This is a genomic window from Modestobacter italicus, assembly GCF_000306785.1.
Taxonomy (GTDB): domain Bacteria; phylum Actinomycetota; class Actinomycetes; order Mycobacteriales; family Geodermatophilaceae; genus Modestobacter; species Modestobacter italicus.
Genome location: NC_017955.1, coordinates 1,525,726 through 1,581,452, shown reverse-complemented (window position 1 = coordinate 1,581,452; position 55,727 = coordinate 1,525,726). Strand labels below are relative to the sequence as shown.

Genomic DNA, 55,727 nt, shown 5'->3' with positions numbered 1-55,727 from the left:
CGGCCGGCAGCAGCCACGGCACCCACTCGTCGAGGGCCGCGAGTCCGCTGCCGGGAACCCGCGCAATCGACCCGACGGCGACCACCACGGCGACGCACACCGAGCCGGCGAGCAGGACCACGACCCAGGAGAGCGGTCCGTGCCGCTGCGCCTTCGTGGCCGCTTCCCTCGTTCCGCTCGGCACCATGCCGGCATCGTCCTCGACGGCGCGTCCGGACGACCCGACCGGGGTGGCCCCCCGGGCCGCATCGGCAGGCCGCGCGCCCGCCGGTTCGCTCACAGGCGGGTCCAGGTCCGGCCGCCGTCCGTGCTGGCCGACGTCACGGCGACGTCGCCGTCCAGAGCAGCGGTGTACATCGTCGTCCCGTCCCCGGAGAAGGTCACCGCCGTGGTGCCCGTCGGCACGGACAGCGGTTCCCACGACTGCCCGCCGTCGGTGCTGAGCGCACTGTCGGACATCCCGACGACGACGAGCCGGTCGATGTCCGTGGGGTCCCAGGCGGCGGCCATCGCGCCCTCCGGCCCACCCAGCGGTGACCAGCTCCGACCGCCGTCGGAGCTGGCGAGCAGCCCGCTGGACATGTCGGGGGCCAGCAGGCGCTGCGGATCGGCCGGGTCGACGAGGATCGTGCCCATGAAGCTGCGGCCCGCCTCGGCGTCGCGGGTCTCCCAGGTGGCGCCGCCGTCCTCGCTGACCCGGAAGCCGGCCTGCGGGGAGCCGAGGTAGACCGTGTCGCCGACGGATCCGAGGGCGTGCGCGTCCGGAACGGCGCTGGCTCCTGTGAGCTGGGTGAACGACGTGCCGCCGTCGGTGGACCGGAACAGTCCGGGATGGCCGCCGGCCAGCAGTGCGTCGGTGGTCTGGGCCCAGCCCATGGCGTCGGCGTTGTCGAGTGAGGAGATCTGCTGCCACCGCCGGCCGCCGTCGCGGGACACGGCCACGGCGGCGTGACCGCCGACGTAGAGGGCGTCGCCGACCGCGGTCAGGGTGTGCAGGTCGCCGCCCACGACAGGCGCGGCCGCCGCCTGACCCGGGGCGTCGTCCCCGCGGACGGCGAAGAAGGTGACGGCTGCCGCGACCGCCAGGGCGGCGGCCGCGGCCACCGCCCAGCGAAGCTGCGCGCGACGCCGCGCGGCGCGCCGGGCCGCGGCGGCCCGCTCCTCGGCGGCCGCCCGCTGGCGCTCGACGCGGGATGGGCGCCCGCCTGTCGTCCGGGAAGGGCGAGCGGTCGTGGGCATGGGGTGTTCCTCTCGAATCGGGTGGGGTGTTCCTCGAATCGGGTGGGGTGTCACGATCGACTGCTCGGGACGGATCAGGGTCTGCGGGCCGTCAGACGCAGCACCAGGCCCGCCCGGGAGCGGCTCAGCTCCTCGATCACCAGGCCGGCCCGCCGCACGGCGTCCTCGGGCTCGCGCAGGAGATGATCGGCGGCCAGGCGCAGGAAGAGGGGTTCGAGCAGCCGCTGCACCCCACGCACCACCGGCGACGGACTGGCCACGTGATCGAGCAGCACCAGTCGGCCGCCCGGGCGCAGCACGCGCGCCATCTCGGCCACCGCGGTCACGTCGTCCGGGATGCTGCACAGGGTCAGGGTCGCCAGCACGGTGTCGAACGTGGCGTCGGCGAACGGCAAGCGCTGCGCATCCCCGACCCGCAGGTCGGCTGTCCGGCCGAGGCGCCGGGCGCGTTCCTCGGCCCGCGCCAGCATGGCCGGGCTGAGCTCGATCCCGCTGAGCGCGATCCCCTCGGGCAAGCAGCGCAGGTTGCGGCCGGTGCCGACCCCGACCTCGAGGACGTCGCCGTGCGCGTGCCGGCAGGCCCACTCCCGCCCTCCGGCGAAGAGCAGCCGTTCGGCGACGGCGATGACGCGGTCGTAGTACGGCGCCTGCTCCTCATAGAGGTCACGCACCCGCGCGGTCTCGTCCATGGACCCTGCTCCCCCCGGCGACGGCATCATGGCTCCGTGACTGCGGTCAGCTGGGGCGAGCCGGCCGACCTCCCGGAGGCGGTCACGCCGGGGTCCTGGCCGGCCAGCGGCAGCGTGACCCCGAGGACGGCCCCGCCCCCACAGGCGTTGGCGGCCTCGACGGCACCACCGTGCGCCTGGACGAGCGCCGCCACGACCGCCAGCCCAACACCCGAGCCGTTGGCCCCCGCACCGCTGCCGCGGAAGTACCGGTCGAAGACCCGGGACAGCTCGCCGTCCGGGATCCCGGGGCCGTCGTCCCGGACGGTCAGTCGCACCCGGTCGGCGACGACGTCGGTGGTGACCGTCACGCGACCACCCGCCGGGACGAACTTCATCGCGTTCGTCAGCAGGTTGGTGACCACCTGCGCCAACCTGGTCGGGTCGCCGCACACCGGGGCGGGGACCAGCCGCGGATCGAGGGTCAGTCCCGCGTCGGTGAGGCGCGGCCCGAGGCCGGTCACGACCGACCGGACGACGTCGGCGACGTCCACGGGCACCCGCTCCAGGGAGAACGACACCGCCTCCGCGGTGGTCAGCGTCTCGAGATCCGCGACGAGGCGGCCCAGGCGCAGCGTCTCCTCGTGCAGGGAGGTGACGAGCGCGGGGGTCAGGTTCAGGACGCCGTCCTGGACGGCTTCCAGCTGGCTGCGCAGGATCGCCAGCGGCGTCCGCAGCTCGTGGGCGACGTCCGCGGCGAAGGACTGCCGGAGCACCTCCTGCCGTTGGGCGGACTCGGCGAGCTCGTTGAAGGCCTGGCCTAGTTGGGCCACCTCGTCCCGCCCGGTAACGGCGGCGCGGCGGTCGCGGTTGCCGGCGTGCAGATCTCGGGCGGCGGCGGTCAGCTCCGCCACCGGCCGGGTGACCCGGCGGGCGAACACCAGCCCGAGCGCGGAGGCCACCACGGCGACCACCAGGCCCCCGGCCAGCAGCAGCCGGTTGACGCCGGCGCGGAACTGCTGGTCGGCCACCGGGACGCTGCCCTCGGGCAGGCTCACCTCCAGGGTGGCGCGCTGCCGGCCGTCCACCGTGACCGGCACGGAGACCGGTTCGGTCAGTGGTCCCGACTCCGTCATGGCGCGGTGCATCTCGGCCATCTCGGATCCGCTCCGGTCCGTGGACCAGATCGTCCGGCCACCGACGTCGGTGAGCACGACGTCGGCGCCGGCCATCGCGAGGGCCGGCGCGAGCTCGTCCATACGCGCGCCGTCCCAGCGCCGGGCGCTCTCGTAGACACCGGTCACGGCACCGGCGATCTGCTGCACGCGCGCGGAGCGCTGCTGCTCCAGGTAGCTGTCGAACCGGTTGCTGAAGGCGACGTTGACGAAGAGCGCCGAGAGCAGCGCGGTACCCACGCCGATGACGGCGAACCCGAACCCGAGGCGACGCCCCAACGACCTAGTCATCGGCGGACGGACCGAACTTGTAGCCGATGCCCGGCACGGTGAGGACGAAGACCGGCGTGCGCGGGTCGTCCCGCAGCTTGCGCCGCAGGTTCTTCACGTGCGCGTCGACCGTTCGCTCGTACCCCTCGTAGCCGTGGCCCTGCACCCGGCTGACCAGCTCGTAGCGGCTCCACGCCCGGCCGGGACGGGACACCAGCGTCGCCAGCAGGTCGAACTCGGTGCGGGTGAGGGCCACCGGCACGCCGTCCAGCGACACCTCGCGGCGCTCGCCGTCCACGGCCAGTCGGCCGTTGCCGTAGGTGGGATTCCGGCCTGCGGTGCTTCCGCCGGCACGGCGCAGCACCGCCTCGACCCGCGCCATCAGCTCGCGCGGGCTGAACGGCTTGGTCACGTAGTCGTCGGCCCCCAGCCGCAGGCCCGCCACGCGGTCCCCCTCGCCGGCCCGGGCGGTCAGCATGATCACGGGGACGTCGCTGGACCGGCGGAGCAGGCGGAGCAGGTCCTCACCGGGGATGTCGGGCAGACCGAGGTCCAGCACGAGCAGATCCGGGGCCAAGCGTTCCGCCATGTCCAGGGCCTCCAGCCCGGTCTGCGCGAGGAGGACGCTGTGCCCATCACGCTTCAGATACGCACCCACGAGCTCACGGATCTTGGCCTCGTCGTCCACCACCAGAACCGTCACCATGCGTCCGTGCTCATCTCGGTCGCCTCGCGGACGGCGGGGCGACAGCGCTGCCCTGCTCAGGGGTTCCCAGGGTCGTCCTCCCCGGCCATGCCCCCCATGCCGGACATGTCTCCCATGCCGTCCATCATCGACCGCATCTGCTCCCGGAGAGTCGGGTCGGACATCATCTCGGACATGAAGGTCTTCGCCTGCTCGAGGAATGCGGGGTCCTCCATCATCGACCCCATGTCCGACCCGCTCATGCCACCGCCGGAGTCGTCGCCGGCGTAGGCGAGTGTCGGGACGCCCACGACGGTCGCGCCGGCCACCACTCCGGCGGCGACGGCCATGATCGTTCGCTTGCGCACAGTCGTTCTCCTTCGTCTCAGCCCCTCGGAGGACTCTCCGGGTGTCGAACCGACGGTGCCCGCACCGGATGAAGTTCCTGTGCGATGCCGACGCAGAACCGGTGCGATCCGCGGGGGCCGGCCGGTCGCGGCTCAGTGCCGAGGCGAGCCGGCCAGGTCCTTCCGGCCGGACAGCTCGCGCGCGTTCAGTCCCGCGGTTGGTCGTTCCGCTCGGCCAGCTGCCGGCGCGCGCGTTCCATGGCCAGCTCCTCGCGCAACGCCGCCACCTCCGCGCCCTCGTCGCCGGAGGTCGTCACTGCCGAGCTGCCTGCCTCCGGAACGGCGCCGGCGCCCGGCCTGCGCATCTGCCACATCATGAGGCCCATGGACAGCGGGCAGATCAGCGTGAGGAGCAGCGGCAGGGCCGCGGTGCCAGACACCGGTGCAAGCAGCCACAGGAGCAGGCCCACGGCGATCAGCGCGCCGACGACCTTGCCGTTCAGACAGCACCGCAACGACCGGAGCATCACGCCTCCCGTACGAGGATTTCCTAGGGGTCCGTCGACGTCCACTCTGCATGCCAGCGGTGAAGAACGTGTGAAGGCGGCTGCCCCACCTTCCACGACGGACCTTCGGGGCGTGTCCCGCAGGACCAGCCGCCGCCCGTTCTCCGTGACGGTCGTGGCAATCGGCCCGGCGACCGCGGCCTGTGCCGGGGCCGAGCCGGGCACCTCGACCGCCCGATCCGACACTGCTGCAGCGGCGGACGCCGCGACGGTCACATCTCTGCCGCCGGCGGCGTTCGCCACCATTCTCGCCGATGACGACGTGCTGGTCATCAACGTGCACGTGCCGGACGAGGGCTCGATCCCGGGCACGGACGCCGCCATCCCCTTCGACGAGGTCCGTGGCCGATCCACGGATCTGCCGCAGGACCTGGGCACCCCCGTGGCGGTGTACTGCAAGAGCGGTCGCATGAGCGCGCAGGCGGTCGACGCCCTGCGGGACCTCGGCTACACCGACGTCGTCGAGCTGCGCGGTGGGATGGACGCCCGGGCGGCCGACGGCCGGGAGCTGCTCCTGGCCGCCGGCTGAGCCCATGCTCGCGTCAACCGATCAGCGGGGCGACGACCGACGCCACCAGCACCAGCCCGCTGACCACCATGGTGATGACCCGGCCGTTCGCCGTCTTCCGCGGGATACCGCGGAGCGGGAACAGCACCTGGCGGCCGAGTGTGTAGGCCGAGAGCCCGGCGAGGAAGAGCAGGCCGTCGACGGCCGGGGTCAGCAGGAGCACGGCGAGCAGGGTCAGGGTGGCGACGGTGCCCGCCATGGCCGACTCGAACAGCTGCACCGGGATCCGGCGTACGCCGACCCCCCGGTCGGAGGACCAGATTCCCCACCGCGACACGGTCGGCAGTCCGACGCAGCAGCCGCCGAAGAAGCAGCCCAGCCGGCCGATGGTCATCCCGAGCAGGAGACCCGGTGCGGCGACGTCGAGCATGGCACGCACCGGGATGCCCGCCACCCATCCGGCCAGCACGAGGACGGAGATGGCGGCGATGACGAATCCCTGCACCGACATCCCGGCGGTCAAGGCGCTGGTCTTCTCGCCACGGTGGGTCAGCAGGTAGTACACCTTCGCCCCCACCAGCCCGACGAGACCCGCCAGCAGGGACACGAGCAGGATCCGGCCGACGGGGAGGTCCCGCTGCACGCCCAGGACCCACTGCAGGAACAAGGCGGCCAGGAAGCCGAGGCCCACGAGAGCGGGCCAGGCTCCGATCCGGACACCGGGAGCGCGGACGTTCACCACCGGCAGGAATGCGCTCGTCCCGGTCGCCGACCCGCGCGGCATCGGGATCGGGGGCCGCTGCTGCCTCGGTGAGCCGTCAGGGGCCATGGGTAGGACGGGGGTGGCCGTGACCTCCCACGTCCCCGGCGGAACACCGCGAACCCGGGTGGTGAGCGCGATCCGGCCGCTCCTGGGTAGGACCCGTTCGAGGGTGCGAACGGTCTCGAACGTGTCGCGCGGACCCGCCGGCTCGTCCCCCGTGACGCGGCGGCCCGTGAACCGGATGCTGACCGGATACGGGTCCCCGGTGGGTGCGGCGTCGAACCAGTACGTCAGCCCCAGCCCCTGGGGCTCCATGCCCTCGAGCTGGGAGCAGTTCCAGGACATCACCTGCGTGGGACGGTCGGGCATGTCCCCGGCCAGGAACGGCGCACGCGCCGGAGCGAGGGACGGCGCCGTCGCGACGGCCGTCCCACCGCCCGATGCCGGCTCTCCGGCGGGAGCGATGACCGGCGGCACGTCTGGGGCCGGCGCAGCGGGCGCCTTGGCGACCGGTGCGGCAGCGGACCGGGGGGCGACCGGCCGCCCGGTGCCCGGCTGCACCCGGGGGACGCCGTCGCCGTCCGAGGCGGAGAGAAGACCCGGGACGGCGGCTCCAGTGTCGGCGGCCGGAACGCCTTCAGCGGAGACGCAACGTCTGCGGCCGCCCGAGTTCCGGCATCTCCGCCCGTCACCGGCCCGGGTGCGGCCTGCCTCCCGGGTGCCGGCCGTCCGGCCCCGGCCGCCGCGGCACCCTTCCCCGACGGCACCCCCCTCCGGGGTGGGGTGCCCTTCTTGTTGCGCGACGACTTCCCCGACATCCGGTGTCACCTCGTGATCGGCAGGAACGGCTGAAGGGACCGTTCCCGCAGCCGGGATCCCTTCTTACTATGGGACATAGTACGAGACGCCATAGTTGTTCTCGTGCAACGCGCCCGCATGGCCAGCGCCCGACGGCGCACCTACCGGGGAGCACCCGACCGCCTCCGTAGGCTGGCCAGGGTCACGAGATCGACCGGTAGGCGACGACATCAGTTCTGGGAGGCCGGATGACATCGTCCAGGGGCACGGCCGCCGCGCTGGTGACCGTGCTGGCGCTGAGCGGCTGCGGCGCCGCGCCCTCGGCGGACGACGCCGAGCCGACCGCGGCCGCCGTTCCTGGCGATGTGGCGACCTGCGAGCCCTTCGCCGCCGACGGTCAGAGGGTCCGTACTGGCGACACGCTGCCCGTCCTGACGTTGCCGTGCCTGGTGCCCGGTGAGGACGTCGCACTCGACGACCTCGGCGACCGGCCGGTCCTGGTCAACCTGTGGGCCAGCTGGTGCGCGCCCTGCCGGGAGGAGATGCCCCTGTTGCAGAAGGCGTACGAACGCGACGGCGATCGCATCGGTCTTCTCGGTGTCAACACGGAGGACACGCCCTCGGCCGCGGCCGCGGTCCTCGCCGATCTGGACGTGACCTACGCGCATGTCGTCGACCGGGACAAGGAGCTCCTGACCGATCTGGCCGCTCCAGGCCTGCCGGTGACCCTGGCCGTCGCGGCCGACGGGAGGATTCTCGACCGGCAGATCGGTCAGGCTTCGGCCGAGCGCTTCGACGAGATGGTCTCCCTGCTCGTGGCCGACTCCGCCTCGACTCCGCCGTGACCGCCGCCGGCGGTCCGTCGGCGCCCGTCGTGGAGCCGAGTGTCTCTGTCCCGGAGAACCGGCGCCGTGCGAAGGCAGGGTGGCTGCCGAGCTGGACGCGGCTGCTCGCGGGCATCGCGGCCGGTGTCCTCCTGGCCGGCAGCATGCCGCCCCGGACGGCCTGGTACCTCGCGCCTCTCGGCGCTGCCGTCCTCACCTGGTCGCTGCTGGGTCTGGCCTGGCGGCAGCGGCTGGTCCTGGGGGCCATGACCGGGCTGGCCTTCTTCCTGCCGACGCTGAGCTGGCTGACCGGTTTCCACCCGGCGGGGTTTGCCGCCCTGCTCGTGCTGGAGGTGGTGCTGTTCGCCGTGGCGATGCTGCTGGTGGACGCCCGTCCCGCGCGGTGGTGGACAGTCCCGGCCGCGCTCGTGGCCCTGGAGGCGGTGCGCGCCCGGTTCCCGTTCGGCGGCTTCCCCATCCCCGGGATCGCGCTGGGGCAGCTCGACGGGCCGTTCGTCGTCGCCGCCCCTCTGGGCGGCTCGCTGCTCGTCGTCGGCCTGGCCACCGGTGCAGGAGCGGCGGCGACCGCCGTGCTCGCCGCCGGCCGGCGGGTTCGCACTCTCCTCACCGTCGCCGCCTTCGTCGCGGCGAGCGCGGTGGGGGTCCTCTTGGCCGGTCCGGACGGCGCCTCGGCGGGCTCGCTACGGGCGGCCCTGGTCCAGGGCGGTGGCCCGCGCGGCATCCCCGCCGTGGTCAGTGACGCCAACGCCGTCACGGAGCGGCAGTTCCTGCTCAGCGAGGACCTGCCACCTGGGCTCGACCTGGTGCTGTGGCCCGAGAGCAGCCTCGGTGTCACCGGCCCGGTGGCCGACACGCCGGAGGCCGCGCGCGTTGCTCAGCTGGCACGGAGCACCGGAGCCACGGTCGTCGCCGGCCTGAGCGAGTCCTTTGACGAGCGCTTCCGCAACGCGGCGGTGGCCTGGGATCCGGCCGGGCGCATCGTCGACCGCTACGAGAAGGTCCACCGCGTGCCCTTCGGGGAGTACATCCCGGCCCGGGCGCTGCTCGAGAGTCTGTCGGACATGACGGCGCTGGTGCCGCGGGACGCGACCCCGGGCCGCGGCCCGGGGTTGCTGCGCACCGCCGCCGGTCCACTGGGCGTGGTCATCTCCTACGAGGTCTTCTTCTCCGACCGCATCCGTGCCGCCGTCGAGGCCGGCGGTCAGATCTTGCTCGTGCCGACGAACGCCGCCTCGTACACGACCGAGGAGGTTCCTGCGACCGAGGTCGCCGCCGCACGGATGCGCGCCCTCGAGTTCGACCGTGCCGTCCTGCAGGCCGCGCCGACCGGGTACACGGCGATCGTGCGGCCCGACGGACTCGTCGTCGAGCAGACCGGGCTCAGCACTGCGGAGGTGCTCACCGCGACCGTGCCGCTGCGCACCGGCATGACCGTGTACTCCCGCACCGGCGACGGGCCCGTGCTGGCGGTCGCGGCGCTGTCCCTCCTCGCCTCCCCGTTGGCGCGGGTCGCCACTGCTCTGCGTTGCCGTCGGCTGCGGCGTGTCACGGTGGGGACGTGATCCGCAGATGCTCCGACGCCTCGGTGGACGGGCAGCGCGGCGCAACGGTTGGGCCGTCGGGTCACCGCCCGCAGGTTCGCGATGACGCAAGAACCCCGTTTGTCCCGGCGGCTGCGGCTGCGCCTCGGTGCCTTCGTCCTCGCCCTTCTCGCCGGCGCAGCAGTGACCCTGTCGGTCGACCTGCCGACCGTCGCAGAGGTGCGTTCCTGGCTGGACGAGGGAGGTGCTGCGCGCTGGCTGGTGGCTGTCGTGGGCGTCTCCCTCGCCTTGCAGACGCCCGTCTCGCGATCGGCGATCTCCGTGCTGCTGGGTGCCGTCGTCGGTTTCCCCGCAGGGTTGGCGGTGGCCCTGAGCGGCGGGCTGCTCGGTGGACTGGCCGGCTTCGCCCTGAGCCGCTGGCTCGGCCGGGAAGCCGTGGCCCGCCTGGCCGGTGCTCGGCTGGCCGCGCTCGACCGCCGGGTGGGCGCACGGGGGTTCGCCTCCGTCCTTGCCGCGCGCATGGCGCCCGTGGCGCCGTTCATGGTCGTCAGCTACGCGGCCGGCCTCAGCAGCGTCCGGCTGCTGCCCTACCTGCTCGGAACCGCGCTGGGGCTGGTGCCGTGGTCGGTCCTGTACGTCGGCATCGGCACCTCCGTGACGAGCACCGGCTTCTGGACGTCACTGGCCGGCGTCGCGCCACTCGCCGTCCTGGCGTCCTGCGCGCTGCTGGCGGCCTGGCTCTGGTGGCGGCGGCACTGGCCGCATGCCACGCCGCACATGGGCTGGAGATCCACCGCGACGAGGCGGGCCGGTCTCGGTGATGACCTGTCCACTCTCCCGCCGGAGCGACCCGACAACTGATCGAAGCAAACCCGCAGCCCTCCGCGGAATCAGGCGGTCGCTACCAGCGGGGGCCGCGAGTGAGGGACGGAGCGGCCACTGGTGGCCACCGGGCGGTACGCCGACACCCAGCCAGGAGGCAGTTCAACCCCAGGCGCGGCCGCTCTCAACAGCCAGACTGAGCCTGCCGGCGGCGCCTGATGGGCCCACGGTGACCGGCTGCGTGGTCCCGCCCGCAGCGCCGCCACCACGTCACCGTTGCTCGTCATGACACCGATGAGGCGATGAGAAGCCTCCCCAGCGGACCGTCGACCGGACCGAACACCCGGTGATGCTCGGCCTTGAGCCCGGCCGGCGGCAGCAGCGCGGCGACGTCCTCATCCTCCTCGTACAGCCGGTGCCCCTCCGCGACGAAGTCGCGTCGGGCGACTGCAGGCATGTGTCGCTCGAGGTGGTACCCGAGCGCGACGTGACCGCCGGGCCGCAGGAGATGCCTGATTGCCTCGAGTGCCTTGACCGGGTCTGACCAGAAGTAGAGGACGTGGACGGCGACGACGAGGTCGATCGGGCGGTACGCGTTCAGCGCCACCGCGTCGCCCTGTACGAGGCGAAGCCGCCCGGCCTCGATCGCCGCGCGGTTTCGGCCGGCTGCCTGACCGGCCAGAGCCGGCGACGGGTCCGCACCGAGGACGAGTGCGTCGGGGAACGCAGACAGGAGCGCGGCCAGGCCCACTCCGGGGCCGAAGCCGAGCTCGGCGACAACACGGGCCGGCGGCACCAAGGACGCCACCTCGTCGACGAGTCGCCGGTTGAAGGCCGCGTTGTTGCGTGCCATGAAGCGCCCGGCCAGGCGTCCGAGCAGCCCGGAGGGCGAGCCGAATTGCCGTCCGACCACTCCCATCACACCTCCCCCGGCGAGGGACGGAGCGACAATAGCCATGTACAGGGTGGAGCACTTCGGAACACGGTCACTCGCCAGTCACGGGTCAGCAGCCGAGGCTGATGCCGCGCGCGGCGAGCCAGGGAGCGGGGTCGACCCGGTTCTGGTACAGCCCGCCGGTGTGCGTCTCGATGTGCAGGTGCGGGCCGGTTACTTGGCCCTTGTTGCCCACCTCGGCGATCTGCTGGCCGGCGGTGACCGTCTGGCCGGCGGTCACGAAGTACTGGTTGATGTGGCCGTACACGGTGATGGTGCCGTCGGGGTGCTGGAGATAGACGGCCAGCCCGAACCCGTTGGCCGGGCCGGCCTGCAAGACGACCCCGCTCTCCGGGGCGAAGATGGGGGTGCCGATGGGAGCGGCGATGTCGATGCCGTTGTGGTTGGTACCCCAGCGGCTGCCGTAGCAGGAGGTGACCCGGCCGTTCACCAGCGCGCCCGCGCCGGCGCTGGCCTGGGCGAGCCGGGTGCGCTGCTGCTGTTCCCAGGTGGCGTTCGGATCGGTAGCGCCTCGGGCGGCGAGCAGCCGGGTCTCGGCGTCCTTGAGCTGCTGCTCCAGACCGGCCTTCTCCGCGGCGGCTGCGTCGTAGGCCTGCTGGGATGCCGCGAGCTGGGCCTGGGCGGCCGCGTCGGCGTCGGCCGCTGCCCGTACGGCCGCGTCTCGCTCGGCGACCGCGTCCCGTGCCGCCCGGTCCGCGTCCTCCTGCCGCTGCCGGACGGCCTCGGATGCCTCCAGGCGCGCGGCACGGTCCTCGCCCAACAGGTCCATGGTGGCGGCGCGCTGCAGCACCTCCTCCGGACCGGCAGCGTCGAGCAGCACGACAGTTTCTCCCAGGGGCGCGGATCCCATGAACGCCTCCCGTCCGAGAGTGGCGACGTCGTCCTGGGCCTGCGAGGCGGCGGCCTGCGCGGCCTCGAGCTCGGCGGTGGCCGCCGCCGCGGCCGACTCCGCCGCCGCGAGCTCGGCCTGCGCGGCTCGGGACGCGTCCGCGGTGGCCTCGGCCTCGACCGTCGCTCGCTGCAACTCCTCCTCGGTCGTCGCCAGGCGCTGGTTGATCCGCTCGATCTCCGCAGTGAGAGCGTCACGGCCGGGCTGGTCCTGGCCGGCGACGTTCGGCGCCGCGAGCGCTGACGGTGCCCCGCCACCGACGAGGAGCCCCGCGATGGCCACGGTGGGGATCATGAGATGACGCCATTGCCGGCCCCAGCCACGGTCGAGCCGGGCGTGTGCCGAGCGACGGACGAGAGGCGTGCGGGAGGCGCGGTTGTGCAGGGTCGCCAAGACGGCGGCTCTCCGTTCTTCCTGACCGCCTACCGAGTTAGCTGACGGGTTCGGGCTGGAAGACGCCCTACCTGGAGCGCACGCAGGTGCGCCGCCAGGATTCACCCCAGGGGATCGATGGGTCCCCGGTCCACCCGGCCAGTGGCACGGATGGTTCGGCGGGGTCCGTCCGAGGTCCTCTGACTGAGGAACGCGGCTCGGCCGGGCCGGACGGAACGGTAGTACGAAGCGTCTTAGTTGTCACGGTCGGGTAACGACTCGTCCCACACCTGCGCGCCCGAGCTCCTTGAGCGACCCCGGGCGATAGGCGGGCCGCCAGCAGGGCACTGAAGCCCGGAACACCGGCTTCGACGTCCCTCCCAGGCGACCGTCGGCATCACCTGAAGTGCACATGGATGGATCTGACGGCCGTGCCGGCGGAGCTGGAGACTGTGACCGAGAAGCGGTCCTCCAGGGGACGACTGGCGCCAGTCAAGGTCGCTCCGATGAGCCTCCGTCACCTGGGACACCACGGCTCACGACGACCGGATCGCGGGGGTCGCCGTGCGCGACACGCTGCTGGTCGACCTGGCGCTGCGCGGCCGCATCTCGGGATCGCCGCGAGGGCGTCGAGGTCGGCCTCGCAGGCTTCGATGTCCCTCGCACCGACCGAGACTGCGGATCATCGCTCACATCGCCGCATCGGCCGCGACTCACTTCCCCCGCTGCAGCGGCGCCACCGGGTCGCCGAGGCACCCTCGGCTGGCCGTTGTCCTCAGGACCGCACCGTCCCGATCTCACTGCGCTGGCCGCAACTGGTGACTGCAGGCACAGCTTCTCGGGGCAGACCGCCACCGCTGGTGATCGCCCGTGATCCCGCAGCGGACGGAACGGAGGGATTCCGTTTGGGAATTCGACGCCAGTCAACCGTGGGGCCGGGAACGACAGCTGGACGCTCGCCTACGTTCCGACCATCAGCCGACGATGCGGCGCGCGAACCGATACCCGGCCTGATCAACAGTCGTGACTGCAACAGGCTGCCCGAACGTCCGGGCGTGCACCATCTGGCCATTGCCGATGTAGAGACCGACGTGGCTGATCGGGTCATAGAAGAACACCAGGTCCCCCGGCTGCAGTTCTCCGCGGGAGACTTCCCGGCCCACGGTCGCCTGCGTTCGGCTGGCGCGCGGCAGTGACACTCCCGCAGCCGCATATGCAAACGACGTCAGGCCGGAACAGTCGAAACCGTCCGGGCCGGACGCTCCCCAGACATAGGGGTCGCCGACCTGAGCGAGGGCCATCTCGATGGCGGTGGCGCTCGCGCTACCCGGCACGACGGGCAGCGCCGCGACCTTCGGGGCGGCCAGCGTTGGACCGGCGATCTCCGTCGTGACGGCGGTCTGCTCCGCCGCGGTGAGCCGGCCGAAGTCGGATTCGTACTGCCCGATCCGCTCCTGCACCTCAGCCTGCTGCGCCTGCAGCTCAGCGAGCGCGGCCTCGGCCGCCGCGGCCGCCGCGGCCGCCTCTGCCTCGGCCGCCGCGGCCGCATCCTGGAGGAGGGCGACCTCGGCGATGATCGCGTTCGTGCGGTCGGCGATCACATCGAGCGTTGCGATCTGCTGGACGAGCTCGGTCGCGGAGTTGCTGCTGAGAAAGGCGGCCACCCGCGACCGGTTTTCGGCGATGTAGCCGCTCTGAGCAATGGCGCGCAACTGTGGCTCGTAGGCGTCGAGCATGCGCTGGGCGTCGGCCGCCTCAGCGGCGGCAACGCGCGCCGCCTCCTGCTGGCCCGCGACGATGACCTCTGCCTCGTCGATCTGCGCGTCGACCAAAGTGAGCTCCTGGGCGGCCTGCCGCACCTGCTGCATGGCCTCTGCGGCGGTCCCGGGCTCGGCGGAGGCGACCGACGGCGACAGCATGCCCCCGGCAATGAGGAGCGCCCCGACGGCGAGGACCGCACGGGGCCGGCGGGTGATCGTGCGCCATACCTGCACCGGTGACCTCCGTGAGCTGCGCCGGGCCCGGGGAAGGGACCATTTCCGTGCGCGTCGCAACCGGACGGTAGGGAACCGATGTCGACAAACGAGGGAGGGCGCGCTCGTCAGACTGCACCGTCATCTCACGTGCTCCCCACACGCCGCAGGAATACACATTGGCCCGTTGGGTCCCACCGCGAGCTAGGAAGCGGTTGACTGACAGTGGCCACATGCACTGGCGTACACCTTCACGGGGAGCGCACCCTCGTGCGCCATCTCGGCGTTGACTGCGTTGCCTGTAGATAGGCGCTGCGTGGCCGGTAGCTCTGCCAACCAGAGGTCGGGAGAGCGCCCCGATTCCCGACCAATCCCGGGTGGCCAGCGCCGCCCGCGTACTGCTCCCTACTGATCTCATCGCCGGCGCGCTGACGGTCGATGAAGTCATCCCCGTGAGCTCGGTCTGACGCGCCATGGCGCCCGCGGCCGTTCCCGAGCGCGTGACTGGTCGACAGCGATGAGATGACCACCCGCCGGGCGTCTTCATCGGGACGGAAGGTGCTTGTCTCAGCCACCCAGGAGCGTCTCACGGGCTGTAAGACGGGGAAAGGAGCTGGAGCGGTTTCCACCAGAAGCGAGTGTGTCCCGCGCCGCATCGGATGGAGGCCCTCATTTATGGGAAGCATGAGAGTCGTGGCGGCACCGACGAAGTACCCCGACGAGCTGCGTGAACGGGGGACCCGGATGGCGGTGGAGGCCCGGCGTGATCCGGCCACCCGGCCGGGGGCGCTGGCACGGGTGGCCGGGCATCTGGGGGTCAGTCCCGCGACCCTGCGCAACGGGTCACCCAGACCGAGATCAACGGCGGCTGGCCACGGCGGACGTCACGTTGCCGTCGAGAACCTGCCGGGAGACCGACCACGCGTCGCTCATGCTCCGGGTCAGCGGTTCGACGCCGGGAACCAGCCAGGACTCGTCGAACGCGGCGGCCAGGTCAGCGGCGCTACCGATCTCTGTCGGCGACGCCGCTCCGACTGCCAGTGGAAGCGGATTGACGCCGGCGAGGCGGACGTGCACGAACTCGATGGGCGTCACCGGAAGGACGCCGGCGAGCAGTGCCGCGCCCAGCAGGGGCGACACCAGGCGGGACACCAACCCGAGGTGGACGAGGGACGCGACCACGGCAGGCTCCACCTGCGGGCTCCCCGGGCCGGCGGCGAGGATGGCGTGGACCTCGTCGATGCGGCGGCGCAGTGGCTGCCGATCGGCACGCAGCGCGGCCCATGAGGTCCAGTCCGGCCCCGGGCGCCCGGCCACCTGGAAGAACGGGCCGAGCGCGGCCGCCGCGGCGAACGCGCGGTCCCCACTTCGTTGAGCGTTGGCGGGTGCGGTCACGTCGTCAGCATGCCGCCCTGATGACCGGGCGGGAGCCGGCTCACGGAGATCATCCAGCCGTTGGTCGTTGAGAAGCACCGTCGGCGTCCGGTCACCTTCTCCCCCTTTCGAGTCCTTCCCTCAAGGATGTCCCGCGACTGCCGTTCCTACTACTGCGAGTAGTAGGGGTGGGGACGAACAACGACTTGAGGAGAGACATGTACCGGTGGGTCGGACGCCGCCGTACGACGCACCCGGTCATCTGTGCGACCGCGGCGAACGAGCGTGCTACCAGCGCCGATCACCCCGCAGAGCTTCCCTCCCCTCTCGGCGCCAACCGCCGTTACTGCAGCGGCAGGAACGTCGCTGCAGTAACGGCCCTTGCCGCACTGATTGCTGTCTTCGTGAGCGTCTTCCCTGGCCAGGCGCTCGCCGCGCCGACCAACCCGAGCGACGGCGACATCACGTCAGCTCAGACCGCACAGCAGGCGGCAGCCGATGAGGTGGGCCGGATCGCCGCCCTCGTCGCCTCCGCCGAGTCCGATCTGCAGCGCGTCACCGCACAGGCCGAAGCGGCCAATGACGCATATCTGATCGCACAGGGACAGTTGGAAGAGGCTCAGCAGGCGGCCACTGAAACGGCAGCGGCGCTGCAGGCTGCCAACGACGCTGTCAGCGTGGCTCAGGCGGACGTGGCCACGCTTGGGCGAGAAAACTACATGCGCGGTGGATCCATCAGCGGCGTGGCCGCCCTGCTCAGCGCTGAAGGGCCTTCGGATTTGATGGAGCAGGCGGCCACACTCGGACTGTTGGGCGACCAGCGAGCCGCCGTTCTCGACCAACTGGAGATTGCCCGGACACGGCAGGCCCAAGCGGACGCCCAGGCCCAGGCCGCGGTCGCCGACAAGGACGAGGCTGCCCAGGAGAGCGCTGAGGCCAAGGCCACCGCAGACGCGCAGGTGGGCACGTTCCAGGCTGCGGTGCAGTCAGTGAGCGCACAGAAGGCCACGTACGAGAAGCAGTTGCAGGACGCCCAGGTGAACCTGCTGTCGCTGCAGGGGCAGCGGAACGCCTATCAGGCGTGGAAGGACCAGCAGGCTCAGCAGCAGGCAGCGGAAGCGGCACAGGCCGCTGCGTCCGCCAAGGCAGCAGCTCAGGCGGCCGCACGAGCTCGCGCGGCGGCCGAGCAGCCCGCCCCGGCCAAGCCAATCGACGGCACGTCCAGTCAGGTGACGTCGGTGAAGCCGGCGACGCGCAGCGGCGGTGTTGCGCCGACAAGCGGTCGGTTCACCACCTGCTTCGAGGTGCGCTGGGGCACCATGCACAACGCCGTCGACATCGCGGCTCCCATGGGCACTCCCATCTACGCCCCCGCGTCAGGCCGTGTCGTGCGCGCCGGAACGGCTACCGGCTACGGGTTGGCCGTGTACATCCAGCACGACGACGGTTCCGTCACGGTGTATGGACACATCAACGACTACTTCGTCAGCGTGGGCCAGCGCGTGTCAGCCGGTGAGGTCATCGCCGAGGTCGGCAACCGCGGCCAGTCCACCGGGCCGCATCTGCACTTCCAGGTCAACACCGACGGCATGTACGCCGGCGCCACCGACCCGATCCCGTGGCTGGCTGCGCGGGGTGTGGACATGGGCGGTCGCTGCTGACGACCAGCCCCGAGCCCGCCGATCCGCCGCCGACCGGGTCGCGAGCCTCACGCGCCTATGACGGCGACACATGACCGCCGCCGCGCTCCCGCTCCTGGCCCGGGGCCTGACTGGAGCACCGGCAACCGAACCCTGAGCGAGGGGTCCGACCGGCGATTCGACTCTGAGCCACGACGATCGCCCCGAAACGAGGGTCGACCGACGTGACGCTCGACATCGACCTCATACACGCCCGTAGCGCCCCAGCCGAACGCCGTCCTGCGGTAACCAATCCGCGCAAATCAGCATCGCAGACCGCGCGTCGCACCGACACGTTCACCCGAGTATCGGCCGCCGCTCCAGCCAGCACGGACGAGGTGCCGCGAGAGCAGCCAGCCCTGCGCGGCGCCTCGCCCTACGCACTTGACAGAACGACTTCCCGTGTCAGTCGTCCGACGGCTTGGCTTACCGCCGCACGAAGGCCTTCCTGCATCTGTGGGACGCGATCCACCCTTGCGCCACACGACCCAGCCGCAGCATGCTTCCCGCAAGTTTAGCGATCAGGTTAGGCCACCGAAGCGGATGCAGAGGGTTTAGGAGAAAAGGCCATGGCGAAAGTCCGCACAGGGCACGCAACGTCGCTGGATGGGTTCATTGCTGGGCCGAACGACGGTCCCGAAGCACCTATGGGGAAGGGCGGCGAGCGGCTCTTGGCGTGGTACATGGGCGGCGACACCGAATACCGGCTGCCCGGCACGGAGATGGTGTTCAAGGTCGCGCCACAGACCGCCGAGTACCTTCGGGAGACGAGTGCGACAACAGGTGCGTTGGTGACGGGACGGAGAACATTCGACCTCACCCGTGGGTGGGGTGGCGGACATCCTTTGGGCGTACCGGTCTTTGTTCTTACCCATTCGGTTCCGCAAGAGTGGGTGGACAAAGAATCGTCCTTTACGTTCGTTACGGATGGTCTCGAGAGCGCTGTAGCGCAAGCGAAGGCTGCCGCGGGTGACAAGGACGTTGGCGTGATCGGTGCGTCTCTGGTGCAACAGTGCATCAGATCGGGACTTCTTGACGAGATACACCTCGATCTGGTGCCTGTCCTGCTCGGGGATGGCGTCCGGTTGTTCGACCAGAGCGCCGAGCCGGTTGAGCTGGAAAGCACCCGGGTGATCGAGGGTGCAGGTATCACGCATCTCACGTTCCGCGTCGTGAAGTGATGGCGGGCGGGACGGCACACGACAATCTGGAACAGGCGAATCCTGGAGGCGTCCCAAACGACAACCAGCAGCGCGGCCGTGCGGCGCCATCGGAGCACGGTCGCATACCAGGCCCCGAGCACCGTCGTCGACGTCTCCCCCGGCGTGACAGCCGGTCCCGGCACTCGGTCACGGAACGCTCGGGTGCCGTGGACGACGATCACGAAGAGCGACTGCTGGTGGAGGGGTCGGGCTCGGCGGTGAGCCGCGGGCAGGACATGTGCGGGATGTTCGTCATAGGCCGAGGACCAAGCGCAGCGCGGCGTCGACCCGGCGCAATTCATCGAAGCTGAGGTTCCCGGCCGACTCCCCCAGGCGCTGCGGATCCACGGCACTCGTCTGCTCGGCCAGCACCCGTGTCAGGTGGCCCGCGATGGAAACCTCAGGACGGAAGGTGGCTGCGCGTGCCGAGGTGGACGTCGGCGCGACCAGCCAGGTTGACAGCGGCAGCAGGTCGGACTGGACGACGACGGCATAGCGGACGCCGGCCTGCTCATGGCCCCGGGCGCCGCGGGGAGAGCGCAGGCGGTAGACCTCACCACGCACGCAGCGTCTCCATGTCCCGAAGGACCTGAGCGGCCTCAGCACGGTCGGCGTCATCGGCGGCCAGCGCAGCGGCCTCCGCACGCAGCCTGTCCCGCGCGGCCGTCTTGGCGGCCTCGATCAGAGCTGCTCGAACGGCGGTGGAGACAGAGGTTCCGTCCTGCGTCAGAACCGCCAACGCCCGCCGGGCGTCTTCATCGGGACGGAAGGTGATCGTCTCAGCCACCCCTTCACTGTCTCACGGCATGTAAGACGTGGGAAGAAGTAAGCCATGCCGGTTCGATCCCGGTCACCCGCTCCGCCCACTGAACAGGTCGTATGCCGGTCTGCTCAGCGCGGCCTTGCCGCCGCTCTCGCGCCTTGACAGGTCTGACCCTGCTGACCGCAGACCACCGGCTTTGGCCGCTGCTCGAGGCACGGTTGAGGCACGACGATCAGGCCTGTTGCGAAATACCGGGGTCACCGCCCGGCGCCCTCCCGGGGGGAAGACAGCAAGGTGGCAACACTCCCGGACGCGACTGGAGATGTTCGTCGAGAGGCCGACGACGGGGCCCCTCTCCCGATTGCCTGCGAGCGCACGGCACCCCGGGGCCGCGGTGCGATACGGAGGCAACCGTGACCTCGCTCTCCAGCGAGGAGCTGGTGGACCGCTGGATCCGACGATCTTCGCCCGGCGTCCATGTCCGGGCTCGCGCCGAAGTCCTGCCCCAAGTCGCCGCGATCAAAGCCGAGCCGGCCTCGCGGGAATTCGGCGGAAGGGCGACCGATGACTGCCATCCTCACGGTGACCACCGTGCAACCCGCATCCCCTCCCTCAGACGGCCAGGCAGTGCTCCGCTGCTCCAGGCGTCCGTGTCCGTCCACCGGCACCGTCCCGGAGTTGACCGAGGCGGTTAACGTCTCGAACGAGGTCTAGCGGGAGGGCCCACGTCTGCTGGCGGTCAGGGACCACGAACAGGGCCAGGTCCCGAAACCACGCGAAGGAACCGCACGAACCAGCCGGTCTACTGGAGCCTTCTTGTCGGTGTGGCCGTGGTGACCGCAGTGGCGCGACTCGTGGTCAGCCGTCCCCTCCTCCCGCGCCGGGCGGTACCGCTGACGCGCCCGGAGCTCGCGGTCGCCGTCGTCAGCTTGGTCACGCTCGTGTTTCACTGCGCGGCGATGTTCTTCACGCCCTGGACCGACACCCTCCCCGGCGGCGAGTTCCTCGGAGAACCGATCCGCCAGCTGGGGACCGTCAGCCACTGGACCTACTGGCTCCCGGCCGGGGCGCTGCTCCTTGCCGTAAGGAGGCTGTGGTGGCCGGCCCCGGTCGTGCTCGCGGTCGCTCTGGCCGGCGTCGGCATCACCATGTTCTGGCCGTACATGCTGGTCACCCACCTGGCTTGGCTCGCTGCCGCGGGGCTGGCATGGGTCTTCATCGCCGGCGCCTTGATAGGAGGTGGCTCGGGGGCCCACCCGGCGTCCCGGCCGGCGCCGGCGAGGGTCGGCTGAAGCAGGCGCTGCCCATGGCTGGCGCCTCCGCTGATCTGCGCCCACCCCGGACCACTTCCGGGAGTGGAATGTTCAACCTCGCCCAGTCAGATGCCGGCCACGGCGGAAAGGACAGCGGGGGCGCGGTTCTCGAGCTCGATGTCACTCGTCCGCTTCCCCGGTCCTCGGTAGCCGCTGCGTTCCCGGGATCCAGCATCAACGACCTGCCAGCCCGTCGAGGTGTGGCGCTCGACGCGGAAGGTGAGCCTCTCGTCTGTCAACGGCGGCCCAAAGCTGACCCCCTACGGTGTGTGGTGAACAGATGCGGCCCGCATGACGCCGGGGTGAGGACGTCGTCGTGCAACAGACAATGCAGTGGCATGATAGTGGCATGAGTAGAACACGGCTCAGCACCACCGTCGACGACGATCTCCTCCAGGCCGCTCGACGGTTGAGATCCGGTGACACCGACGCCGCCATGATCGATGAGGCGCTGCGCGCGCTGGTGGCGCGCCACCGTTCGGCCGAAGTCGATGCGAGCTACGCCGCCTACGACGAGCACCCCCTCGACGAACCGGACGAGTGGGGTGACTTGGCGTCGTTCCGCGAAGCCGCCGGACGGTCGTGACGACGCTTCCCGCACGCGGTGAGGTCTGGTGGTGCGAGATGGCCGAGATCGGGCGCCGCCCGGTCGTCGTCCTCTCCCGCGACACAGTGATCCCCCGGCACCGGCGCGCACTCGTCGCACCATGCACCACCACGATCCGCGGCCTGGTCAGCGAAGTCGGCCTCGAGCCCGGCGAGGACCCGGTACCCCGCCGCTGCGTGGTCAACATGGACTCGGTCGAGAGCGTCTCTGTCGCGATCCTCGTTGAGCGGCTCGGACGATTGGCCGACACCCGCATGCGCCAGATCTGCGGAGCCCTCGCCGTCGCGGTCGACTGCGCGGAATGACGCCGTCTCGGCGAAAGAAGAGCCGCTCCTTGCGGTGACCCCTGCTCGCTCAGGCACGTGGAAGGCACGGGGTCCACCTGACGTAACGCTGACCAGCGGCGATGGCGCATGCAGTCCCCAGCCTTCCAAGCTGGCCATGCCGGTTCGATCCCGGTCACCCGCTCCACCGGGGCCTCCCGGGCGTGCCGCCGCACCGCTCGTGCCGTCCCTCGCGGACCATGCGGATCTCCCGCAGGCCGCCGTCGACCTGCGTCGCCCCGTCGGGGACGAAGCCGCGCCTGCGGTAGAACGCCTGGGCGCGGGGGTTCGGGTCGGCCACCCAGAGCGCCACCGGGTCGGCCGGGTCGACGACCGCGTCGAGCAGGGCCCGCCCGGCACCGGTGCCGTGTTCCTCCGCGAGCACGTAGAGCACGAACAGCTGCCTCGCCCACGCCGCGCCGGCGTCGAGCGGCGGTCCCGACATGGCGATCCCGACCAGCTCGCCGTCCCGCTCGGCGACCGCGACGCGGTTCTCCCGCCAGCGCTCGTCGGTCAGGGCAGCGGTCCAGAACCGCTCCCGGGCAGGGAGCAGGTCCGGGTCGTCGAGCACCGCGTCGGGCAGCTGCCCCCGGTAGGTCTCCTGCCAGCACCGCACGTTCACCCGTGCCATCCGTGCGGCGTCGTCGGCCAGGGCCCGGCGGACGGCCCACGACGGGTCGGCCGCGGGCACCCGGGCCGCTGCGGGACCGGTCCGGCTCACCCGCCTGCGCCGGCGAGCGCGATACCGTGGCGCGCGGTCACCGACCGGATCGCCTCCGCCACGTCCTCGATCGGCCGGTCCACCGGGACCGAGCCGGCGAAGTCGGCGAAGAACCGCCCGGCGCCGTCGCCGGAGGTGATCGCCAGGAGCCGGGCGGACCCGCCGACCACTGCGAAGGTCATCGCCGTCCCGGCCGGGACGACGAGCAGCCCGCCGGGTTCGACGTCGTGGGACGCACCGTCGACGACGGCGGTGATCCTGCCCTTGAGCAGGAACAGGACGCCGCTCCACGGCGAGACGTGCGGGGGCGCCATCGGCCCGGCAGGCGCGACCACCTCGAACACCTCGAAGGACCCACCGGCATCGCGGACGACGGCCTTCGCGATGTGGTCCCCGTCGATCATGCGGTGGTGCCGGCCCTCGCCGGCCCGGACGTGGAGAGTGCTCACGGCTCCTCCTCTGGCTGGGTGCGACCGACCCTCCGCCGGCGGTGCGGCGGGGGTGCAGGTGGTGCGCTACTCGACCCCGAGGACGTCCGCCAGCGCGGTGCGCGTCGAGACGCCGAGCCTGCGACCGGCGCGGTAGAGGTGCCCCTCGACGGTGCGCACCGACACGGTCAGCCGCTCGGCGATGTCCCTGTTGGACAGCCCGCGGGCGGCCAGCGCCGCGATCTCGCGCTCGCGGGAGGTCAGGGGCAGCGGCCGGGCCGCGACCGAAAGAGCCGGGGTCCGGGCACCGGACCGGCGGGCCAGCTCCTCGGCGCGGGCCGCCGCGGACAGCGCCGACCCGGGCCGCGCCCGCCGGCGGTGCACGTCGGCGGCCTGGGCCGCCGCGTCGCCGGCGGCGACGAGGTCGCCGAGCCGGGCCCATGCCCGAGCGGCCTCGAGCAGCGCCTCGCCGTCCTGGTCTGCCCAGGCCCGGGCATGGGCGCAGGCCGCGGCGGCCCGGGGACCGACCTCAGCGAGGTCCGCCAGCCGGGGCAGCGCAGCGGTGGCGTCCCCGAACTGGACCGCGGTCTGCCAGGCCAGCACCTCGTACGCGAGGGCGCCCGTCTCGCGGGCGAGTGCGGCCGCGGCGGCGGCGCGGCCGAGGGCCTCGGTCGTCGCTCCCTCGGCGGCTGCCCCCCACGCCAGCGCGAGGAGGTCGTCGGGCTCGTACAGGCGGTAGGCCGGGTGCTGTCCGGCGACGATGCCGGCCAGCAGCGGAGCGGCCGACGCGGGCTGTCCGGCCTGCGCCGCGGCCGTCGCCAGCAACGTGCGGCAGCGGAACCCGAACTCGTGCCCCGAGCCCGCCAGCCCGGCCCACGCCTCACGCAGCAGGGGCAGGGCGGCGCGGACCCGGCCCCCGGCGAGGGCGGCGTGCCCGGCGACGACCAGCCCCATCAGCCTGGCCGGGCCCGGCAGGTCCGCCGACGCTGCCTGCAGCCGCCGGGCCTGCTCGTCAGCCCGGTGCGGTGACCCGGCGAGGCGGTGCCCGAGCACGTGGGAGTCCGCGAGCCCGAACCCCGGGATGACGGTGGGCACCCGGTCGGCGGTGAGCCCACCCAGGGACGCGGCCTCGTCGAGCAGGCCGGTGTCCCCCGTGACCGCGGCCACCGCTGACACCGCGGAGGCGACCAGGACGCGGGCCAGGTCGTCGGGCAGCTCGTCGTGCAGCAGTGCCCGGCCGCGGGCGAGCACGGGCCGGATCCCGCCGCACGCGGCGGTCAGGGCGAGGGACATCGCGGTGACGTGGACCGGGGCCGCTCCGGTGGCCTCGGCCGCGGCCAGCGCCTGGCGGGCCTCGTCGGGCCGGCCCATCGTCCACAGCAGGTTGCCGGTGCGGTGCAGGTGGGCGAGCGCGCGGGTCGCGGCATCCGGTGCGCTCGCTCCGAGGTGGCCGAGGATCGTCTCGGCCTCCTCGCCGCGGCTGAGCCAGGACAGCACGGACGCGTGCACCAGACGGGCGGCGGGGTCGCCGGGGACGGCGGCGGCACGGGCCAGCCGCTCGGCCAGCGGCAGGTCGTAGACCCGGATCGCCGCCCCCGCGGCCGCCAGGAAGAGCGCGGGGTCCGGGGGCAGGTCGGAGTCGAGGGTGAGCACCGCCCGGGGGATCGGGTCCGGCGCCGCGTCCAGGGTCCGGGCGACCTGGCCGCGGAGGCGGCGGGCGCGGAGCGTGCCCATGGCGGCGCGGCGGACCTCGCCGTACAGCGGGTGGGCCAGCCGCGCGACGAGCCCGTCGGTGCGCACGAGGCCCCGGTCCTCGGCCTGCTCGAGGTCCGCGGGTGAGGTCAGCGCCCGCAGCGTCGGGACCGACACCGGCTCGGCCAGCGCCACCACGTCCACGACGTCCTGCACCCCGGGCGCGAGACCGCCGATCTGGCGCTCGAGGAGGTCGACCAGCTCGGGTGAGATCGCCGGCTCGCTGGTCCACCGCCAGATCCCGGACGCCGGGGTGAACCGGCCCGCCGACACCTCCCCGGCCAGCAGGTGCCGCAGGAACAGCGGGCTGCCCTGGGTGAGGGTCCACAACCGGCGCGCGGCGGCCGACTCGACCGGACCCCCGAGCACCCGGGCCACCAGGCCGCTGGTCTGCGCTGCGTCCAGCGGCGCGAGGTCCAGGCGCGGGAGGTGGTCGTCCTTCCACAGCTGCGTCACCGTGTCCGGAGCCGGCTCCCCGGTCCGGAGGGTGACCAGCACCGGTGCCAGCCGCCGCAGCACCACCCGGTGCAGCACGATCGCGGAGTGCACGTCGAGCAGGTGGGCGTCGTCGACGGCCAGCACGAGCGGCTGCTGCCGGGCGAGCGCGTCCAGCGCCCGGCCGATGGTCCCGGCCGCGTCTCCGGCCGGGACGTCGAGCAGCCCGGCGAAGGCACCGAGCGGGAACGGCCGGCTGGCCGTGCTGCCGTGGGCCCAGACCACGGTCGCCGCACGGTGCCCGGCGACCGCCAGCGCCTCGCGGGCCAGCCGGGTCTTGCCGACCCCGGCCGGGCCCGCCACGACGATCCCCACCTCGCCGGACCGGATCGCCGCGGCGACCCTCCGCAGCTCCTCGTCCCGGCCGGTGAGCGGCCACGGCCGCTGCATGGCCTCAGGCTAGCGAGCCCGGATCGAGTACGGCACTACTCGCCGCCCGCCCCCCGGGGCGCGCGAGGGTCCGGTGCATGAGCACGAGCACCGCTCTGGTCACCGGCGCCGGCCGCGGCATCGGCCGCGCCGTCGCCGTCCGCCTGGCGCACTCGGGGTGGCGGGTCTACGGCGGCGTCCGCACCGACGTCGCTGCCGAGCAGCTGGCCGCGGAGTCCGACCTGATCACACCGGTCGAGCTCGACGTCACCGTCCCCGAGCACCTGACCGCGCTCGACCGCGTGCTCCCCGAGCGGCTCGACGCGCTGGTCAACAACGCCGGTGTCGCCGTGGGGGGCCCGGTCGAGACGCTGTCCCGGGCCGACATGCGCACCCAGTTCGAGGTGAACCTGATCGGGCCGCTCGCGGTGACCAGGGCCGTGCTGCCCCGGCTGCGCCGAGCCCGGGGCCGGGTGGTGTTCATCTCCTCGATCAACGGCCGGGTGTCGTTCCCGTTCACCGGGATCTACAACGCCTCCAAGTACGCGACCGAGGCGGTGGCCGACTGCCTGCGGGTCGAGCTGCGACCCTTCGGCGTCCAGGTCGGCCTGGTCGAGCCGGGCGTGATCGACACCGATCCCTGGCACGAGATGGACGAGCTCATCGACGGTCTCGAGGCCGGTCTCGAGCCCGAGCACCGGGAGCTCTACGCGCCGCAGTTCGCCGGTGAGCGCCGGTTGATCGGGAGGATCCGCACGAACGCCAAGCCGCCCGAGCGGGTCGCCGCCGCCGTGGAGCGCCAGCTGACCCGGCGCCGGGTGCGGCCGCGGACCCTGGTGGGCGCGGACGCCCGGCTGGTCCTCGGGATGAAGGTGCTGCTGCCGGCCCGCGGCCTCGACGCGGTCTGGGCGCGGAGCACGAGCGCCCCGGTCCGCGGCGCACGACCACGGGTGCTGAGCTGACCGCCAGGAGGGCGACCACGGCGTCGCAGCACAGCCTCAGCCGCGGCGGCGGTGGTGCAGGTGGACGACGCCGCCGGCGAACCGGCGCTCGCTCACCAGCTCGAGGTCCAGCCGGACGCCGTCGGGCAGCGCGCGGGTGCCGCCGCCCACGACCACCGGGTGCACGAGGTGGTGCACCTCGTCGACCAGCCCGGCGCGGAACACGGACTCCGCCAGACCTGCGCCGCCGACGCCGAGGTCGCTCTCCGAGGACTCCTTCAGCTGCTGCACCGCCGCCGGGTCGAAGGCGCGTTCCAGACGGGTGCGCGGCGTGCCGACCGCCTCCAGCGTGGTCGAGTAGACGACCTTGTCCGCGGCCCGCCAGATCTCGGCGTACTCGTTCTCGACGGCCGGGTGCTCGGGGCCGCCGAGGGTCTGCCAGACCGCCATCACCTCGTACGTCCGGCGGCCGTAGAGGTACGTGCCGACCGACCGCTCGAGGTCGTTCACGAAGGCGTGCACCTCCGGGTCGGGTTCGGCCCAGTCGAACGTCCCGTCCGCGTCGGCGATGTAGCCGTCGAGCGAGCAGATCGTGGTGTAGACCAGCCGGCCCATCAGCCCTGCTCGATCACGGAGAAGACGTTGCCGGCCGGGTCGGTGAACCAGGCGATCAGCGGGCCGCCGGCGCGCATCACGCCGTTCTCGTCGGTCGGTGGCTCGTCGTAGTGCAGGAACTGCACGCCCCGGGAGGTCAGCTCGGCCACCGCGGCGTCGACGTCGGGCACCGGGAAGTTGAGCACCGTGTAGGTGGCCGGGGTGTGCCCGGGCCCCTTGGCGTAGACGAGCACGTCCCGCCCCCCGGCGAGGTGCAGGTGCATGATCCCGCCCATCTCCGGCTCCGCGCTGGTGCGCAGCCCGAGCACGTCGGTGTAGAAGGCGCGCGCCGCGTCCAGGTCGTCGACGGAGAAGCCGCTGAACGCGGCGCTGTCGCGGAGCAGTGAGGTGCTGGTCTCGGTCATGCCCTCCAGACCGCCGCGACCGGCCGAACTCATCGCGCCGTAGGGGCCGGGTTCCGCGGCAGGTCGAACAGGTCGAACAGCCGGGTGTCGAGGAAGGCGGTCATCCGGGTGACGCGGCCGTCGGCGCCGAACTCCAGCGCGGTGACCGACCACGGCTCGAACTGCCCGTCGGGCCCGCTCGGGCGCCACTGGGCGTACGCCGGGTTGCCGTTGAGCTCCAGGGGCACGACGTGCGACCCGCGGCAGTCGGCGCCGGGCCCGATGAGCCAGGTCCCGATGTCGGCGGAGCTGCGCAGCCACATCGCGTAGGGCGGCATGTCCATCACCGCGTCCTCGTGCAGCAGCGCGACCAGCGCCTCGATGTCGTAGCGGCCGAAGGCGTCCAGGTAGCGGTCCAGCAGCTCGGCCTGGTCGGCGGCGACCTCGGGCCGGGCCGGCTGCTCGGCGGCCTGCTGCGCGGCGAGGGTGGCCCGGGCGCGCTGCAGCGCGCTGTTGACCGCGGCCACCGACGTCTCCAGCAGCCCGGCGACCTCGTCGGCCTTCCAGCGGAGCACGTCGCGGAGGATCAGCACCGCCCGCTGCCGGGGTGGGAGGAACTGCAGCGCGGCCACGAAGGCCAGCCGCACCGACTCCTTCTGCACCGCGAGGTCGGCCGGGTCGCCGCCCACCGGCAGCACCTGCCGGTCCAGCGCCGGCTCGACCCAGGCGCCGTCGGGCAGCACGCCGTCGAGCGATGCCTCGACCGGGGCGGAGGCCTCCTCGGACATGTCGACCGGGAGCGCCCGCCGCTTGCGCCCGTCGAGGGCGTCCAGGCAGACGTTGGTGGCGATCCGGTACATCCAGGAGCGCAGCGCGCCGGCGCCCTGCAGCCGGTCCAGCGACCGCCAGGCGCGGACCATCGTCTCCTGCACCGCGTCCTCGGCGTCGAAGGACGAGCCGAGCATGCGGTAGCAGTAGCCGGTCAGCTCCCGGCGGTGCTCGGCCAGCCGCGGCTCCAGCTCGCTGGCCGGCACCGCTCCGGGTCGTTCGGCGATCAGACCGGTCATGGCAGGACCTCCTCGTCGACGTCCCCGCCGATAGTGCCGGAGGCCACCGACAGAACCAAGGGAGCCGGCTACTGGTAGGTGACCAGCTGCGGGGTGGGCAGCACCTGCTCGATCGTCTGCTCGGGGGTGAGCATCGGGGAGTCCTCGTCGACGAAGTTCTTCCAGCCCCAGCTCAGCGTCGGCGGGGCGTCCTGGTGCAGCACCCGCCAGGTGTCCTGCTTGGCCGCCTGCCCGCCCTGCCCGTCGGCGTGCACCATGATCGCCAGCTCGTCCCGGGAGGTGTCCAGCCGCTCGCGGTCGATGATCATCCGCACCTGGAACTGGTGCAGCACCAGCAGCTTCTGCGGCAGTGCCTTCTCCCGGGTGAGGTCGGCCAGCCAGGTGACCACGGTGTTGACCTCGTCGATGCCGACCTGGCCGATCTGGGCCAGGTGCACCTGCCCGGGCTCCAGCCGCCACTCCGGGTCCAGCGCGAGGCCGACGTGGGGCAGCTCCAGCAGCGACTGGTACTCCTTCGCCTGGGTCAGGAAGTCGGTCCGCCCCGGCTGCAGGTCCAGCACCACGTAGAGACCGGCCGCGCCGGCCGCCTCCACCCAGGGCCGCAGCGTCTCCACGTCACCCTCGGCCGAGTAGTTGCCGTCCGCGCCGGGGAACTCCGACGCCACGGTCGCGATGATCTCGAAGGTCGGGACGACGGTCGCCCCGACCAGCGCGCGGTAGGGCTCGGCGGTCTGCTCGGCCCGCTCGATCGCGGCCGGCAGGTCCTGCTCCCCCAGCACGCCGAGCGCGCCGCTGCCCGGGATGCCGTAGAGCGCGACCAGCATGTGCTGCGGGAACAGCAGCTGGCCGCCCCCGGGCAGCTGGGTGCCGGTGGCCGCGGTGTCCAGCTTCCAGTCGATGCCCGGGGCGCCGGCCAGGTCGGCGCCGAGCACCACGACCGTCGGCTGCTGGGCCAACCGCTCGACCACCGCCTCCGAGCTCCGCGGGTCGGTGCCGGTCAGCAGCACCTCGGCGCCGGCGGCGCGGGCGGTGGCGATGCCGGCGAGGGCGTCCCCGCCGCCGCCGGCCAGGACCACGACGTCCTCGAGGGGCTCGGGCCGGTCGACCGCCGGCAGCTCGCCGGCGGGCTCCGCGGCCCCGGTCAGGGCGGCCGCCCCCTCGGCGCTCAGCGCGGGCAGCGCGTCGGGCGCCAGCGCCGCCACCGCGGCGGCCCGGTCGGCCTCGGCGACGGGCTGGTCGGCGTCGAGGTCCAGCCCGGTCGCCTCCGCCACGGCGTCGGCCTGCGCGGGGACGGTCACCACCTCGACCCCGTCGTCGGGCAGCGCGGCCGCCGCGTCGTCCCCGACCGCCAGGACCGTCCGCACCCCGAGCCGGTCGAGCTCGGGGGCCAGCGCGTCCGCCGACCCGTCGGCACCGAGCAGCAGCGGCACGCCCAGCCCGACGGCGGACACCGCCCCGAGCAGCTGCGCCGACGGGTCGTCGCGGCCGGCCACCACGGCGACCGGCGCGCCGGCGAACAGCGCCCGGCTGGTCGACACCGCCGCCGCGACCGGGTCGGTGTCGGCGACGAGCGTGCGGGGCGCCTCCGGGGCCGCCGTCACCGGCTGGTCGCCGGCGGCGTCGGCCGGCGCGCTCCCGGCCGGGTCGTCGTCGGCGGAACTGCTGGTGCACCCGGCGAGCACGACCAGGGTGACGACGGCGGACGCAACGGTCCCGAGACGGCGCATGCGCTTCCTCCCACGTCCCGCACCGTCCGGGGCAGGGGTCCCGGGGAGCCGGGCGTGGACACGTCGGCAGACCGCCGACCCTAGGGCGCACCCCGGGGCCCCGGCACCCCGACCGGGTGCCCGGGCCTGGACACCGGACCTGTACGCCGGGAGCATCCCCGGGGACATGGACGGCCGGCGGGACGACGAGCGGGACGGCGCGGGGTCGGGACAACCCGACGCGGCAGCGGCCAGCCAGCGGGCTGGGACCGGCCGCCGCCCGGCAGCAGGCTGGTCGACGTGACCACCTCCACCGCCGAGCTGCCCCTCCCGGCCGCCTCCGCCCCGACCGCGCCCGGGCACCGCCGCTGGTGGCGGCAGCTCGGCGTCGACACCGCCTACGTGCTGGTCGGCTTCCCGCTCTCGATCGCCGCGTTCGTCCTCGTCGTCACCGGCCTCGCGGTCGGGATCGGCACGCTGGTGATCTGGGTGGGCCTGCCGCTGCTGGCGCTCACGCTGCTGGTCGCCCGCGGGCTCGCCGCGGTCGAGCGGGTGCGGCTGCCGGGCGTGCTGCAGCGCGCGGTGCCCTCCCCGGTCTACCGGGCTGCCGCCCCCGGGGCGTCCCTGGTGCGCCGGCTGGTCGAGCCGCTGCGCGACTCGCAGTGCTGGCTGGACGTGGTGCACGCGCTGCTGCGGATGGCGGTGTCGATCCCCGCCTTCGTCGTGGTCGTCACCTGGTGGGCGATCGCGCTGGGCGGCCTGAGCTCGGTGGCGTGGGAGTGGTCGATCCCCTACGGCGGCGACCGGGAGAACTCCACGCTCCCCGAGGCCCTGAACCTGGACGACACCGCCACCAACCGGGTGCTGGTGTACACCGCGATCGGCCTGCTGGCCGCGCTCCTGCTGCCCGCCGTCGTCCGGGCGTCCGCCCTGCTGGAGGCGCAGTTCGCCCGGGCGCTGCTCACCCTGCGGGCCGGTACCCAGGCGCAGATCGGCCGGCTGTCCGAGGGACGGGACGCCGCGGTCGCCGCCGAGGCGGTGGCGCTGCGCCGGCTGGAGCGGGACATCCACGACGGCCCGCAGCAGCGGCTGGTGCGGCTGAGCATGGACCTGCACCGCGCCCAGCGAATGATCGACAGCGATCCCGACGGCGCCCGCAGCACGCTCGCCGAGGCGGCCACGATGACCCGCGAGACGCTGGAAGAGCTGCGGGCGCTGTCCCGCGGCATCGCCCCGCCGGTGCTCGCCGACCGCGGGCTGGCCGCCGCGCTGGCCGCCGTCGCCGCGCGCTCCCCCGTCCCGGTCGAGCTGTCCGTCGAGCTGCCCGAGGGCCAGCGGCTGGAGCCGGCGGTGGAGAACAGCGCCTACTTCCTGGTCAGCGAGGCGCTGGCCAACGTCGCCAAGCACAGCGACGCCACCATCGCGCGGGTGTCCGTCGTCCGGGAGGACGGCCGGCTCCGGGTGGAGGTCGAGGACGACGGGCAGGGCGGCGCCGTGCTGGCCCCCGGCCACGGCCTGGCCGGGCTCGCCGACCGGTTGTTCGCCGTCGACGGCGTGCTCGTCGTCGACAGCCCCCGCGGAGGGCCCACCCGGCTGATCGGAGAGCTCCCGTGCGCGTAGTGCTGGCCGAGGACTCCGTGCTGCTGCGCGAGGGGCTGATCCGGCTGCTCGGCGAGGCCGGCACCGAGGTGGTGGCCGCCGTCGCCGACGGGCCGAGCCTGGTCCGCGCGGTGGTCGAGCACCGCCCGGACGTCGCGGTCGTCGACGTCCGGATGCCGCCGACGCACACCGACGAGGGGCTGCGCGCGGCGGTCGAGGCGCGCCGCGCCGTCCCGGAGACCGCCGTGCTGGTGCTGTCCCAGTACGTGGAGGTCGCCTACGCCGACGAGCTGCTCGCCGACGGCGCCGGCGGCGTCGGTTACCTGCTCAAGGACCGCGTCGCCCAGGTCGACCAGTTCCTCACCGCGCTGGACGACGTCGTGGCCGGGGGCACCGTGCTCGACCCGCAGGTGGTCGCCTAGCTGTTCGCCCGCCGCCGCCGCGACGACCCGGTGCGGTCGCTGTCGCCGCGCGAGCGGGAGGTGCTCGGGCTGATCGCCGAGGGCTCCTCCAACACCGCGATCGCCCGGCAGCTGGTGGTCACCCCGGGCGCGGTGGAGAAGCACACCCAGCACATCTTCGCCAAGCTCGGCCTCTCCCCCGACGAGGACCAGCACCGCCGGGTGCTGGCGACCCTGGCCTACCTGCGCAGCTGACCCACGGGGGTTGCACAGGCCAACGAGACGGACGACGGTGGTGACCGTGCGTCGTCCGCTGCTCTGCGTCCTGGTCGGTCTGGCCCTGCTCACCGGCTGCTCGTCCGGCGGCGACGACGCCGACGCAGCGTCCGGCACGACCACGACAGCGACGGCGACCACGACCGCGAGCGCGCCGGCCAGCACCTCCCCTGCAGCCACCGGCAGCGCGCCGGCCGGCTGCCCGGCCACCGGCGACGCGCTGACCGGCACCGCGCACGCACCCACCCTGGACGTCGACGGCGACGGCAGGCCCGACACGGAGTGGATCGCCACCCAGCCGGCGGCCGACGGCTCGACCCGGTTCGGCGTGCAGACCGCCTCCGGCGACGCGATCGCGGCCGACTTCCCGTCGGCCAGCCCGGTCGCCCGCTCGCTGCTGGTCGCCGACGTCACCGGTCACGGGGAGTTGGTCGCGCTGGTCAGCGACGGGCGGCAGGTGGCGCTCTACGCGATCAGCGACTGCTCGATCGTGCCGGTGCAGAACGCCCAGGGCGAGCAGTACGCCTTCGACCTGGGCTTCACCGGCTACGGCACCGGCGTGGGCTGCGCGGACGTCGGCGGCGACGGCGTCCGCGACCTGGTCGGCCTGCAGGCCGACGGCACGTCGATCACCAGCACCGCGGTCGAGCTCGACGGGCCGCGCGCGACCAACGGGCCGAGCACGACCACGACCGGCGCCACCGCCGCGCAGCTCGACCTGGCCCACCAGGTGACCTGCGGCGACCTCACCCTCGCCGCCGACGGGGTGACCTCGGGCCCGTGACGACGTCGGGCTGACGACCCCCGGGGGGTGCAGCCAGCCCGACCCCGTCCGGCCTGCCAGCGGCAACGACAGGACGACCGGCGGTCGAGAGCCTCGACGCAGTGCCGCCGCAGCCGCGGCGCCCGAGCTCGAGAGGTCCCGCCGTGAGCGCTCCCGTGATGACCGCACTGCCCGAGACACCGCCCCGACCGCGGGACGGGGCGGTGGTCTCCATCGCCCGCTGGAGCGCCACCCACCGCTGGACCGTCATCGCCCTGTGGCTCGTCGGCGTGCTGCTGGCCGTCCTCGTCGGCAGCCTCACCGGCACCCGGACGCTGACCGGGGCGGAGAGCGGCAGCGGCGAGTCCGGCCGCGCCGACGTCGTCCTGGACGGCGCCGGCTTCCCCGACCCGCCGGTCGAGCAGGTGCTGGTGCAGACCCGCGACGGGTCCCCCATCGGGCCGGAGGGCACGTCCGCGGCGAACGCCGTCGCCGCCGCCGTCCGCAGCCTCGACGAGGTCGCCTCCGTCGGGGACCCGGTGCCCTCGGCGGACGGGACGTCGCTGCTGGTGCCGGTCACCCTGCAGGTCGGCGACCGCACCGGCGCCGCCGCCGACGACGCCGCGGCCGACGCCGTCGGCCCGGTGCTCGACGCGGTCGCCGGGGTGCAGGCCGACCACCCGGACGTGCTGGTCGCCGAGTCCGGTGGCAGCTCGATCGACACGGTCGTCGGGAACCAGCTCGACGAGGACTTCCGGCGGGCCGAGCTGCTCACCCTGCCGGTGACGCTGGTCGTGCTGCTGGTCGCCTTCGGCGCGCTGCTGGCCGCCGGCGTGCCGGTGCTGCTGGGCATCACCGCCGTCGGCGGCGCCCTCGGGCTGGTCTCGCTGGTGTCCCAGCTGCGCCCGGTCGACGAGAGCACCTCCAGCGTCGTCCTGCTCATCGGCATGGCCGTCGGGGTCGACTACGCGCTGTTCTACGTCCGCCGGGCCCGGGAGGAGCGCCGCCACGGCGCTTCCACCGAGCGGGCGGTCGAGCTGGCCGCGGCCACCTCCGGGCGCGCGGTGCTCACCTCCGGCATCGCCGTCGCGGTGGCCATGGCCGGCATGTCCCTGGCCGGCAACGCCGTCTTCACCTCGTTCGCGACCGGCACCATCCTCGTCGTCGCGGTCTCCGTGCTCGGGTCGCTCACCGTGCTGCCGGCCACGCTGGCCCTGCTCGGCCGGGGCATCGAGCGGCCGCGGCTGCCGCTGCTGGGCCGGCTGGTCGGCCGCACCGACGACAGCCGGGTGTGGGGTGCCGTCGTCCGCCGGGTCGTCGCCCGGCCCGGCCTCTCCCTGGCGCTGGGCACCGGCGTGCTGCTCGCGGTCGCCGCACCCGCGGTCGGCATGCACACCGCGATGCCGGGCCTGGAGTCGCTGAGCCGGGACAGCGAGGTGCTGCGCACCTACGACGCCATCGCCGCGGCCTACCCGCAGGAGGGCAGCACCGACCAGGTGGTGCTGTGGCGCACCGACGGCGGGCCGCTCGACGTCCCCGCCGTCCGCGCCGCCGCCGCCGCGCTGACCAGCCGACTGCCCGACCCGGCGGCCACCGACGGCGTGGAGGTCAACCCCGCCGGGACCGTGGCCCGGTTGGCGATCGGCGGCACGGCCGACGCCGGCAGCGCCGACGCCGTCGCGGCCCTGGCCGAGCTGCGGGAGGACCTCGTCCCGGCCACCGTCGGGACGCTCCCCGGGGTCACCGCCGCCGTCACCGGGGACACCGCGGGCAGCCTCGACTTCGGCGACACCATGTCCCAGCGGCTGCCGCTCGTCATCGGCTTCGTGCTGGCGCTCACCATCATCGTGCTCACGGTCGCGTTCCGGTCGCTGGCGGTGGCGCTGATCGCCGCCGCGCTCACCCTGCTCTCGGTGGGCGCCGCCTACGGCGTGCTGGTGCTGGTGTTCCAGTCGACCTGGGCCGAGGGGCTGCTCGGGTTCACCTCGACCGGCGCGATCGTGTCCTGGCTGCCGCTGTTCCTGTTCGTGGTGCTGTTCGGGCTGTCGATGGACTACCACGTGTTCGTCGTCTCCCGGGTGCGCGAGGCGGTCCGGGCCGGCATCCCGATGCAGCTGGCGATCACCCGCGGGGTCAGCCGGTCGGCCGGGGTGGTCACCAGCGCCGCGGTCGTGATGGTCGCGGTGTTCAGCATCTTCGCGACGCTGTCGCTGCTGCAGTTCAAGCAGCTGGGCGTCGGGCTGGCGGTGGCGGTGCTGATCGACGCCACCCTGGTCCGCGGGGTGCTGCTGCCGGCCACGATGGCGCTGCTGGGCGACCGCACCTGGTGGCTGCCGCGCTGGCTGCACCGGCTGCCGGCCGGCAGCCACTGAGGTCGGCGGGACTGGTCGGCGGGACTGGTCGGTGGAACGGGGTTGGGGATCGTCGTCCCGGACCGGTAGACAGCCACCGTGACCGATCTCGCCGACCAGCTCCGTCCGATCACCGCCGAGGAGTGGCCGCGGTTCTCAGCCACGATGTCGACCACGTTCGGTGAGGCGGCGGACGGGCCCTACCAGCAGACGCCGTCGCCGATCGCCGAGCTCGACCGGTCGCTCGCCCTGTTCGACGGGGACCGGGTGGCGGCCACCGCCGGCATCTACAGCCTGGACATGGCCGTCCCCGGGGCCACCGTGCCGACCGCCGGGGTCACCTGGATCACCGTCGCACCCACCCACCGCCGGCAGGGGGTGCTGACGGCGATCATGCGGCGCCAGCTCACCGAGGTGCAGGCCGCGGAGCGTGAGCCCGTGGCGGCGCTGTGGGCCGCCGAGGCCGGCATCTACGGCCGGTTCGGCTACGCCCCGGCGAGCTGGCGGGGCGGCTGGACCGGGGACGCCGGGCGGCTGCGGCTCCGGCCGGACGTCGACTGCGGCACCGGGCGGGTCTCCCTGGTCGACGTCGGGGTGTTCCGCCCGGCCGCCGTCCGGCTGTACGACCAGCTCCGCCGGCACGTGCCCGGCAACCTCGCCCGCGACGACCGCTGGTGGGACCGGGTGCTGCTGGACCGGCCCGAGACCCACCGCGGCGGCACCGCCCGCCAGCACGTGCTGCACACCGAGGCCGACGGCACGGTCACCGGCTACGCGACGTACCAGGTCCGGGGCAGCTGGAGCGACGAGGGCGAGCCGACCGGCACGCTCACCGTCACCGAGGTGCGCGCCGCCGCACCGGCCGCCTACGCCGCCCTCTGGCGGTTCCTGCTCGGCATCGACCTGGTCCGCACGGTCCAGGCGCCCTCGCTGTCGGACGACGACCCGCTGCGGCACCTGCTCGCCGACCCGCGGGCCTGGCACGCCCGCCCGGTCGACGCGCTGTGGGTGCGGCTGGTCGACGTCGGCCGGGCGCTGTCCGCCCGCCGCTACCCGGCCCGGATCGACCTGGTGTTCGAGGTGCGCGACCGGTTCTGCGACTGGAACGACGGGCGCTGGCACGTCTGGGGCCACCCGGCGGGGGCGTTCTGCGACCGCACCGACCGCGACCCGGACCTGGTGCTCGACATCGAGGCGCTCAGCGCCGCCTACCTGGGCGGGGTCTCGCTGGCCTCGCTGCAGGCGGCCGGGCGGGTGACCGAGGTCAGCCCGGGCGCCGTGGTGGCGGCCTCCACGGCGTTCCGCTGGCCGGTCGCCCCCTGGTGCCCGGACACGTTCTAGAAGGACCCCCTTGCCCCCCACCACTCGCCAGCTCGCGGTGGGGCCCTGCAAGGGGGCCGTTCCATCCCGTTACGAGGGTGAGGTGCCGTCCCACTCCGAGAGGGGGGCGCAGTGCCAGCGCCAGGAGGTCACCGGCTCGCGGCCGGGCAGCTCGCCGCGGCCGGTGGCCCACAGCAGGGCCGCCCACGGGTCGGGGTCCGGTGGCACCCAGGGGAACAGCCGGGTGACCGTCGCGTCGGCCAGCGCCGGGGGCGGCGCCCAGTCCAGGCCCCGGCCGTCGGCGACGTCCCAGCCGTGCAGCAGCAGCTCCGCGCAGCCCATGCCCGCGAAGCCGGACGGGTCGGCCAGGCCCCAGCTGTGCGCGCCGCGCTCGGCCGGGTCCGCGGCGTCGACCACCCGGGCCAGCACCTCGGTGGCCGCGTGCAGCTGCTGGCGCATCTCGGCCAGCTCCGCGTCGTGCCGGCGGACCAGCTCGAAGGCGCTCACCTCGACCGGCCCGGCCACCAGGTCCTGGGCGTACCAGGTCAGGCAGGAGGTGACGTGGTGGGCGACGCCGGTGACGTCGGTGGCCAGCAGCGGCACCGCCGCCGAGCCGTCGGGCACCCGGGCCAGCAGCTCCTGGACGGCCGCGCCGGCCGCCCGCAGCTCGTCGCCGGTCACCGCGGCGACCTCATGGGGTGTCGGTGGGCAGCCCGCCGGCCGGACGGTGCCGGTCGCGCTCGTACTCGCTCACCAGCCCAATGCGGCGGACGTGCCGCTCCTCGCCGCTGAACGGCTCGCGCAGGAAGGTCAGCACCAGCTCGGTGGCCTCCTCGACGCTGTGCTGGCGGCCGCCGACCGACACCACGTTCGCGTCGTTGTGCTGGCGGGCGAGCTTGGCGGTGTCGGTGTTCCAGACCAGCGCGGCCCGCACGCCGGGCACCTTGTTCGCGGCGATCTGCTCGCCGTTGCCCGAGCCGCCGATGACGACGCCCAGGGTGCCCGGCTCGGTCACCACCCCCTCCCCCACCGCGAAGCAGAACGGCGGGTAGTCGTCCTCCGCGTCGTAGCTGTACGCACCGCAGTCGACGGGCTCGAAGCCCTGGTCGGCGAGCACCTGCAGGAGGTGGGACTTCAGTTCCAGGCCGGCGTGGTCGGTACCGAGGAAGACGCGCATGCCCCGATCCTCGCAGGCCGCTCCGACGCCCGGCGACTGGCAGGCTGACCCGGTGGCGGTGCTGGGGGTCGACGGCTGGCGGGGCGCCTGGGTGGGCGCGCTGCTGGAGGGCCGCGGTGTCCGGCTGCTGGCGCTGGCCGACGTCGCGACCGTGCTCGCCGTCCCCGACGTCGACGTGGTGGCGATCGACATGCCCATCGGGTTGTCCGAGGACGGCGTCCGGGCCTGCGACGTCGGGGCCCGGCAGCTGCTCGAGGCGACCGGCGCGGCGAGCTCGGTGTTCCCGTCCCCGGTGCGCGCCGTGCTGGACGCCCGCGACCACGCGCACGCCCGCGAGCTCAGCCGGGCGGCGACCGGTGGGGTCCGGGCGCCGTCCGCGCAGACCTTCGTGCTCGTCGCGGCGATCCGGGCGCTCGACGACGGGCTCGGGACGCCACCCACCGACCGGGTCGTCGAGGTGCACCCAGAGCTGACGTTCCGCTGCGGCCTGGGCGGCGTCACCGACCGCACGGGCACCGCCCGCGGCACCGTGCAGCGGCTGGCCGCGCTCCGCGCGGTGATGGACGTCGAGGACGCGCTGGCCGACGCCCCGGTCGGGGTGCCGGTGGTCGACGCGCTGGACGCCTGCGCCGCCGCCTGGCCGGGCCGGCGGCTGGCCGAGGGCCGGGCCGGGTGCGTCGGCGACGGGACGACGGACACCCGCGGCCGGCCGATGCGGATCTGCTGGTGACCGCCGGCTGGGTCGAGGTCGGCGACCGGGTGTTCGTCCGCCGCCACCGGGAGCTCGACCTCAACTGCGGGCTGGTGGTGGGGATGAGCGGCTGCCTGGTCGTCGACACCCGCTCGCACCTGGGCGAGGGCCGCGCGCTCGCCGAGGCGGTGCGCGCGGTGACCCCGCATCCGTGGGCGGTGGTCAACACCCACGCCCACTACGACCACTGCTTCGGCAACGCGGCGTTCCGCCCGGCCGACGTCTGGGCGCACCGCCGCTGCGTGGCCGAACTGGCCGGCACCGCCGAGCAGCAGCGGGCCCACGCCGTCCGGGACCTGCTCGCGGCCGGTGACCCGGCGGCGCAGCTCGTCGCCATGGCGCCGGTCGACCTGCCCGACCACCTGGTCGACGACGCAGCGGTGCTGGACGTCGGCGGCCGCGCCGTGCAGCTGCGGCACCACGGCCGCGGGCACACCGGGGCCGACCTGGTGGTCGCCGTCGACGACGTCGTCTTCGCCGGCGACCTGGTCGAGGAGGGCGCGCCGCCGGCGATGGACGACGCCTTCCCGCTGGAGTGGGCGGCCACGCTCACCCGGCTGCTGGCGGAGGTGCGCGGCCCCGTCGTCCCCGGGCACGGCGCGGTGGTGGACGCGGCGTTCGTCGCCGCCCAGCGCGACGAGCTCGCTCAGCTGGCCCGCTGGCTGACCCGGCAGGGCACCGCGCCGGTGTTCGACGAGCTGACCCGCTCGGTCGCCCTGGCCCGGGTCAGGGTCCCACCCTGAGCGTGCCAAGGGTGGGGGGACCCGGGTCCTTCATCAGGTGAGCCGGCGGAGGACCGGCAGCGGCAGGACGCGGAGCAGCGCGGAGACCGGGCGCCACGGCCACTCCGGCACGTAGGCCCGCACCGGCTCGCGCTCGACCGCGGCGGTCAGCGCCGCGACACCGGTCGCCAGGTCGACGGTGAACGGGCCGCGGCGGCCGGTGTTGATGTCGGTGGCGATGAAGCCGGGCAGCACGGTGGTCACCGCGATCGGGGTGCCGAGCACGTCGGCGCGGATGCTCTCGGCCAGCGAGTTGAGCGCGGCCTTGCTCGCCCCGTACGCCGAGCGGCTGCCCGCCATGCCGCGCACCGAGGCCACCGAGGAGATCACCACCAGGTGGCCGGCGCCCTGCGCGCGGAACAGCTCCATCGCCGCCTCGCAGGTGGCGTGGGTGCCCAGCACGTTGGTGGCCAGCACGGCGCGGTTGCGGGCAGCGTGCCCGGTGCCGATCGAGGCGCTCTCGCCGATCCCGGCGTTGGCGATGAACCGGTCGACGCCGCCGAGCTCGCCGGCCAGCCGCGGGACGACCTCGGCGACGGCGTCGGGGTCGTCGACGTCCAGCTCCCCGACCACCACCCGGCGGCCGGGGTGGCGGGCGAGCAGCTCCTCGCGCAGCTCGGTCAGCCGGTCCAGCCGCCGGGCCACCAGCACCAGGTCGCGGCCCCGGGCGGCGAACGCGCGGGCCATGCCGGCACCGAGCCCCGCGCTGGCGCCGGTGAGGAAGATCCGCTGGCGGAGGGGGTGCGGCACCGCGACAGCATGCCGCACGCTCTCGCGCGAACGAGTACGCGTACTCGTCCGCGCGAGAGCGCGAGGGGTCTAGCGGGTGCTGGTGAGCTCCAGGGCGTCGGCGGGGACCGAGGACATGTCCGGGCCGGCGGTGCGGGTGCGCTTGAGCTCCCAGAAGTCCGGCAGGTTGGCCAGCAGCACGGCGCCGTCGAAGGCCTTGCCGGCGTCCTCGCCCGTGGGCACCTTGCTGATGACCGGGCCGAAGAACGCGACGCCGTCGATGTGCATGACCGGCGTGCCGACGTCGTCGCCGACCGGGTCCATGCCCTCGTGGTGGCTCTTCTCCAGCGCCTCGTCGTACTCGGTCGAGCTCGCGGCCTCGGCCAGCTCCGCGGGCAGCCCGACCCGCTCGAGTGCGGGGGCGATGACGTCCTCGATCTCGAGCCCGTCGTGGTGCCGCAGCGTGCCCATCGCCGTGTAGAGGTCGCCGAGCACGTCGTCGCCGTGCTGCTGGGCAGCCGCGACAGCGACCCGCACCGGGCCGATGGCCTTGGCCATCATCTCGCGGTACTCCTCCGGCAGGTCCCGCCCGCGGTTGAGCACCGCCAGCGACATGACGTGCCAGTGCAGGTCGATGTCGCGCACCTTGGCGGCCTCCAGCACCCAGCGGCTGGTGAGCCAGGCCCACGGGCACAGCGGGTCGAACCAGAAGTCGACGCGGGCCTTCGTCGGCGCGCTCTGCACTGCCTCGGTCATGGGTGCTCCTCAGGGTCTCGGGTCGTGCGTCCGGGTCGTGCCCGGGTCGTCTGCGCCCAGCAAGTCCGGTCGCCGTCCGGTTGTTCCCGGACGCCCGACGGGGCACACCGGAGGAGAGCGTCGTCCGGGCATGGGAGGCTCCGGTACGTGGCAGTCCCCAACCTGACCCGTGACGACGCCGCGGCCCGCGCCGCGCTGCTGGCCGTCTCCAGCTACGACCTCTTCCTGGACGTGACCGACGGCCAGGGCCATCCCGGCGAGGAGACGTTCCGCTCGCTCACGACGATCACCTTCTCCGCGCGCACCCCCGGCGCCGAGACCTTCGTCGACCTGGTCGCCGAACGCGTCCGCTCCGCCACCCTCAACGGCGTCGAGCTGGACGTGAGCGGCTACACCGAGGAGGGCGGCCTGGTCCTCCCGGGGCTGGCCGAGGAGAACGAGCTGGTGGTGGACGCCGACTGCCGCTACTCCCGCACGGGTGAGGGTCTGCACCGGTTCGTCGACCCGGAGGACGAGCAGGTCTACCTGTACACGCACTTCGAGCCGGCCGAGGCCAAGCGCATGTTCGCCTGCTTCGACCAGCCCGACCTCAAGGCGACCTTCACCGTGCACGTCACCGCGCCGTTCGACTGGCAGGTCGTGAGCAACACCGGCGACCGGACCATCGAGGCCGGTGAGGCCGGCTCCCAGCTGGTGCACTTCACCCCGACCAAGCGGATCTCGACCTACCTGGTCGCGCTGGTGGCCGGCCCCTACGCCCGGGTCACCGACCTGCACGACGGCATCCCGCTGGGCATCTACTGCCGGGCGTCGTTGGCCCAGCACCTCGACCCGGACGAGATCTTCGCCGTCACCAAGGCCGGGTTCGACTTCTACCACCGGGTCTTCGACTACCCGTACCCGTTCGACAAGTACGACCAGCTCTTCGTGCCCGAGTTCAACGCCGGGGCGATGGAGAACGCCGGCGCGGTCACCTTCCTGGAGGACTACGTCTTCCGGTCCAAGACCAGCCGGGCGCGCTACGAGCGGCGGGCCGAGACGATCCTGCACGAGCTGGCGCACATGTGGTTCGGCGACCTGGTGACCATGCGCTGGTGGGACGACCTGTGGCTCAACGAGTCCTTCGCCACCTACATCTCCACGCTGTGCCAGTCCGAGGCGACCGAGTACACGACCGCCTGGACGACGTTCGCCAACACCGAGAAGTCCTGGGCCTACGCGCAGGACCAGCTGCCCTCGACCCACCCGATCGCGGCCGACATGGTCGACGTCGCGGCGGTCGAGGTGAACTTCGACGGGATCACCTACGCCAAGGGCGCCTCGGTGCTCAAGCAGCTGGTGGCCTACGTCGGGCGCGACGAGTTCCTCGCCGGGGTGCGCCGGTACTTCCGCAAGCACGAGTACGGCAACACCACCCTCGACGACCTGCTCAGCGAGCTGTCCGAGGCCTCCGGCCGGGACCTGTCCGACTGGTCGGCGCAGTGGCTGCAGACCAGCCAGGTCAACACACTGCGCCCGGTGTACCAGCTGGACTCCGACGGCCGGTACAGCTCCTTCGCCATCGAGCAGACCGCCGTCCCGGCGCACCCGGTGCTGCGCCGGCACCGGCTGGCGGTCGGCCTCTACAGCTCCGGGCCCGACGGGCTGACCCGCTCGCACCGCGTCGAGCTGGACGTCGACGGGGCGCGCACCGAGGTCGAGGAGCTCATCGGCCACCCGGCCGCCGACCTGGTCCTGGTCAACGACGACGACCTCACCTACGCCAAGCTCCGCCTCGACGAGCGGTCGCTGGCCACGCTGCGCAGCCAGATCGGCGCGATCCCGGAGTCGCTGCCGCGGGCGCTGTGCTGGTCGGCGGCGTGGGACATGACCCGCGACGGCGAGCTGCCGGCCCGCGAGTGGGTGCAGCTGGTGCTGGCCGGCGTCGACGCCGAGTCCGAGATCAGCGTCGTCCAGTCGCTGCTGGCCCGGGTGCAGTCGGCGCTGTCGGCCTACGCCGACCCGGCCTGGGCGCCGACCGGCTGGGAGCTGCTGGGCGACAAGGCGCTGGCCGCGCTGCACAGCGCCGAGCCGGGCAGCGACGCGCAGCTGCAGTGGTCGCGCACGCTGGCCGCCGCGGCCCGCAGCGACGAGCACGTCGCCGAGCTCCGCGGGCTGCTCGACGGGTCGCGGCAGCTCGAGGGGCTGGCCGTCGACGCCGATGCCCGCTGGGCGTTCCTGCACGGGCTGGTCGCCGTGGGTGCGGCCGGCGACGCGGAGATCGACGCCGAGTCCCAGCGCGACGCAACGGCGACCGGCGCGCGCCGGGCCGCGACCGCCCGCGCGCTGCGCCCGACGGCCGGGTCCAAGGCGGAGACCTGGGAGCGGGCGTTCACCGACGAGTCGATCCCGAACGCCGTGCACGAGGCGATGGTCGCCGGCTTCTGGCACCCGGCCCAGCAGGAGCTCACTGCGCCCTACGTGGAGCGGTACTTCGCCGACATCCGCGGCCTGTGGGACCGCCGGCCCGGTGAGATCGCCAAGAACGCCGTCGAGTACCTGTTCCCGAAGGTCATCGAGGAGCGGACGCTGGCCGAGGCCGACGCGTTCCTGGCCGGCGAGGACGTGCCGGCCCCGCTGCGCCGGCTGGTGAGCGAGGGCCGCGACGGCGTCGCCCGCGCGCTCTGGGCCCGCAAGCGGGACGCCGCCGCGTAGCCGGACGCCTGAACGCCCACGGCCCGGAACTCATCGAGTTCCGGGCCGTGGGCGTTCGGCCCCCTCGCAGGGGCGGGGCGAGGGGGTCCTTTCAGTGACCGCGGCGGGAGGGGTGGCCGGCGGCGTCGGACATCTGGCGCAGCCCGTTGACGATCGCGCCGACGAGGTCACCCGACCCCAGGCGGTTGGTCATCGACAGCACCGCCAGCGCGCAGGCCCGGTCCGGCAGCCGGCGGGCGGCGGCCGTGCCGGTGACGATCTCGAGCACCCGCTGCCCGGGCGAGATCGCCACGAGCACGCTGTTCGAGGTGTCGCCGCCGGAGCGGGAGTGCAGGTCCTCCGCGGTCGACCGGGTGTCGGTGCCCAACTCGCCGATGTAGAGGGTGAAGCGCAGCCCGGTCTCCTTCGAGGACATGGTCAGCGCCTCGTCGAGGCGGGACAGGTCCTGGTAGGAGAACGGCGTGGTACCGCCGGACTCGTCGACCACCGAGCCGCTGGTGTCCGCGGTCGAGGTGCCACGGGTGTCCGCGGGCTGGTGGTCGCGGGTGGCGAGCTGCTGGGACATCGGGCCGGGACCTCCGGAGGGCGACGGGGCGGCGGAGAAGGCGGTGCTCACGGCGCGGTCACCAGGTCCCGCGGGCGCCGCCGGCGGCGGTGCGGCGGTGGGAGTCGGGCTCCTGCGGTGCGTGCGGGTGCTCGCCGATCGCCAGCGCGGCGGCGGTGGCACCCAGGCTCGGAGCGGCGTGGCCGTCGGCGTGCGCGTCCTCCGCGTGGCCACCGACGACACCGGAGGCGTCGGGGTGCGGCTCCCACCAGATCGGCTGCGCCGTCCACGGCTGGCCGGGGCGGTACTTGGTCTTCTCCTTGCCGCGCCCCGGCAGGAGCGTGAACACCGCGAGCAGCAGGAAGACCGCCAGCGGGATGACGCCGTAGATGAGCACGGTCTCGGTCACGGGCATGGCCGCAATCTACCGGGACGCCCCGACCCCGGCCTGGCAGGTCACCACATCGCGGGGTGGCGGTGCGCCCACGGCCGGGCCTGCTCCAGCTGGGCGGAGAGGGAGATCAACGTCGCCTCGTCGGCGGGGCGGCCCACCAGCATGGTGCCGATGGGCAGCCCGGACGCCGTCCACCACAGCGGCACGCTCACCGCGGGCTGACCGGTCACGTTGTAGACGGCCGGGAAGGCGGCGTAGCGCGTCTGCCGCGCGAAGTCCTCGGCGCCGTCCGCACCGAACCAGCCCACCGGCCGCGGCGGCATCGTGCAGATCGGCGACAGCAGGACGTCGTAGCGGCTGGTCGCCGCGATGAACCGGCGGGAGAACAGCCGCAGCGCGAACATCGCCTCCATCGCGTCCCTGGCCGACAGGGCCAGGCCCCGCTCGCGCAGGTACCGGGTGAGCGGGCGCAGGTGCGGCACCGCCGCGTCGGGCACCGGCAGGGTGGTCGCCGACAGCCCCCAGACCACCTCGAAGGACGGGAAGATCTCGGCGGCCGGCGGACCGGACGGCAGGTCCTCGACCTCGTGGCCGAGCTCGGCCAGCAACGCCGACGCGTCCTCGAAGGCGGCCCGCACCTCCGGGTCAAGTTCCGCCCCGGGCATGCCGGAGTCCAGGTACCGGCCGATCCGCAGCCGGCCCGGCGCCCGGTCGGCGTAGCCGAGGAAGGTCTCCCCGGCCGGCGGCGGCGCCGCCCAGAACGGGTCCCCGGGCACCGGGCCGGCCATGGCGTCCAGCATCGCCGCGGCGTCCCGCACCGTCCGGGCCAGCGGGCCCTGCACGCCCAGCGAGGTGACCTCGGAGTTGTACGGCCCGTTGCTCACCCGGCCGCGGCTGGGCTTGATGCCGAACAGGCCGTTGATGCCGGCCGGGATGCGGATCGAGCCGCCGCCGTCCGACCCCTGCGCGAACGGCAGCAGGCCGGCGGCGACCGCGGCGGCCGCGCCCCCGCTGGAGCCGCCGGCCAGCAGCGAGGTGTCCCAGGGGCAGCGGGCGGGCCCGGCGAGGTCGTTGTCGGTGTAGCAGGGGAAGCCGAACTCCGGGGTGTTGGTCTTGCCCACGCTGATGGTGCCGGCGGCCGCGAGAGCGGTGACGACGGCGTCGTCGACGTCGGGCACGAACTCGGCGAGCACCCGCGAGCCCATCGTCGTCCGGACCCCGGCGGTGTTGTTGAGGTCCTTGATCGCGGTCGGCACGCCGTGCAGCGGCGGCAGCTCCGCGCCGTCGACGACGGCCTGGTCGGCGCGGGCGGCGGCGGCGCGTGCCCGGTCGGGGGTGACGGTGAGGAAGGCGCCGATCCCCGGGTCGAGGGCGTCGATCCTGGCCAGGGCGTGCTCGACCAGCTCGGTCGGGCTCACCTCCCGCGCGCGGACGGCGGCGGCCTGCTCCAGCGCGGTCAGGTCGTGCAGCTGCGTACCCGTCGACGAGGTCACGGGCGGACGCTAGCGGGGGCTGCGCCACGATGGGCACGTGGACCTCTCCCGCGCCGCCGCCGCCGCCCTGGACGACGCCGACCCGCTCGCCGCCTTCCGCGCCCGGTTCACCGGCGTCGACGACGGGCTCTACCTGGACGGCAACTCCCTCGGCCGGCTGCCCGTGGAGACGCCCGCGGCCGTCGCCCGGGTCGTGAAGCAGGAGTGGGGCCGCGGCCTGGTCGGGTCCTGGAGCAGCTGGGTCGAGCAGGCCCGCCGGATCGGCGACCTGCTGGCCGACGGTGTCCTCGGCGCCCGGCCCGGGGAGGTGCTGGTGTCGGACACGACCAGCGTCGACCTCTACAAGCTGCTGGTCGCCGGCGCCGACGCGCGCCCGGGGCGCGACGTGCTGGTCTGCTGCGCCGACGACTTCCCGACCGACCGGTACATCGTCGCCGGGGTGGCCGCCTCCCGGGGGATGACCGTCCGCGAGGTCGACGCGCACATCGACACCGGGCTGGACCTCGACGTGCTGGCCGCCGCGCTGGACGAGCGGGTCGCCGTCGTCGTCCTGTCCCAGGTGGCCTACCGGTCCGGCGCGCTGGTCGACATCGCCGAGGTCACCGCGCTGGCCCGGGACTCCGGTGCTCTCGTCCTGTGGGACCTGAGCCACGCGGCGGGGGCGGTGCCGGCCGAGCTGACCACCGCCGGCGCGGACCTCGCGGTCGGCTGCACCTACAAGTACCTCAACGGCGGCCCGGGCGCCCCGGCGTTCCTCTACGTCCGCTCGGAGCTGCAGGAGCAGCTGCGCCAGCCGATCTGGGGCTGGTTCGGCGCCCGCGACCAGTTCGCCATGGGGCCGTCCTACGACCCGGCGGACGGCGTCGACCGGTTCGGCGTCGGCACCCCGCCGGTGCTGGCCATGGCCGCGGTGGAGGTCGGTGCCCGGATCACCGCGGAGGCGGGCATCGAGCGGCTGGCCGCCAAGGGCCGCGCCCTCACCGAGCTGGTCGTCGCGCTCGCCGACGCGTGGCTGACCGGGTACGGCGTCACCGTCGCCTCGCCGCGGGAGGCCCCCCGCCGGGGCTCGCACGTCAGCCTGGCGCACCCGCAGGCGTGGCAGCTGACGCAGGCGCTCGTCGACCGGGGCGTCGTCCCGGACTTCCGGACGCCGGACCGGCTGCGGCTGGGCCCGGCCCCGCTCTACACCCGGTTCGTCGACGTCTGGGACGCCATGGACCGGCTGCGCACGGTGCTCGCCGAGGGCGCGCACACGAGCTACCCGACCGAGCGGGCCCGGGTCACCTAGACGCCGGGGTCGGGGACGCCGATCGGGTTGTGCGCCGGCCAGTCGCCGGCGGCCAGGACGGCGCGGCGCACCGGTGCGAGCAGCTCGGCCAGCCGCTCGCAGCCGGCCTCGCCGAGCGCCGCCCACGGGCCCCGGGCCAGCCGGTCGGTGTCCGCCTCGACCGCGGCCCGCAGCTCCCGCCCGTCGGCGGTCAGCTCCCCGTCGGCGAGCCAGCCGCGGGCGGCCAGCACGACCCCGGCGTCGGTCCACTCGTCGGCCGACCAGCCGCGGGCGCGCTGCAGCCAGTCGGCGGACGTCGTCCCGGCCGCGGCGCTGAGCACGAGGGCGGGCAGGCCGAGCAGCCCGTGCTGCAGCAGCGTGGCCAGGTGCCCGTCACCGCGGTGCTCGCGCAGCGTCGTCAGCGACTGCCACAGCGCCAGGTGCGGCTCCGGCGGGAGGGGCAGCGCGGAGTTCGCCGCCGCGAGCGGGCGGCCCGGGACGTCGACCGCCTCCGCCGCCCGCCGGGCGAGGGTGGCGGCCTCGACGGCGTCGGTCGAGCCGGCCCAGCCGGGCAGCGCGCGCTGCACGGCGGCGTCGACCCCGGCCAGCCGGGCGTCCAGCGCGGCCGCGGGCGACGTCGTGGACCAGACCTCCGGCACCCGCCGGGCCACGAAGGCCGGCGCGAAGGAGGCGAAGGTCGCGGCCACGACCTCCGGGCCGACGGCGCCCAGCGGCGCGGCCCGGCCGGCGAAGTAGCCGGCCCAGAAGGTGCGCAGCCCGGCGGCGGTGAAGGCGGTGCGGGCCTCGTCGGCGAAGTAGGTCAGCGCGTGGAACGGCTCACCCAGCGCCCAGAGGCGCCGCGCGACCGGCATCCGGGGTCCCGCCGCGAGCGGCGGGGTGGTGGTGGGCACCGGTCCGCTACGCGCTGACCGAGTCGGGCATGCCCAGCCACTCCCGCCAGCGCGGGTCGACCGTCCGGTGCCCCAGCAGCCGCCAGGCCGCGCCGCTGGGGGCGCGCGGGGGGTGCGGCAGCGACCACCCCATCTCCGCCAGCGACCGGTCGGCCTTGGTGTGGTTGCAGCGCCGGCAGGCGGCGACGACGTTGTCCCAGCTGTGCGTGCCCCCGCGGCTGCGCGGCACGACGTGGTCGATGCTGGTCGCCGACCCCCCGCAGTAGACGCAGGTCGACCCGTCGCGGGTGAACACGGCGCGGCGGGACAGCGGCACCTGCACCGGGTACGGCACCCGCACGTAGCGGGTCAGCCGCACCACGATCGGCACCGCCAGGGTGATCCGCTCGGCGTGCACCTCGTCGTCGGTGACGTCGACGGTCTCGGCCTTGGCGGCCAGGACCAGCACGACCGCGCGGCGGCTGGAGACCACGCACAACGGCTCGTAGGTGGCGTTGAGCAGGAGCGTCGCACCGGTCATGGACGGAGCCGGGGCGGGCGCGAGCGGAACGGGAGAGCGGTCGTGGCGGGCGCCGGGGTGCCCCGGCGCGGACGACGACCCGAGTGCTGTGACCGACACGGGACACCTCCGAGTGCCCCGGGCCACCGACGGCTTCGACAGCCCACGGGCAGGTCCATCCTGCACTGTCCTCCTGTGGTATGGGATGCGGGGCCGTCGGTGGGCCCGGCTACGGTCGGCGGGTGCGCTACCCCGATGCCCCCCGCCTCGACCTGGTCGAGGACCTGCACGGCCACCTCGTCGCCGATCCCTACCGCTGGCTGGAGGACGACGACGACCCGCGCACCGCCGCGTGGGCCGCCGCCCAGGACGAGCTGGCCGGCGGCCTGCTGGCCGGGCTGCCCGCCCGCGCGGCCTTCGCCGACCGGCTCGGCGAGCTGGTGCACGCCGGCGCGGTCGGCATCCCCGTGTGGCGGCGGGGTCGGGCCTTCTCCACCCGGCGCGACCCCGGTCAGGAGCACGCCGTCCTGCGGGTCACCGAGCCCGACGGGAGCGTCCGGGTGCTGGTCGACCCGACCGCGCTCGACCCGGCCGGCACCACCACGCTCGACGCCTGGTCGCCGAGCTGGGAGGGCGACCGGCTGGCCTACCAGCTCTCGGTGGGCGGCGACGAGGAGTCCCAGCTCTTCGTGCTCGACGTCGGCACCGGCGAGGTGCTGGAGGGCCCGGTCGACCGCTGCCGGTACTCCCCCGTCGCCTGGCTGCCCGGCGGCGAGGAGCTCTTCTACGTCCGCCGGCTGGCCCCCGAGCTGGTCCCCGCCGGCGAGGAGCAGTACCACCGGCGGGTGTGGCGGCACCGGGTGGGCAGCGACCCGGGGTCCGATGTCCTCGTCCACGGCGAAGGCGCCGACCCGGCCACCTACTTCGGCGTGCGCACCAGCGCCGACGGCCGCTGGCTGGTCGTCTCCGCCTCGATCGGCACCGCCCCCCGCGACGACGTCTGGCTGGCCGACCTCGCCGGTGACGGGGCGCTGCGCGAGCTGCAGGTCGGCGTCGACGCGCAGACCACCGCCTGGGTCGCCCGCGACGGCCGGCTGTGGCTGCACACCGACCGCGACGCGCCGCGCAACCGGCTGGTCGTCGCCGACCCGGCCGACCCGGCCAGCTGGGCGCCGGAGGCGTGGCAGGAGGTCATCGGCCAGCAGGACGACGGCGTGCTGACCGACGCCGCCCTGGTCGACGGCCCGGACGGCGGGCTGCGGGTGCTCGCCGTGCACGCCATGGACGCGACCGACCGGCTGTCGCTGTGGGCCGCGGACGGTTCCGGCCGGCTCGCCGACGTGACCGCGCTGCGCCCGGGCAGCGTCTCCGGGGTGAGCAGCCCGCCGGAGGGCGGCACCACCGCCTGGGTCGGGTACACCGACTACGCCACCCCGCCGTCGGTGCTGCGCTGGGACGCCGCCGACCCGGACGCGCTCGGCGCGTACGAGCAGGCCCCCGTCGCCGGCGCGGTGCCGGACGTGCAGGTGCGGGAGGTGCACGCGACCTCGGCCGACGGCACGCCGGTGCACGTGTTCGTGCTCTCGGGTACCGGCACACCGGACACCCCCCGGCCGACCGTGCTCTACGGCTACGGCGGCTTCAACGTGTCGCTGACCCCGGCCTACAGCGCGCAGGCGCTGGCCTGGGTCGCCGCGGGCGGCGTCTGGGCGGTGGCCAACCTGCGCGGCGGCTCCGAGCACGGCGAGGAGTGGCACCGGGCGGGCATGCGGGAGCGCAAGCAGAACGTCTTCGACGACTTCACCGCCGCCGCCGAGCACCTCATCGGCGAGGGGTGGACCACGCCGGCGCAGCTGGCGGTGATGGGCGGCTCCAACGGCGGGCTGCTGGTGGGCGCGATGACCACCCAGCACCCGGACCTGGTCGCCGCGGTCGTGTGCAGCGCACCGCTGCTGGACATGGTCCGGTACGAGCTGTTCGGGCTGGGCCGCACCTGGAACGACGAGTACGGCACCGCCGCGGACCCGGTGGAGCTTGGCTGGCTGCTGGGGTACTCCCCGTACCACCGGGTGGTCGAGGGCACCGCCTACCCCGCGGTGCTGTTCACGACCTTCGAGTCCGACACCCGGGTGCACCCGCTGCACGCCCGCAAGCTCGCCGCGGCGCTCCAGCACGCGACCACCGCGGAGGCGCCGGTCGTGCTGCGCCGGGAGCTGTCGGTGGGTCACGGCGCCCGCGCGGTGAGCCGCACGGTGGGCCTGGCCGCCGACCAGCTGGCCTTCGTGGCGGCCTTCACCGGGCTGTCCCCGGCGGCGCCGTCGCCGTCCGCGGCAGCGCGCTGACCGGCGGGTTCTCCGACGAACACGCACCACCGGAACGGGAACGACCCGTACCCGCCGGACGGCGGCAGGTGGTCGACCCCGTCACACGAACCTGCAACACTCACCGCCATGGAGCGCGCACGATCGGTGACAGCGATGGAGGACTGCGGCGCTGATCCGGGCCAGCTGTGCCCGCTGCCGGGTCGCGGTGGAGGCCTCCGCTGAGCCGCTCCGGCCGCGGGCGGGGGGACGCGGCCAGCCGCCCGGCGACCTACCGGCAGGTCTTCGCCGTGCCCGAGTTCCGGCCGCTGTTCGGCTCCTACCTGCTGTCCACGATCGGCGACGAGCTGGCCCGGGTGGCGCTCACCGTGCTGGTCTACCAGCGCACCGACTCGGCGCTGCTGTCGGCGGTCACCTTCGCCATCACCTACCTGCCCTGGCTGCTCGGCGGTCCGGTGCTGGCCGCGCTGGCCGACCGCTTCCCCCGCCACCGGGTGCTCATCAGCAGCGACGTGGCCCGGGCGGTGCTGGTCGCGCTGATGGCCGTGCCGCACACCCCGCTGGCCCTGCTGCTGGCCCTGCTGCTGGCGGTGTCGCTGTGCTCACCGCCGTTCGAGGCGGCCCGCTCGGCGCTGATGGCCGACGTGCTGCACGGCGACCGGTACGCCGTCGGCACCTCGCTGACCGGCGTCACCGCGCAGGTGTCGCAGCTGGTCGGGTACCTGCTCGGCGGTGCCCTGCTGGTCGCGGCCTCCCCCGCGGTCGCCCTGCTCGTGGACGCGGCGACCTTCGCCGTCTCCGCCGCCTGGCTGGCCCTCGGCCTGCAGCGCCGGCCCGCGCCGGCGCAGGACACCCCCGACGAGGCGGCCCGGTCGATCTGGCAGGACACCCGCAGCGGGGTGCACCTGGTCGCCTCGATCCCCCGGCTGCGCGCGATCGTCGGGCTGCTGTGGGTCAGCGCCTTCTTCGTCAACGCGCCGGAGGGGGTCGCCACCCCGCTCGCGCTGCAGCTGGACGGGACCACCGCGGCCACCGGGCTGCTGCTGGCCGCCAACCCGGCCGGGACGGCGATCGGCGGGCTCGTGCTCGGCCGGCTGTGCCCGCCGCAGCTGCGCGACCGGCTGCTCACCCCGCTGCTCGCGCTGTCGCTCGGCGGGGTGCTGCTGGCCGGGCTGGTGCCGCTGGTGCTGGACCGCGGGCTGGCGGCCTACAGCCTGGTCGTCGCGCTGTTCTTCGTCGCCGGCGTCGGCGGCGCGTGCAACATCCCGCTCAACGTCGCCTTCGTGCAGGCCGTCCCCAGCGCCTACCGCGGCCGGGCGTTCGGGGTCGCGGTGGCCGGCCTGTCCGGCGCGCAGGGGCTGGGCATCGTGCTGGCCGGGGCGGGCGCGGAGCTGCTCCGGCCGACGACCGTGGTGGCGCTGGCCGGCGGCGTCGGGCTGGTGGCCGTCATCGGCCCGCTGCTGGCGCTGCGCCGCTCGCCGCCGCCGGACGTCGCCGGAGACATGGCCCACGTGGCCTCGGCCCCCACCGCTGAGGGACGATCGACGTCATGAGCGAGACGAGCCGGTCGCTGCCCTCGGCGCGCACCTTCTACGCCGAGGTCGGCGGCGCCGAGACCTTCCGCGCCCTCGTCGCGCACTTCTACGCCGCCGTGCGGGAGGACCCCGTCCTGCGCCCGATGTACCCCGCCGACGACTGGGAGGGCGCGGAGACCCGGCTGCGGATGTTCCTGGAGCAGTACTGGGGCGGGCCGACCACCTACTCGGAGAACCGCGGCCACCCGCGGCTGCGGATGCGGCACGCGCCCTTCGCCGTCGACGCGACCGCCCGGGACGCCTGGCTCACCCACATGCGCGCCGCGGTCGACTCCCTCGAGCTGCCCGCCGAGCAGGACGCCACGTTGTGGGGTTACCTGGAGATGGCCGCGCACAGCATGCAGAACCGCTGAGCGACCCGACCCCCGCACGCCCCGCACCACCTGGAGCACCCGCTGACCCAGCACCTGCCCTTCCTGTCCACCGCTGATCCCGACTGGTGGCGGACCGCCGTCTTCTACCAGGTGTACGTGCGCAGCTTCGCCGACGAGACCGGTGACGGCGTCGGTGACCTGGCGGGCATCCGCTCGCGGCTGCCGTACCTGGCCGAGCTCGGCGTCGACGCGTTGTGGATCACGCCGTTCTACCCCTCCCCGATGGCCGACCACGGCTACGACGTCGCCGACCCGCGGGACGTGGAGCCGGTGTTCGGCGACCTGCCCGGCTTCGACGCCCTGCTCGCCGACGCCCACGCCCACGGCATCCGGGTGACCATCGACCTGGTCCCGAACCACAGCTCGCACGACCACGAGTGGTTCCAGGAGGCGCTGGCGGCACCGCCCGGCTCGCCGGCCCGGGCCCGCTACCTGTTCCGCGACGGCCGCGGCCCGGACGGCGCCGAGCCGCCGAACAACTGGCCGTCGGTCTTCGGCGGGCCGGCCTGGACCCGGGTGCCCGACGGCCAGTGGTACCTGCACCTGTTCGCCCCCGAGCAGCCCGACCTGGACTTCATCGACCCCGAGGTCGTCGAGGACCTCGAGGCGACCATGCGGTTCTGGCTGGACCGCGGTGTCGACGGCTTCCGGATCGACGTCGCGCACGGCATGGCCAAGCCCGCCGGGCTGCCGGACATGCTGCCGATGGAGGACACCGGCCTGCTCGCCGACCACGGCCCCGGGGACCACCGGTTCGACCAGGACGGCGTCCACCTGGTGCACCGCCGGGTCCGCACCGTGCTCGACGGCTACCCGGGCACCATGGCCGTCGGTGAGGTGTGGGTGGCCGACGACGACCGGCTGGCCGAGTACCTGCGGCCCGACGAGCTGCACCTGGCGTTCAACTTCAAGCTGCTGACCTCCGGCTGGGAGCCCACCGAGCTGCGGACGGCGATCGACCACTCGCTGGCGACCGTGGCCGGCACCCCGGCGCCGGCCTGCTGGGTGCTGTCCAACCACGACCGGCCCCGGCACGTCACCCGCTACGGCGGCGGCGAGCAGGGCACCCGCCGGGCCCGGGCGGCGGCGCTGCTGCAGCTGGCGCTGCCCGGCGCGGCCTACGTCTACAACGGCGACGAGCTCGGCATGCCCGACGTCGACCTCCCCGACGAGGTGCTGCAGGACCCGATCTGGGAGCGCTCCGGGCGCACCGAGCGCGGTCGCGACGCCTGCCGGGTGCCGATGCCGTGGTCCGGCGACCAGCCGCCGTACGGCTTCTCCAGCACCGCCGGCACCTGGTTGCCGATGCCCGCGGGCTGGGGCCCGCTGACGGTCGAGGCCGAGGCCGGCAGCCCCGACTCGGTGCTGTCGCTGTACCGCGCGGCGCTGGCGTTGCGGCGCAGCTCCCCCGCCGTCCGCGGCGACGCACTCGAGTGGCTGCCCGCACCGGAGGGGGTGCTGGCCTTCCGCCGTCCGGGTGGGCTGGTGTGCCTGGTCAACCTCTCGGCCGGCCCGGTGCCGCTGCCCGAGGGGCAGGTGCTGCTGGCCAGCGAGCCGGTCGACGGCGGGCAGCTGCCCGTCGACGCCGCCGTCTGGCTCGGCGCCTGAGCCACCCCGCCGCCGCGCCCCCGGGACCCGCCGTCCCGGGAGGCGCGCGGCCCGCCCCCGGGTAGCATGCGTGTGGTCACGCAGCGTCGCCGTCACCGCTGGGACCACCCTCCACCGACCTGCGTCGACGACCCTCCCAGGGAGCCCGCCCGCTCATGTCGCTGCTCCAGGTCCAGGGCCTGACGAAGTCCTTCGGCGCCCGTCGCGTGCTGCGCGACGTCTCCTTCAGCGTCGGTGAGGGCGAGATCGTCGGGCTCGTCGGGACCAACGGGGCGGGCAAGTCCACCCTCGGCGACATCCTCGCCGGCATCACCGCCGCCGACTCCGGCGTCATGACGCTGCAGGGCGTCCCCTACGCGCCGCTGTCGGCGGACGACGCCCGTCACCTCGGGGTCGGCGTGGTGGAGCAGCTGGTCCGCATCGACCCGGAGCTCACCATCGCCCAGGCGGTCTTCCGCGGGACCCCGCAGGCCGGGCGGCCGCCGGCGGAGCTGCGCCGGCAGGCGCAGGTGCTGCTGTCCACGGTCACCCTGGACGTCGACCCGGACACCCTGGTGGGCGAGCTGCCGCACTTCGTGCACGGGCTGGTGGAGATCGCCCGGGTGCTCGCCGAGGACACCCGGCTGGTGGTGCTCGACGAGGTGTCGGCGGCGCTGCTGCCGATGGAGGTCACCGGCCTGCACGCCGTCGCCGGCCGGCTCAGCCGCCAGGGCCGGGGCGTGCTCTACATCAGCCACCGGCTGCCGGAGATGCTCGAGGTCGTCGACCGGGTGCTGGTGCTCCGCGACGGCCGGATCGCGCTGGACAGCCCGGCGGGGGCCCTGGACCCGGTCCGGCTGGCCGCGGAGACCGTGGGCGAGCCGGTGCCCGCGACCCGGGTGACGGCGGTCGTGCCGAGGCCCGAGCGCGAGCCGGTCCCGGGGCCCGCCGGGCCGCAGCCGCTGCCCGCGGAGGAGGTCGCCCTGCAC

General features: G+C 74.1%; 55 protein-coding genes and 1 riboswitch (2 of these 56 only partly in view). Of the genes, 25 read left to right on the top strand and 30 right to left on the bottom strand.

Translation table 11 applies throughout. The features are described from left to right. The 7 genes from MODMU_RS07710 to MODMU_RS07680 form a co-directional block, all read right to left on the bottom strand. Window positions 1-187, bottom strand: the 5' end (the start) of a protein-coding gene (locus MODMU_RS07710) for a copper resistance D family protein (RefSeq protein WP_014739645.1). 890 nt of this gene lie to the left of the window's left edge; 187 of the gene's 1,077 nt are visible here — the first part of the coding sequence; it begins with the start codon at window positions 185-187; the stop codon falls past the left edge of the window. Between the two features lie 89 nt (window positions 188-276). Further along, the gene (locus tag MODMU_RS07705) at window positions 277-1,239 is read right to left on the bottom strand and encodes a WD40/YVTN/BNR-like repeat-containing protein (RefSeq protein WP_014739644.1); all 963 of its coding nucleotides are present in this window, start codon (window positions 1,237-1,239) and stop codon (window positions 277-279) included. A gap of 74 nt (window positions 1,240-1,313) precedes the next feature. Then, window positions 1,314-1,928: a class I SAM-dependent methyltransferase gene (locus MODMU_RS07700; protein ID WP_014739643.1), complete on the bottom strand. Its 615-nt coding sequence runs from the start codon at window positions 1,926-1,928 to the stop codon at window positions 1,314-1,316. 26 nt (window positions 1,929-1,954) lie between these two features. Continuing rightward, window positions 1,955-3,361, bottom strand: a complete 1,407-nt coding sequence (locus MODMU_RS07695; protein ID WP_231851790.1) for an ATP-binding protein — start codon at window positions 3,359-3,361, stop codon at window positions 1,955-1,957. Between the two features lie 4 nt (window positions 3,362-3,365). Next, window positions 3,366-4,058 carry a response regulator transcription factor gene (locus tag MODMU_RS07690; RefSeq protein WP_014739641.1) on the bottom strand — a complete coding sequence of 231 codons (693 nt, stop codon included), beginning with the start codon at window positions 4,056-4,058 and terminating at the stop codon, window positions 3,366-3,368. A 56-nt stretch (window positions 4,059-4,114) separates the two neighbouring features. Beyond that, complete coding sequence (locus tag MODMU_RS07685) at window positions 4,115-4,405, bottom strand: hypothetical protein (RefSeq protein ID WP_014739640.1); 291 nt, start codon at window positions 4,403-4,405, stop codon at window positions 4,115-4,117. A gap of 185 nt (window positions 4,406-4,590) precedes the next feature. Continuing rightward, window positions 4,591-4,911: a hypothetical protein gene (locus MODMU_RS07680; protein WP_014739639.1), complete on the bottom strand. Its 321-nt coding sequence runs from the start codon at window positions 4,909-4,911 to the stop codon at window positions 4,591-4,593. Window positions 4,912-5,023: 112 nt separating this feature from the next. Between MODMU_RS07680 and MODMU_RS07675 the strand changes: the two genes are divergently transcribed. Continuing rightward, complete coding sequence (locus MODMU_RS07675) at window positions 5,024-5,479, top strand: rhodanese-like domain-containing protein (protein ID WP_166503425.1); 456 nt, start codon at window positions 5,024-5,026, stop codon at window positions 5,477-5,479. A 13-nt stretch (window positions 5,480-5,492) separates the two neighbouring features. Here the strand turns inward: MODMU_RS07675 and MODMU_RS29360 are convergent, their stop codons facing one another. Then, window positions 5,493-6,242, bottom strand: a complete 750-nt coding sequence (locus MODMU_RS29360) for a prolipoprotein diacylglyceryl transferase (protein WP_269454071.1) — start codon at window positions 6,240-6,242, stop codon at window positions 5,493-5,495. Between the two features lie 1,058 nt (window positions 6,243-7,300). Between MODMU_RS29360 and MODMU_RS07665 the strand changes: the two genes are divergently transcribed. The 3 genes from MODMU_RS07665 to MODMU_RS26820 all read left to right on the top strand — a co-directional run bounded on the left by MODMU_RS07665 (window position 7,301) and on the right by MODMU_RS26820 (window position 10,266). Beyond that, on the top strand, window positions 7,301-7,864 hold the full coding sequence (locus tag MODMU_RS07665; protein ID WP_231851788.1) for a TlpA family protein disulfide reductase: 564 nt from the start codon (window positions 7,301-7,303) through the stop codon (window positions 7,862-7,864). Continuing rightward, window positions 7,861-9,426, top strand: a complete 1,566-nt coding sequence (gene lnt, locus MODMU_RS07660) for an apolipoprotein N-acyltransferase (RefSeq protein WP_430699188.1) — start codon at window positions 7,861-7,863, stop codon at window positions 9,424-9,426. The genes MODMU_RS07665 and lnt overlap by 4 nt, the downstream gene beginning before the upstream one ends. 81 nt (window positions 9,427-9,507) lie before the next feature. Beyond that, on the top strand, window positions 9,508-10,266 hold the full coding sequence (locus tag MODMU_RS26820; RefSeq protein WP_083869691.1) for a TVP38/TMEM64 family protein: 759 nt from the start codon (window positions 9,508-9,510) through the stop codon (window positions 10,264-10,266). Between the two features lie 244 nt (window positions 10,267-10,510). Here MODMU_RS26820 and MODMU_RS07650 read toward each other — a convergent pair whose 3' ends face one another. The 4 genes from MODMU_RS07650 to MODMU_RS26815 all read right to left on the bottom strand — a co-directional run bounded on the left by MODMU_RS07650 (window position 10,511) and on the right by MODMU_RS26815 (window position 15,811). Then, window positions 10,511-11,146 carry a class I SAM-dependent methyltransferase gene (locus tag MODMU_RS07650; protein ID WP_014739633.1) on the bottom strand — a complete coding sequence of 212 codons (636 nt, stop codon included), beginning with the start codon at window positions 11,144-11,146 and terminating at the stop codon, window positions 10,511-10,513. A gap of 85 nt (window positions 11,147-11,231) precedes the next feature. Continuing rightward, complete coding sequence (locus tag MODMU_RS07645) at window positions 11,232-12,365, bottom strand: M23 family metallopeptidase (protein ID WP_014739632.1); 1,134 nt, start codon at window positions 12,363-12,365, stop codon at window positions 11,232-11,234. A 110-nt stretch (window positions 12,366-12,475) separates the two neighbouring features. Then, window positions 12,476-12,635: riboswitch (cyclic di-AMP (ydaO/yuaA leader) on the bottom strand. Window positions 12,636-13,417: 782 nt separating this feature from the next. Further along, window positions 13,418-14,437, bottom strand: a complete 1,020-nt coding sequence (locus MODMU_RS07635) for a C40 family peptidase (protein WP_014739631.1) — start codon at window positions 14,435-14,437, stop codon at window positions 13,418-13,420. Between the two features lie 837 nt (window positions 14,438-15,274). After that, window positions 15,275-15,811: a hypothetical protein gene (locus tag MODMU_RS26815; RefSeq protein ID WP_014739630.1), complete on the bottom strand. Its 537-nt coding sequence runs from the start codon at window positions 15,809-15,811 to the stop codon at window positions 15,275-15,277. Window positions 15,812-16,008: 197 nt separating this feature from the next. On the opposite strand from MODMU_RS26815, the gene MODMU_RS07620 reads away from it, so the two are divergent. Together MODMU_RS07620 and MODMU_RS07615 are read left to right on the top strand one after the other, a co-directional pair. Next, the gene (locus MODMU_RS07620; RefSeq protein WP_085984735.1) at window positions 16,009-17,451 is read left to right on the top strand and encodes a M23 family metallopeptidase; all 1,443 of its coding nucleotides are present in this window, start codon (window positions 16,009-16,011) and stop codon (window positions 17,449-17,451) included. Between the two features lie 587 nt (window positions 17,452-18,038). After that, window positions 18,039-18,650, top strand: coding sequence for a dihydrofolate reductase family protein (locus MODMU_RS07615; protein WP_041795060.1), 612 nt, complete (start codon window positions 18,039-18,041; stop codon window positions 18,648-18,650). A 273-nt stretch (window positions 18,651-18,923) separates the two neighbouring features. Here MODMU_RS07615 and MODMU_RS07610 read toward each other — a convergent pair whose 3' ends face one another. After that, on the bottom strand, window positions 18,924-19,235 hold the full coding sequence (locus tag MODMU_RS07610) for a type II toxin-antitoxin system PemK/MazF family toxin (RefSeq protein WP_014739626.1): 312 nt from the start codon (window positions 19,233-19,235) through the stop codon (window positions 18,924-18,926). Further along, on the bottom strand, window positions 19,225-19,458 hold the full coding sequence (locus tag MODMU_RS07605; protein WP_014739625.1) for a hypothetical protein: 234 nt from the start codon (window positions 19,456-19,458) through the stop codon (window positions 19,225-19,227). The genes MODMU_RS07610 and MODMU_RS07605 overlap by 11 nt, the downstream gene beginning before the upstream one ends. Window positions 19,459-20,393: 935 nt before the next feature. Here MODMU_RS07605 and MODMU_RS07600 point away from each other — a divergent pair. From MODMU_RS07600 to MODMU_RS07590, 3 genes are all read left to right on the top strand, one after another. Continuing rightward, window positions 20,394-20,726, top strand: a complete 333-nt coding sequence (locus tag MODMU_RS07600) for a hypothetical protein (protein WP_166503423.1) — start codon at window positions 20,394-20,396, stop codon at window positions 20,724-20,726. Window positions 20,727-21,096: 370 nt separating this feature from the next. Then, window positions 21,097-21,333 carry a type II toxin-antitoxin system VapB family antitoxin gene (locus tag MODMU_RS07595; protein ID WP_014739622.1) on the top strand — a complete coding sequence of 79 codons (237 nt, stop codon included), beginning with the start codon at window positions 21,097-21,099 and terminating at the stop codon, window positions 21,331-21,333. Then, entirely contained in the window at window positions 21,330-21,659 is a 330-nt protein-coding gene (locus MODMU_RS07590; RefSeq protein ID WP_014739621.1) for a type II toxin-antitoxin system PemK/MazF family toxin, read from the top strand. Before MODMU_RS07595 ends, MODMU_RS07590 begins: the two co-directional genes overlap by 4 nt. Window positions 21,660-21,813: 154 nt before the next feature. Here the strand turns inward: MODMU_RS07590 and MODMU_RS07585 are convergent, their stop codons facing one another. From MODMU_RS07585 to MODMU_RS07575, 3 genes are all read right to left on the bottom strand, one after another. After that, a complete protein-coding gene (locus MODMU_RS07585; RefSeq protein WP_014739620.1) occupies window positions 21,814-22,398 on the bottom strand; it encodes a GNAT family N-acetyltransferase in 585 nt (194 codons plus the stop codon). Further along, the gene (locus tag MODMU_RS07580) at window positions 22,395-22,847 is read right to left on the bottom strand and encodes a cupin domain-containing protein (protein WP_014739619.1); all 453 of its coding nucleotides are present in this window, start codon (window positions 22,845-22,847) and stop codon (window positions 22,395-22,397) included. The genes MODMU_RS07585 and MODMU_RS07580 overlap by 4 nt, the downstream gene beginning before the upstream one ends. 66 nt (window positions 22,848-22,913) lie before the next feature. After that, entirely contained in the window at window positions 22,914-25,463 is a 2,550-nt protein-coding gene (locus MODMU_RS07575) for a helix-turn-helix transcriptional regulator (protein ID WP_014739618.1), read from the bottom strand. A 77-nt stretch (window positions 25,464-25,540) separates the two neighbouring features. On the opposite strand from MODMU_RS07575, the gene MODMU_RS07570 reads away from it, so the two are divergent. Further along, window positions 25,541-26,404 (top strand): SDR family oxidoreductase, encoded by an 864-nt coding sequence (locus tag MODMU_RS07570; RefSeq protein WP_014739617.1) that lies wholly within the window; start codon window positions 25,541-25,543, stop codon window positions 26,402-26,404. 36 nt (window positions 26,405-26,440) lie between these two features. Here MODMU_RS07570 and MODMU_RS07565 read toward each other — a convergent pair whose 3' ends face one another. The 4 genes from MODMU_RS07565 to MODMU_RS07550 all read right to left on the bottom strand — a co-directional run bounded on the left by MODMU_RS07565 (window position 26,441) and on the right by MODMU_RS07550 (window position 30,175). Continuing rightward, window positions 26,441-26,998, bottom strand: coding sequence for a dihydrofolate reductase family protein (locus MODMU_RS07565; RefSeq protein WP_014739616.1), 558 nt, complete (start codon window positions 26,996-26,998; stop codon window positions 26,441-26,443). Then, complete coding sequence (locus MODMU_RS07560) at window positions 26,998-27,402, bottom strand: VOC family protein (RefSeq protein WP_014739615.1); 405 nt, start codon at window positions 27,400-27,402, stop codon at window positions 26,998-27,000. Before MODMU_RS07560 ends, MODMU_RS07565 begins: the two co-directional genes overlap by 1 nt. 29 nt (window positions 27,403-27,431) lie before the next feature. Continuing rightward, a complete protein-coding gene (locus MODMU_RS07555; RefSeq protein WP_014739614.1) occupies window positions 27,432-28,448 on the bottom strand; it encodes a sigma-70 family RNA polymerase sigma factor in 1,017 nt (338 codons plus the stop codon). Window positions 28,449-28,516: 68 nt separating this feature from the next. Further along, window positions 28,517-30,175, bottom strand: a complete 1,659-nt coding sequence (locus MODMU_RS07550) for a hypothetical protein (protein WP_014739613.1) — start codon at window positions 30,173-30,175, stop codon at window positions 28,517-28,519. 279 nt (window positions 30,176-30,454) lie between these two features. On the opposite strand from MODMU_RS07550, the gene MODMU_RS07545 reads away from it, so the two are divergent. From MODMU_RS07545 to MODMU_RS07525, 6 genes are all read left to right on the top strand, one after another. Beyond that, window positions 30,455-31,774, top strand: a complete 1,320-nt coding sequence (locus MODMU_RS07545) for a sensor histidine kinase (RefSeq protein ID WP_014739612.1) — start codon at window positions 30,455-30,457, stop codon at window positions 31,772-31,774. Next, window positions 31,765-32,175 (top strand): response regulator, encoded by a 411-nt coding sequence (locus MODMU_RS30295; protein WP_231851785.1) that lies wholly within the window; start codon window positions 31,765-31,767, stop codon window positions 32,173-32,175. The genes MODMU_RS07545 and MODMU_RS30295 overlap by 10 nt, the downstream gene beginning before the upstream one ends. A 30-nt stretch (window positions 32,176-32,205) precedes the next feature. Then, window positions 32,206-32,409 carry a response regulator transcription factor gene (locus MODMU_RS30290; protein WP_014739610.1) on the top strand — a complete coding sequence of 68 codons (204 nt, stop codon included), beginning with the start codon at window positions 32,206-32,208 and terminating at the stop codon, window positions 32,407-32,409. Between the two features lie 46 nt (window positions 32,410-32,455). Further along, complete coding sequence (locus MODMU_RS07535; RefSeq protein ID WP_166503422.1) at window positions 32,456-33,214, top strand: hypothetical protein; 759 nt, start codon at window positions 32,456-32,458, stop codon at window positions 33,212-33,214. 143 nt (window positions 33,215-33,357) lie between these two features. Next, window positions 33,358-35,565, top strand: a complete 2,208-nt coding sequence (locus tag MODMU_RS07530) for an MMPL family transporter (protein ID WP_197537397.1) — start codon at window positions 33,358-33,360, stop codon at window positions 35,563-35,565. A 78-nt stretch (window positions 35,566-35,643) separates the two neighbouring features. After that, window positions 35,644-36,885, top strand: a complete 1,242-nt coding sequence (locus MODMU_RS07525) for a GNAT family N-acetyltransferase (protein WP_014739607.1) — start codon at window positions 35,644-35,646, stop codon at window positions 36,883-36,885. Window positions 36,886-36,954: 69 nt separating this feature from the next. Here the strand turns inward: MODMU_RS07525 and MODMU_RS07520 are convergent, their stop codons facing one another. Together MODMU_RS07520 and MODMU_RS07515 are read right to left on the bottom strand one after the other, a co-directional pair. Next, the gene (locus MODMU_RS07520) at window positions 36,955-37,545 is read right to left on the bottom strand and encodes a maleylpyruvate isomerase mycothiol-dependent enzyme family protein (RefSeq protein ID WP_014739606.1); all 591 of its coding nucleotides are present in this window, start codon (window positions 37,543-37,545) and stop codon (window positions 36,955-36,957) included. Between the two features lie 10 nt (window positions 37,546-37,555). After that, complete coding sequence (locus tag MODMU_RS07515; RefSeq protein ID WP_014739605.1) at window positions 37,556-38,041, bottom strand: ribose-5-phosphate isomerase; 486 nt, start codon at window positions 38,039-38,041, stop codon at window positions 37,556-37,558. Here MODMU_RS07515 and MODMU_RS07510 point away from each other — a divergent pair. Then, entirely contained in the window at window positions 38,040-38,771 is a 732-nt protein-coding gene (locus MODMU_RS07510; RefSeq protein WP_231851784.1) for a DUF429 domain-containing protein, read from the top strand. The two genes, MODMU_RS07515 and MODMU_RS07510, sit on opposite strands and share 2 nt — an antisense overlap. After that, window positions 38,768-39,535 (top strand): MBL fold metallo-hydrolase, encoded by a 768-nt coding sequence (locus tag MODMU_RS07505; RefSeq protein ID WP_014739603.1) that lies wholly within the window; start codon window positions 38,768-38,770, stop codon window positions 39,533-39,535. Before MODMU_RS07510 ends, MODMU_RS07505 begins: the two co-directional genes overlap by 4 nt. A 33-nt stretch (window positions 39,536-39,568) precedes the next feature. Here MODMU_RS07505 and MODMU_RS07500 read toward each other — a convergent pair whose 3' ends face one another. Both MODMU_RS07500 and MODMU_RS07495 read right to left on the bottom strand, forming a co-directional pair. Further along, complete coding sequence (locus tag MODMU_RS07500) at window positions 39,569-40,324, bottom strand: SDR family oxidoreductase (protein ID WP_014739602.1); 756 nt, start codon at window positions 40,322-40,324, stop codon at window positions 39,569-39,571. 69 nt (window positions 40,325-40,393) lie between these two features. After that, entirely contained in the window at window positions 40,394-41,059 is a 666-nt protein-coding gene (locus MODMU_RS07495) for a DsbA family oxidoreductase (protein ID WP_014739601.1), read from the bottom strand. A 147-nt stretch (window positions 41,060-41,206) separates the two neighbouring features. On the opposite strand from MODMU_RS07495, the gene pepN reads away from it, so the two are divergent. After that, window positions 41,207-43,753 carry an aminopeptidase N gene (pepN, locus tag MODMU_RS07490; protein ID WP_014739600.1) on the top strand — a complete coding sequence of 849 codons (2,547 nt, stop codon included), beginning with the start codon at window positions 41,207-41,209 and terminating at the stop codon, window positions 43,751-43,753. Window positions 43,754-43,844: 91 nt separating this feature from the next. On the opposite strand, the gene MODMU_RS07485 is transcribed toward pepN, so the two are convergent. The 3 genes from MODMU_RS07485 to MODMU_RS07475 are packed head-to-tail and all read right to left on the bottom strand — an operon-like array spanning window position 43,845 to window position 46,184. Then, window positions 43,845-44,318 carry a DUF5130 family protein gene (locus tag MODMU_RS07485; RefSeq protein WP_051144146.1) on the bottom strand — a complete coding sequence of 158 codons (474 nt, stop codon included), beginning with the start codon at window positions 44,316-44,318 and terminating at the stop codon, window positions 43,845-43,847. A 58-nt stretch (window positions 44,319-44,376) separates the two neighbouring features. Beyond that, complete coding sequence (gene ctaJ / locus MODMU_RS07480) at window positions 44,377-44,712, bottom strand: aa3-type cytochrome oxidase subunit CtaJ (RefSeq protein ID WP_014739598.1); 336 nt, start codon at window positions 44,710-44,712, stop codon at window positions 44,377-44,379. Between the two features lie 41 nt (window positions 44,713-44,753). Next, window positions 44,754-46,184, bottom strand: coding sequence for an amidase (locus MODMU_RS07475; protein WP_014739597.1), 1,431 nt, complete (start codon window positions 46,182-46,184; stop codon window positions 44,754-44,756). Window positions 46,185-46,221: 37 nt separating this feature from the next. Here MODMU_RS07475 and kynU point away from each other — a divergent pair, with 37 nt between their 5' ends. Further along, the gene (gene kynU / locus MODMU_RS07470; protein WP_014739596.1) at window positions 46,222-47,472 is read left to right on the top strand and encodes a kynureninase; all 1,251 of its coding nucleotides are present in this window, start codon (window positions 46,222-46,224) and stop codon (window positions 47,470-47,472) included. Here the strand turns inward: kynU and MODMU_RS07465 are convergent. Both MODMU_RS07465 and MODMU_RS07460 read right to left on the bottom strand, forming a co-directional pair. Next, a complete protein-coding gene (locus tag MODMU_RS07465; RefSeq protein ID WP_231851783.1) occupies window positions 47,469-48,362 on the bottom strand; it encodes an SCO6745 family protein in 894 nt (297 codons plus the stop codon). The genes kynU and MODMU_RS07465 overlap by 4 nt on opposite strands. Before the next feature lie 7 nt (window positions 48,363-48,369). Continuing rightward, a complete protein-coding gene (locus MODMU_RS07460) occupies window positions 48,370-48,882 on the bottom strand; it encodes an HNH endonuclease (protein WP_014739594.1) in 513 nt (170 codons plus the stop codon). Between the two features lie 221 nt (window positions 48,883-49,103). On the opposite strand from MODMU_RS07460, the gene MODMU_RS07455 reads away from it, so the two are divergent. From MODMU_RS07455 to MODMU_RS07435, 5 genes are all read left to right on the top strand, one after another. Then, on the top strand, window positions 49,104-51,203 hold the full coding sequence (locus tag MODMU_RS07455) for a prolyl oligopeptidase family serine peptidase (protein ID WP_014739593.1): 2,100 nt from the start codon (window positions 49,104-49,106) through the stop codon (window positions 51,201-51,203). Between the two features lie 269 nt (window positions 51,204-51,472). Further along, on the top strand, window positions 51,473-52,735 hold the full coding sequence (locus tag MODMU_RS07450) for an MFS transporter (RefSeq protein ID WP_014739592.1): 1,263 nt from the start codon (window positions 51,473-51,475) through the stop codon (window positions 52,733-52,735). Next, the gene (locus MODMU_RS07445) at window positions 52,732-53,130 is read left to right on the top strand and encodes a globin (RefSeq protein ID WP_014739591.1); all 399 of its coding nucleotides are present in this window, start codon (window positions 52,732-52,734) and stop codon (window positions 53,128-53,130) included. The genes MODMU_RS07450 and MODMU_RS07445 overlap by 4 nt, the downstream gene beginning before the upstream one ends. 117 nt (window positions 53,131-53,247) lie before the next feature. Further along, complete coding sequence (locus tag MODMU_RS07440) at window positions 53,248-54,759, top strand: glycoside hydrolase family 13 protein (RefSeq protein WP_231851782.1); 1,512 nt, start codon at window positions 53,248-53,250, stop codon at window positions 54,757-54,759. Between the two features lie 155 nt (window positions 54,760-54,914). After that, window positions 54,915-55,727, top strand: the 5' portion of a protein-coding gene (locus MODMU_RS07435) for an ATP-binding cassette domain-containing protein (protein ID WP_014739589.1). It continues 717 nt past the right edge of the window; 813 of the gene's 1,530 nt are visible here — the first part of the coding sequence; its start codon is at window positions 54,915-54,917; the stop codon falls past the right edge of the window.

What these genes read in the sequence shown, in the direction of transcription:
- MODMU_RS07705 (WP_014739644.1), bottom strand. Translation starts at nt 1,239, where the DNA reads ATGCCCACGACCGCTCGCCCTTCCCGGACGACAGGCGGGCGCCCATCC.
- MODMU_RS07700 (WP_014739643.1), bottom strand. Translation starts at nt 1,928, where the DNA reads ATGGACGAGACCGCGCGGGTGCGTGACCTCTATGAGGAGCAGGCGCCG.
- MODMU_RS07690 (WP_014739641.1), bottom strand. Translation starts at nt 4,058, where the DNA reads ATGGTGACGGTTCTGGTGGTGGACGACGAGGCCAAGATCCGTGAGCTC.
- MODMU_RS07680 (WP_014739639.1), bottom strand. Translation starts at nt 4,911, where the DNA reads ATGCTCCGGTCGTTGCGGTGCTGTCTGAACGGCAAGGTCGTCGGCGCG.
- MODMU_RS29360 (WP_269454071.1), bottom strand. Translation starts at nt 6,242, where the DNA reads ATGCCGCGCGGGTCGGCGACCGGGACGAGCGCATTCCTGCCGGTGGTG.
- MODMU_RS26820 (WP_083869691.1), top strand. Translation starts at nt 9,508, where the DNA reads ATGACGCAAGAACCCCGTTTGTCCCGGCGGCTGCGGCTGCGCCTCGGT.
- MODMU_RS07650 (WP_014739633.1), bottom strand. Translation starts at nt 11,146, where the DNA reads ATGGGAGTGGTCGGACGGCAATTCGGCTCGCCCTCCGGGCTGCTCGGA.
- MODMU_RS07645 (WP_014739632.1), bottom strand. Translation starts at nt 12,365, where the DNA reads ATGATCCCCACCGTGGCCATCGCGGGGCTCCTCGTCGGTGGCGGGGCA.
- MODMU_RS07620 (WP_085984735.1), top strand. Translation starts at nt 16,009, where the DNA reads ATGTACCGGTGGGTCGGACGCCGCCGTACGACGCACCCGGTCATCTGT.
- MODMU_RS07615 (WP_041795060.1), top strand. Translation starts at nt 18,039, where the DNA reads ATGGCGAAAGTCCGCACAGGGCACGCAACGTCGCTGGATGGGTTCATT.
- MODMU_RS07600 (WP_166503423.1), top strand. Translation starts at nt 20,394, where the DNA reads ATGTTCTTCACGCCCTGGACCGACACCCTCCCCGGCGGCGAGTTCCTC.
- MODMU_RS07595 (WP_014739622.1), top strand. Translation starts at nt 21,097, where the DNA reads ATGAGTAGAACACGGCTCAGCACCACCGTCGACGACGATCTCCTCCAG.
- MODMU_RS07575 (WP_014739618.1), bottom strand. Translation starts at nt 25,463, where the DNA reads ATGCAGCGGCCGTGGCCGCTCACCGGCCGGGACGAGGAGCTGCGGAGG.
- MODMU_RS07570 (WP_014739617.1), top strand. Translation starts at nt 25,541, where the DNA reads ATGAGCACGAGCACCGCTCTGGTCACCGGCGCCGGCCGCGGCATCGGC.
- MODMU_RS07565 (WP_014739616.1), bottom strand. Translation starts at nt 26,998, where the DNA reads ATGGGCCGGCTGGTCTACACCACGATCTGCTCGCTCGACGGCTACATC.
- MODMU_RS07560 (WP_014739615.1), bottom strand. Translation starts at nt 27,402, where the DNA reads ATGACCGAGACCAGCACCTCACTGCTCCGCGACAGCGCCGCGTTCAGC.
- MODMU_RS07555 (WP_014739614.1), bottom strand. Translation starts at nt 28,448, where the DNA reads ATGACCGGTCTGATCGCCGAACGACCCGGAGCGGTGCCGGCCAGCGAG.
- MODMU_RS07550 (WP_014739613.1), bottom strand. Translation starts at nt 30,175, where the DNA reads ATGCGCCGTCTCGGGACCGTTGCGTCCGCCGTCGTCACCCTGGTCGTG.
- MODMU_RS07510 (WP_231851784.1), top strand. Translation starts at nt 38,040, where the DNA reads ATGCCCCGATCCTCGCAGGCCGCTCCGACGCCCGGCGACTGGCAGGCT.
- MODMU_RS07515 (WP_014739605.1), bottom strand. Translation starts at nt 38,041, where the DNA reads ATGCGCGTCTTCCTCGGTACCGACCACGCCGGCCTGGAACTGAAGTCC.
- MODMU_RS07495 (WP_014739601.1), bottom strand. Translation starts at nt 41,059, where the DNA reads ATGACCGAGGCAGTGCAGAGCGCGCCGACGAAGGCCCGCGTCGACTTC.
- MODMU_RS07485 (WP_051144146.1), bottom strand. Translation starts at nt 44,318, where the DNA reads ATGTCCCAGCAGCTCGCCACCCGCGACCACCAGCCCGCGGACACCCGT.
- ctaJ (WP_014739598.1), bottom strand. Translation starts at nt 44,712, where the DNA reads ATGCCCGTGACCGAGACCGTGCTCATCTACGGCGTCATCCCGCTGGCG.
- MODMU_RS07460 (WP_014739594.1), bottom strand. Translation starts at nt 48,882, where the DNA reads ATGACCGGTGCGACGCTCCTGCTCAACGCCACCTACGAGCCGTTGTGC.
- MODMU_RS07445 (WP_014739591.1), top strand. Translation starts at nt 52,732, where the DNA reads ATGAGCGAGACGAGCCGGTCGCTGCCCTCGGCGCGCACCTTCTACGCC.